Source organism: Micromonospora sp. NPDC005205 (assembly GCF_040608275.1).
Taxonomy (GTDB): Bacteria; Actinomycetota; Actinomycetes; order Mycobacteriales; family Micromonosporaceae; genus Micromonospora.
Window position 1 is genome coordinate 1 of the sequence record NZ_JBEXHV010000030.1, and the last position, 54,055, is coordinate 54,055.

At 70.3% G+C, this 54,055-nt stretch carries 43 protein-coding genes and 1 pseudogene; 18 read left to right on the forward strand and 26 right to left on the reverse strand.

Annotated elements, in window-relative coordinates; translation table 11 throughout:
- Nucleotides 1-107 precede the first annotated feature (107 nt).
- Both ABZU43_RS31650 and ABZU43_RS31655 read right to left on the reverse strand, forming a co-directional pair.
- Nucleotides 108-1,058 (reverse strand): malate dehydrogenase, encoded by a 951-nt coding sequence (locus ABZU43_RS31650; protein WP_112583765.1) that lies wholly within the window; start codon nucleotides 1,056-1,058, stop codon nucleotides 108-110.
- Between the two features lie 126 nt (nucleotides 1,059-1,184).
- Nucleotides 1,185-2,045 (reverse strand): bifunctional methylenetetrahydrofolate dehydrogenase/methenyltetrahydrofolate cyclohydrolase, encoded by an 861-nt coding sequence (locus tag ABZU43_RS31655; RefSeq protein WP_088950132.1) that lies wholly within the window; start codon nucleotides 2,043-2,045, stop codon nucleotides 1,185-1,187.
- Between the two features lie 463 nt (nucleotides 2,046-2,508).
- Between ABZU43_RS31655 and ABZU43_RS31660 the strand changes: the two genes are divergently transcribed.
- The 5 genes from ABZU43_RS31660 to ABZU43_RS31680 all read left to right on the forward strand — a co-directional run bounded on the left by ABZU43_RS31660 (nucleotide 2,509) and on the right by ABZU43_RS31680 (nucleotide 8,391).
- Nucleotides 2,509-4,110, forward strand: a complete 1,602-nt coding sequence (locus ABZU43_RS31660; RefSeq protein ID WP_355010047.1) for an ABC transporter substrate-binding protein — start codon at nucleotides 2,509-2,511, stop codon at nucleotides 4,108-4,110.
- Nucleotides 4,111-4,308: 198 nt separating this feature from the next.
- On the forward strand, nucleotides 4,309-5,247 hold the full coding sequence (locus ABZU43_RS31665) for an ABC transporter permease (protein ID WP_112583767.1): 939 nt from the start codon (nucleotides 4,309-4,311) through the stop codon (nucleotides 5,245-5,247).
- Nucleotides 5,248-5,319: 72 nt separating this feature from the next.
- The gene (locus ABZU43_RS31670; protein WP_355010048.1) at nucleotides 5,320-6,276 is read left to right on the forward strand and encodes an ABC transporter permease; all 957 of its coding nucleotides are present in this window, start codon (nucleotides 5,320-5,322) and stop codon (nucleotides 6,274-6,276) included.
- Nucleotides 6,277-6,341: 65 nt separating this feature from the next.
- Nucleotides 6,342-7,373, forward strand: a complete 1,032-nt coding sequence (locus ABZU43_RS31675; protein WP_355010049.1) for an ABC transporter ATP-binding protein — start codon at nucleotides 6,342-6,344, stop codon at nucleotides 7,371-7,373.
- Nucleotides 7,354-8,391 carry a dipeptide ABC transporter ATP-binding protein gene (locus ABZU43_RS31680; protein WP_355010050.1) on the forward strand — a complete coding sequence of 346 codons (1,038 nt, stop codon included), beginning with the start codon at nucleotides 7,354-7,356 and terminating at the stop codon, nucleotides 8,389-8,391. The genes ABZU43_RS31675 and ABZU43_RS31680 overlap by 20 nt, the downstream gene beginning before the upstream one ends.
- A gap of 106 nt (nucleotides 8,392-8,497) precedes the next feature.
- Here ABZU43_RS31680 and purH read toward each other — a convergent pair whose 3' ends face one another.
- Nucleotides 8,498-10,069 carry a bifunctional phosphoribosylaminoimidazolecarboxamide formyltransferase/IMP cyclohydrolase gene (gene purH / locus ABZU43_RS31685; protein WP_355010051.1) on the reverse strand — a complete coding sequence of 524 codons (1,572 nt, stop codon included), beginning with the start codon at nucleotides 10,067-10,069 and terminating at the stop codon, nucleotides 8,498-8,500.
- Nucleotides 10,066-10,686 (reverse strand): phosphoribosylglycinamide formyltransferase, encoded by a 621-nt coding sequence (purN, locus tag ABZU43_RS31690; protein WP_091406347.1) that lies wholly within the window; start codon nucleotides 10,684-10,686, stop codon nucleotides 10,066-10,068. The genes purH and purN overlap by 4 nt, the downstream gene beginning before the upstream one ends.
- A 290-nt stretch (nucleotides 10,687-10,976) precedes the next feature.
- Between purN and ABZU43_RS31695 the strand changes: the two genes are divergently transcribed.
- A complete protein-coding gene (locus tag ABZU43_RS31695; RefSeq protein WP_355010052.1) occupies nucleotides 10,977-11,525 on the forward strand; it encodes a DUF4190 domain-containing protein in 549 nt (182 codons plus the stop codon).
- A gap of 53 nt (nucleotides 11,526-11,578) precedes the next feature.
- Here ABZU43_RS31695 and ABZU43_RS31700 read toward each other — a convergent pair whose 3' ends face one another.
- Nucleotides 11,579-12,868, reverse strand: a complete 1,290-nt coding sequence (locus ABZU43_RS31700; protein WP_355010053.1) for a DUF6350 family protein — start codon at nucleotides 12,866-12,868, stop codon at nucleotides 11,579-11,581.
- 200 nt (nucleotides 12,869-13,068) lie between these two features.
- On the opposite strand from ABZU43_RS31700, the gene ABZU43_RS31705 reads away from it, so the two are divergent.
- Nucleotides 13,069-13,335, forward strand: coding sequence for a hypothetical protein (locus tag ABZU43_RS31705; protein ID WP_091406354.1), 267 nt, complete (start codon nucleotides 13,069-13,071; stop codon nucleotides 13,333-13,335).
- 225 nt (nucleotides 13,336-13,560) lie between these two features.
- On the opposite strand, the gene sucD is transcribed toward ABZU43_RS31705, so the two are convergent.
- From sucD to ABZU43_RS31720, 3 genes are all read right to left on the reverse strand, one after another.
- A complete protein-coding gene (gene sucD, locus ABZU43_RS31710; RefSeq protein WP_355010054.1) occupies nucleotides 13,561-14,448 on the reverse strand; it encodes a succinate--CoA ligase subunit alpha in 888 nt (295 codons plus the stop codon).
- Nucleotides 14,449-14,450: 2 nt separating this feature from the next.
- Nucleotides 14,451-15,629, reverse strand: coding sequence for an ADP-forming succinate--CoA ligase subunit beta (gene sucC / locus ABZU43_RS31715; RefSeq protein ID WP_091406357.1), 1,179 nt, complete (start codon nucleotides 15,627-15,629; stop codon nucleotides 14,451-14,453).
- 431 nt (nucleotides 15,630-16,060) lie between these two features.
- Nucleotides 16,061-16,465, reverse strand: coding sequence for a cobalamin B12-binding domain-containing protein (locus ABZU43_RS31720; RefSeq protein ID WP_088987674.1), 405 nt, complete (start codon nucleotides 16,463-16,465; stop codon nucleotides 16,061-16,063).
- A gap of 485 nt (nucleotides 16,466-16,950) precedes the next feature.
- Here ABZU43_RS31720 and ABZU43_RS31725 point away from each other — a divergent pair, with 485 nt between their 5' ends.
- Both ABZU43_RS31725 and ABZU43_RS31730 read left to right on the forward strand, forming a co-directional pair.
- A complete protein-coding gene (locus tag ABZU43_RS31725) occupies nucleotides 16,951-17,658 on the forward strand; it encodes a M23 family metallopeptidase (protein ID WP_355010055.1) in 708 nt (235 codons plus the stop codon).
- 273 nt (nucleotides 17,659-17,931) lie between these two features.
- A complete protein-coding gene (locus ABZU43_RS31730) occupies nucleotides 17,932-18,708 on the forward strand; it encodes a M23 family metallopeptidase (RefSeq protein WP_355010056.1) in 777 nt (258 codons plus the stop codon).
- Nucleotides 18,709-18,844: 136 nt separating this feature from the next.
- Here the strand turns inward: ABZU43_RS31730 and pcrA are convergent, their stop codons facing one another.
- Nucleotides 18,845-21,250 carry a DNA helicase PcrA gene (gene pcrA, locus ABZU43_RS31735; protein ID WP_355010057.1) on the reverse strand — a complete coding sequence of 802 codons (2,406 nt, stop codon included), beginning with the start codon at nucleotides 21,248-21,250 and terminating at the stop codon, nucleotides 18,845-18,847.
- Between the two features lie 324 nt (nucleotides 21,251-21,574).
- On the opposite strand from pcrA, the gene ABZU43_RS31740 reads away from it, so the two are divergent.
- The gene (locus ABZU43_RS31740) at nucleotides 21,575-21,964 is read left to right on the forward strand and encodes a chorismate mutase (RefSeq protein WP_355010058.1); all 390 of its coding nucleotides are present in this window, start codon (nucleotides 21,575-21,577) and stop codon (nucleotides 21,962-21,964) included.
- A 158-nt stretch (nucleotides 21,965-22,122) separates the two neighbouring features.
- Here the strand turns inward: ABZU43_RS31740 and ABZU43_RS31745 are convergent, their stop codons facing one another.
- From ABZU43_RS31745 to ABZU43_RS31775, 7 genes are all read right to left on the reverse strand, one after another.
- Nucleotides 22,123-23,136, reverse strand: coding sequence for a dipeptide ABC transporter ATP-binding protein (locus tag ABZU43_RS31745; RefSeq protein ID WP_328652170.1), 1,014 nt, complete (start codon nucleotides 23,134-23,136; stop codon nucleotides 22,123-22,125).
- On the reverse strand, nucleotides 23,129-24,157 hold the full coding sequence (locus ABZU43_RS31750; protein ID WP_355010076.1) for an ABC transporter ATP-binding protein: 1,029 nt from the start codon (nucleotides 24,155-24,157) through the stop codon (nucleotides 23,129-23,131). The genes ABZU43_RS31745 and ABZU43_RS31750 overlap by 8 nt, the downstream gene beginning before the upstream one ends.
- 25 nt (nucleotides 24,158-24,182) lie before the next feature.
- Nucleotides 24,183-25,151, reverse strand: a complete 969-nt coding sequence (locus ABZU43_RS31755; RefSeq protein WP_124860279.1) for an ABC transporter permease — start codon at nucleotides 25,149-25,151, stop codon at nucleotides 24,183-24,185.
- Nucleotides 25,144-26,070 carry an ABC transporter permease gene (locus tag ABZU43_RS31760; protein ID WP_112681467.1) on the reverse strand — a complete coding sequence of 309 codons (927 nt, stop codon included), beginning with the start codon at nucleotides 26,068-26,070 and terminating at the stop codon, nucleotides 25,144-25,146. The genes ABZU43_RS31755 and ABZU43_RS31760 overlap by 8 nt, the downstream gene beginning before the upstream one ends.
- A gap of 148 nt (nucleotides 26,071-26,218) precedes the next feature.
- Nucleotides 26,219-27,859 (reverse strand): ABC transporter substrate-binding protein, encoded by a 1,641-nt coding sequence (locus ABZU43_RS31765; protein ID WP_355010059.1) that lies wholly within the window; start codon nucleotides 27,857-27,859, stop codon nucleotides 26,219-26,221.
- Nucleotides 27,860-28,439: 580 nt separating this feature from the next.
- On the reverse strand, nucleotides 28,440-29,126 hold the full coding sequence (locus ABZU43_RS31770) for a response regulator transcription factor (RefSeq protein WP_030337843.1): 687 nt from the start codon (nucleotides 29,124-29,126) through the stop codon (nucleotides 28,440-28,442).
- Nucleotides 29,127-29,128: 2 nt separating this feature from the next.
- Nucleotides 29,129-30,394 carry a PspC domain-containing protein gene (locus ABZU43_RS31775; RefSeq protein ID WP_355010077.1) on the reverse strand — a complete coding sequence of 422 codons (1,266 nt, stop codon included), beginning with the start codon at nucleotides 30,392-30,394 and terminating at the stop codon, nucleotides 29,129-29,131.
- A gap of 155 nt (nucleotides 30,395-30,549) precedes the next feature.
- Between ABZU43_RS31775 and ABZU43_RS31780 the strand changes: the two genes are divergently transcribed.
- The 3 genes and pseudogenes from ABZU43_RS31780 (at nucleotide 30,550) to ABZU43_RS31790 (ending at nucleotide 34,434) form a co-directional block, all read left to right on the forward strand.
- Nucleotides 30,550-32,337, forward strand: a complete 1,788-nt coding sequence (locus tag ABZU43_RS31780; RefSeq protein WP_355010060.1) for a PspC domain-containing protein — start codon at nucleotides 30,550-30,552, stop codon at nucleotides 32,335-32,337.
- Nucleotides 32,334-32,516 (forward strand): annotated as a pseudogene (locus ABZU43_RS31785) (hypothetical protein); the annotation flags it as partial. The gene ABZU43_RS31780 and the pseudogene ABZU43_RS31785, both read left to right, overlap by 4 nt.
- Before the next feature lie 664 nt (nucleotides 32,517-33,180).
- A complete protein-coding gene (locus tag ABZU43_RS31790; RefSeq protein WP_355010061.1) occupies nucleotides 33,181-34,434 on the forward strand; it encodes a phosphatidylserine decarboxylase in 1,254 nt (417 codons plus the stop codon).
- 57 nt (nucleotides 34,435-34,491) lie between these two features.
- Here the strand turns inward: ABZU43_RS31790 and ABZU43_RS31795 are convergent, their stop codons facing one another.
- The 3 genes from ABZU43_RS31795 to ABZU43_RS31805 all read right to left on the reverse strand — a co-directional run bounded on the left by ABZU43_RS31795 (nucleotide 34,492) and on the right by ABZU43_RS31805 (nucleotide 38,381).
- A complete protein-coding gene (locus tag ABZU43_RS31795; protein ID WP_355010062.1) occupies nucleotides 34,492-35,442 on the reverse strand; it encodes a CDP-alcohol phosphatidyltransferase family protein in 951 nt (316 codons plus the stop codon).
- 345 nt (nucleotides 35,443-35,787) lie between these two features.
- Entirely contained in the window at nucleotides 35,788-36,738 is a 951-nt protein-coding gene (locus ABZU43_RS31800; RefSeq protein ID WP_355010063.1) for an NUDIX domain-containing protein, read from the reverse strand.
- A 692-nt stretch (nucleotides 36,739-37,430) separates the two neighbouring features.
- The gene (locus ABZU43_RS31805; RefSeq protein ID WP_124856350.1) at nucleotides 37,431-38,381 is read right to left on the reverse strand and encodes an NUDIX domain-containing protein; all 951 of its coding nucleotides are present in this window, start codon (nucleotides 38,379-38,381) and stop codon (nucleotides 37,431-37,433) included.
- A 143-nt stretch (nucleotides 38,382-38,524) separates the two neighbouring features.
- Between ABZU43_RS31805 and ABZU43_RS31810 the strand changes: the two genes are divergently transcribed.
- The gene (locus ABZU43_RS31810) at nucleotides 38,525-38,914 is read left to right on the forward strand and encodes a PspC domain-containing protein (RefSeq protein ID WP_355010064.1); all 390 of its coding nucleotides are present in this window, start codon (nucleotides 38,525-38,527) and stop codon (nucleotides 38,912-38,914) included.
- 7 nt (nucleotides 38,915-38,921) lie between these two features.
- Here ABZU43_RS31810 and guaA read toward each other — a convergent pair whose 3' ends face one another.
- The gene (guaA, locus tag ABZU43_RS31815) at nucleotides 38,922-40,478 is read right to left on the reverse strand and encodes a glutamine-hydrolyzing GMP synthase (protein WP_355010065.1); all 1,557 of its coding nucleotides are present in this window, start codon (nucleotides 40,476-40,478) and stop codon (nucleotides 38,922-38,924) included.
- A 152-nt stretch (nucleotides 40,479-40,630) separates the two neighbouring features.
- Nucleotides 40,631-42,328 (reverse strand): GMC family oxidoreductase, encoded by a 1,698-nt coding sequence (locus tag ABZU43_RS31820; protein WP_355010066.1) that lies wholly within the window; start codon nucleotides 42,326-42,328, stop codon nucleotides 40,631-40,633.
- A gap of 144 nt (nucleotides 42,329-42,472) precedes the next feature.
- Here ABZU43_RS31820 and ABZU43_RS31825 point away from each other — a divergent pair, with 144 nt between their 5' ends.
- Nucleotides 42,473-43,591 (forward strand): LCP family protein, encoded by a 1,119-nt coding sequence (locus ABZU43_RS31825; RefSeq protein ID WP_355010067.1) that lies wholly within the window; start codon nucleotides 42,473-42,475, stop codon nucleotides 43,589-43,591.
- Nucleotides 43,592-43,598: 7 nt separating this feature from the next.
- Here ABZU43_RS31825 and ABZU43_RS31830 read toward each other — a convergent pair whose 3' ends face one another.
- Complete coding sequence (locus ABZU43_RS31830) at nucleotides 43,599-45,056, reverse strand: M1 family metallopeptidase (RefSeq protein WP_355010068.1); 1,458 nt, start codon at nucleotides 45,054-45,056, stop codon at nucleotides 43,599-43,601.
- 110 nt (nucleotides 45,057-45,166) lie between these two features.
- Entirely contained in the window at nucleotides 45,167-46,570 is a 1,404-nt protein-coding gene (locus ABZU43_RS31835) for a M1 family metallopeptidase (RefSeq protein WP_355010069.1), read from the reverse strand.
- Nucleotides 46,571-46,790: 220 nt separating this feature from the next.
- Here ABZU43_RS31835 and ABZU43_RS31840 point away from each other — a divergent pair, with 220 nt between their 5' ends.
- Nucleotides 46,791-47,906: a sugar phosphate isomerase/epimerase gene (locus tag ABZU43_RS31840; protein WP_355010070.1), complete on the forward strand. Its 1,116-nt coding sequence runs from the start codon at nucleotides 46,791-46,793 to the stop codon at nucleotides 47,904-47,906.
- Between the two features lie 67 nt (nucleotides 47,907-47,973).
- Here ABZU43_RS31840 and ABZU43_RS31845 read toward each other — a convergent pair whose 3' ends face one another.
- Together ABZU43_RS31845 and guaB are read right to left on the reverse strand one after the other, a co-directional pair.
- The gene (locus tag ABZU43_RS31845) at nucleotides 47,974-49,092 is read right to left on the reverse strand and encodes a GuaB3 family IMP dehydrogenase-related protein (protein WP_355010071.1); all 1,119 of its coding nucleotides are present in this window, start codon (nucleotides 49,090-49,092) and stop codon (nucleotides 47,974-47,976) included.
- Between the two features lie 30 nt (nucleotides 49,093-49,122).
- On the reverse strand, nucleotides 49,123-50,685 hold the full coding sequence (gene guaB / locus ABZU43_RS31850) for an IMP dehydrogenase (protein ID WP_355010072.1): 1,563 nt from the start codon (nucleotides 50,683-50,685) through the stop codon (nucleotides 49,123-49,125).
- Nucleotides 50,686-50,871: 186 nt separating this feature from the next.
- Here guaB and ABZU43_RS31855 point away from each other — a divergent pair, with 186 nt between their 5' ends.
- A complete protein-coding gene (locus ABZU43_RS31855; protein ID WP_355010073.1) occupies nucleotides 50,872-51,291 on the forward strand; it encodes a DUF5319 domain-containing protein in 420 nt (139 codons plus the stop codon).
- Between the two features lie 264 nt (nucleotides 51,292-51,555).
- Here ABZU43_RS31855 and ABZU43_RS31860 read toward each other — a convergent pair whose 3' ends face one another.
- Nucleotides 51,556-52,371: a response regulator transcription factor gene (locus tag ABZU43_RS31860; RefSeq protein WP_355010074.1), complete on the reverse strand. Its 816-nt coding sequence runs from the start codon at nucleotides 52,369-52,371 to the stop codon at nucleotides 51,556-51,558.
- 253 nt (nucleotides 52,372-52,624) lie between these two features.
- Between ABZU43_RS31860 and ABZU43_RS31865 the strand changes: the two genes are divergently transcribed.
- On the forward strand, nucleotides 52,625-53,008 hold the full coding sequence (locus ABZU43_RS31865; RefSeq protein ID WP_355010075.1) for a WhiB family transcriptional regulator: 384 nt from the start codon (nucleotides 52,625-52,627) through the stop codon (nucleotides 53,006-53,008).
- Nucleotides 53,009-54,055: the final 1,047 nt, after the last annotated feature.

A 54,055-nucleotide genomic window follows, 5' to 3' on the forward strand; every position in this document is an offset into this window, starting at 1 on the left:
GACCTGGTACTCGACGGTCTGGACCCCCGAGTCGGCGTCGGTGGCCGTCACTGTCACAGCGCCGGCTTTGCCGGCGCGCCCTTCGCTGATGCTGTGGTTCGGGGGAACTACATGCTGGAGATGTCGCCCTGCTTGGCGCGGACGGCTTCGGCAGCCTCCAGGAGGCTGGCGCGCTCGTCGGCGTCCAGGTCGGTCTCGACGACCCGCTTGACGCCCTCGGCGCCGATCTCGGCCTCGACACCCAGGTAGACACCGGAGATGCCGTACTCGCCGTCGACCCAGGCGCAGACCGGCATGACCTCGCCGGAGTCCTCGGCGACGGCCTTCGCCATCCGCGCCGCGGCGGCGGACGGGGCGTAGTAGGCCGAACCGGTCTTGAGCAGCGCGACCACCTCGGCGCCACCGTTGCGGGTCTTGACGACCAGCTCCTCGATCTGCTCGGCCGGCATGGCGTCGCGCAGCGGCTTGCCGTTGACGGTGCTCTTCGACGGCACCGGGACCATGGTGTCGCCGTGCGAGCCCAGGGTCAGGGTGCGTACCGAGGCCACCGGCACGTTCAGCGCCTCGGCGACGAAGTTGCTGAACCGGGCGGTGTCGAGCATGCCGGCCTGGCCGAGCACCCGGTTCTTCGGGAACTGGGTGGCGAGCTGGGCCAGCGCGGTCATCTCGTCCAACGGGTTGGAGACCACGATGACGACGGCGTTCGGGGCGTACTTGGCGACGTTCTCGGCGACCTGGCGGACGATCTTGGCGTTGGTCTCCAGCAGGTCCATCCGGCTCATGCCGGGCTTGCGCGGCAGACCAGCGGTGATCACGACGACGTCGGAGCCCTCGATGCTCTCGTAGCCCTCACCGTTGGGGCCGGTGGTCACGCCGACCACCTTGGTCTCGAAGCCCTCGATGGCCCGGGACTGGTTGAGGTCGAGCGCGAGGCCTGCGGGCTTGCCCTCCACGATGTCGGTGATCACTACGGTGTCGAAGACGTCGTACTCGGCCAGGCGCTGTGCGGTGGTGGAGCCGTAGAAGCCAGCCCCGACGACAGTGACCTTCTTACCCATGGTCGTCCCACTCCCTGATACCAGTCGGTTTTCCGGACCGTATCAGTCATCCTGGCACCGAACAGGGCAGGGGCGGCGGCCGTCGCCGGGATGGGTCGAACGTCACCGGCGTCGCCGACGTCCGGTTCAGCCGCGCTCGGCGCGCTCGACGACGTTGGTGAGCAGCATGGCCCGGGTCATCGGGCCCACGCCGCCGGGCATGGGGACCAGCGCGCCGGCCGTCTCGGCCACCTCCGGGTCCACGTCGCCGGTGTAGCGGCCCTTGCCGTCCGCTCCGATGACGCGGGTGATGCCGACGTCCACCACCACAGCGCCGGGGTTGATCATGTCGGCGGTGAGCAGACCCGGTACGCCGGCCGCGACGATGACGATGTCGGCGGCGCGGGTGTGCGAGGCGAGGTCGAGGGTGCCGGTGTGGCACAGGGTGACAGTGGCGTTCTCGCTGCGCCTGGTGAGCAGCAGGCCGAGCGGCCGGCCAACCGTGTTGCCGCGACCGACCACCGCGACGGTGGCCCCGCGCAGCGCCACGTCGTGCCGGCGGAGCAGCTCGACGATGCCGCGCGGCGTGCACGGCAGCGGACCGTCGTAGCCGAGCACGAGCCGACCCAGGTTGACCGGGTGCAGGCCGTCGGCGTCCTTGTCCGGGTCGATCAACTCCAGCACCCGCTGGGTGTCGAGGTGGGCCGGCAGCGGCAGCTGGACGATGTAGCCGTGGCACGCCGGGTCGGCGTTCAGCTCGGCCAGTACGTCATCGACCTGCTGTTGGGTGGCGTCGGCCGGCAGTTCGCGGCGGATCGAGGCGATGCCCACCTCGGCGCAGTCGCGGTGCTTGCCGTTGACGTACGCCTGGCTGCCCGGATCCGCCCCGACCAGGACCGTGCCGAGCCCGGGGGTGATGCCACGTTCCGCCAGTGCCTTCACCCGGATGCGCAGCTCGTCCTTGATCTCCGCTGCGGTTGCCTTGCCGTCCAGAAGCGTCGCCGTCACGACCAGATCGTCTCACGGCCACCGCCCGCGGATCAGACGACCTCGCTCCGGGCCGTCCGCCGCCCCACCGCGGTGGGGCGGCCACCGGACGAGCCGCTGGAGTAACCGTGTGTGAGGTGTTGCTAGTCACTTTTAGTGACGATCTGTGGATTCGATCACTGTCGAACCAGACAGGCCGGGCCTGATCCACGAAGAAGGGACGGCGAACCCAGGCGGAGCCGACCCGACCAGGCGGGGCCGAACGCAACGTCAAGCGCCGGGATTTCAGCAGGCCACCGGCGCTGAGTCCGGTTTGGGGTAGCAGATTCACTCGCCTCCGACAACTGAATCAACCCCGGACCGTTACCCACCCGCAACCGCGTCGTTGTCGAAGGCCCGTAACCGACCTACCGTTACCGCTTGTTGCGCAGCGTAAACCCAGCGTCGGGCCTGACTGCGCAGCGTGAGGAGATGAGGAGGCTCAATGCGAGTTCGTAGACTCGCCGCCTGGACCGCCCTCCCGCTCGCGGTGACGCTGGGCCTCGCGGCCTGCGGCAGCGGCGGAGACGGTGGATCCGGTGGCAGCGACAGTTCGGTGGTCAGCATCCAGATCGCCGAGCCGAAGCACCTGGTTCCCACAAACACCACCGAGACGTCCGGGTCGCAGGTGATCGCCGGCCTGTTCAGCCCGCTCGTCGACTACGACGCCCAGAACAAGCCGTACGAGGTCGCCGCCCAGTCGATCACCTCGTCCGACAACAAGGTCTGGACGATCAAGATCAAGGACGGCTTCACCTTCCACAACGGTGAGAAGGTCACGTCCCAGAACTACATCAACGCCTGGAACTACGGCGCGTACGCCCCGAACGGTCAGGACACCAACCCCTTCTTCGAGAAGATCGCTGGTTACGCCGACCTGCAGGGCAAGGCGCCGAAGGCCAAGGAGATGTCCGGCCTGAAGAAGGTCGACGACCTCACCTACACCGTGACGCTGTCCGAGCCGTACATCGACTTCAAGACGACGCTGGGCTACAACGCGTTCTTCCCGATGCCGGACGCCGCGTTCTCGGCTCCGGGCGTGCTCAAGGACTCCTACGAGCAGGCGCCGATCGGGCAGGGCCCCTTCAAGATGAAGGGCACCTGGCAGCACGACAGCAAGATCGACGTCGAGCGCTACGACGCGTACCCGGGCGAGAAGCCCAAGGTCAAGAACATCGAGTTCCGGATCTACCAGCAGCTCACCGCGGCCTACGCGGACGTCCTGGCGGACAACCTGGACGTGCTGCCCACGATCCCGACCGAGAGCCTGAGCACCGCGCCGAGCGACCTGGGCGACCGGTACAAGACCAGCCCGATGTCGTCGTTCCAGTTCCTCGCGTTCCCGACGTTCGACAAGGACTACAGCAACCCGGACGTGCGCAAGGCCATCTCGATGGCGATCGACCGTGACGAGATCACCAAGTCGGTCTTCAAGGGCTCGCAGACGTCGGCGCGCTCCTTCGTCGCGCCGGTCCTGCCGGGCTACCGGGAGGACACCGCGGGCAAGGCCGCCGAGTTCAACCCGACCGAGGCCAAGAAGCTCTACCAGGCCGCCGGCGGTCCGTCGAAGATCGTCATCTCGTACAACGGCGACGGCGGGCACAAGGACTGGGTCGACGCCACCGTCAACCAGCTCAAGACCAACCTGGGCGTGGACGCGGTCGGCTCGGTCGAGCCGAAGTTCGCCGACCTGCTGACCAAGGTCGAGAAGAAGACGCCGGTGGGTGCGTTCCGGATGGGTTGGGTCATGGACTACCCGACCATGGAGGACTACCTCGGCCCGCTGTACAGCACGAACGGCTCGTCGAACTACTACGGCTACAGCAACCCGGAGTTCGACAAGCTGGTCAAGGAGGGTTCCGCCGCCAAGACGCAGGACGAGGCGATCGCCAAGTACCAGCAGGCGGAGGACATCCTGGCCAAGGACATGCCGGTGATCCCGCTCCGCTTCGGCGAGAACGTGTTCGGCCACTCGTCCAAGGTCAAGAACGTGGAGATGGACCTGTTCCAGCGGGTCAACCTCGTCAAGATCGAAGCAGCCAGCTGAGCTGACCATGGTGCGGGCCACCCGGGCGACGATGCCCGGGTGGCCCCGACCGCGCCACCGGAGCCGGGCCGCAGCAGCGGACCCGGCGCCGGTGGCGCCGGCTCCCCCGGGGCCGGACGGAACGTCTCGGATATTTCGGGTACGACCAGAGATGCCGTCCTGCGACCCTTTCGCACATTTCCGGAGAGACTGCTAAGCATGTTCCGCTACATCCTGCGGCGCCTACTGCAGATGGTCCTGGCGTTCTTCGGGACCACCCTGATCGTCTACGCGCTGACATTCGCCGGGCAGGGCGACCCGATCCAGGCGCTCGCCGGCGAACGACCGGTGACGCCAGCGCAGCGGGCCTACCTCACCGAGAAGTACAACCTGGATCAGACGGGCGTCGGTGGCTTCTTCTACCGCTACTTCGACTACGTGAAGGACCTGCTCCAGGGCAACCTGGGCGAGTCGCTCACCGGTCGGAGCATCGGTGACATCCTCCAGCAGGCCTGGCCGGTCACCGTGCGGCTCGCGCTCATCGCGCTCGCCGTGGCGATCATCTTCGGTGTCACCGCCGGGGTCCTCGCCGGCATCCGCCGGGCCAGCATCTTCGACAACTCGACGCTGGTGTTGACCCTGCTGGTGCTGGGCATCCCGACGATCGTGCTGGCACCGCTGGCGCAGTACTTCCTGGGCGTCAAGTGGCAGCTCTTCCCACCCACCGCCGGCTCCGACCCGACGTTCTACGCGCTCCTGCTGCCAGGCATCGTGCTCGGCTCGCTGTCGCTGGCCACCGCCCTACGACTCACCCGGGCCTCGGTGGCGGAGAACCTGCGCGCGGACTACGTCCGGACCGCCCGGTCCAAGGGCCTGGTCAAGCGGCGCATCGTCATCGTCCACGTGCTGCGTAACTCGCTGATCCCGGTGGTCACCTTCCTCGGTGTGGAACTGGGCAACCTGATGAGCGGCGCGATCATCACCGAGGGCGTCTTCAACATCCCCGGCGTGGGCTTCAACCTCTTCCGCGGCATCCGCACCGAGGACGGCCCCCTGGTGGTGGGCATCGTCAGCGTGCTCGTCGTGGTCTACCTGGTCTCGAACCTGGTGGTGGACGTCCTGTACGCCGTACTCGACCCGAGGATCCGCTATGAGTGAGCGCAGCGAACGAATCATCAGCGCAGCGTGCCTGGGCCCTCATGCCGGCGCCGAGCGCAGCGAGGTGCAGGCATGAGTGACTTTGAGACTGTGGCGGCCACCGAGAACCAGGCCGCGCGACGTGGCCCCTCGGGAGAGCCGGGCACGCCCAACCAGATCGGCGCCGCGAACAAGCCCCGCAGCCTGGCCGGGGACGCCTGGCGCGACCTACGCCGCAACCCGATCTTCTGGATCTCGCTGGCGCTGGTCGTCATCTTCACCCTGATGGCGCTCCTGCCCGGGGTCTTCACTGCCAACAACCCGAACGACTGCCTGCTCTCCCGGCAGCACGCCGGGCCGTCCGGCGGGGCCATCTTCGGGTACGACTTCCAGGGCTGCGACACGTACTCCCGGGCGGTGTACGGCACCCGGGCGTCGCTGCTGGTCGGCGCGCTCGCCGCGCTCGGCACCGGCATCATCGCGCTGGTGGTCGGCATGCTGGCCGGTTACTTCGGCCGCTGGGTCGACGCTGTGCTCTCCCGGGTGATCGACGTGGTGCTCGGCATCCCGCTGCTGCTGGCCGCGATCGTGCTGCTCAAGCGGGTGTCCAGTGACAACCAGTGGGCTCGGATCGGCGCTGTCGTCTTCGTGTTGGCCCTCCTCGGCTGGACCACCGCCGCCCGCGTGGTCCGGTCCTCGGTGATCACCGCGAAGGAGCAGGACTACGTCGCGGCGGCCCGGATGCTCGGCGCCGGCAACAGCCGGATCATGTGGCGGCACATTCTGCCGAACTCGCTGGCCCCGGCGATCGTCGTGCTGACCATCGCGCTCGGCTCGTTCATCGCGGCCGAGGCGACGCTCTCCTTCCTCGGCATCGGCCTGAAAGCGCCCACCATCTCGTGGGGGCAGGACATCGACACCGGCCGGATCCACATGCGGGAGGCGGCCACCCCGTTGATCGTCCCGTCGGCCTTCCTGGCGCTGACCGTGCTGGCGTTCATCATGCTCGGCGACGCGATCCGTGACGCCTTCGACCCGAAGCTGCGGTGACTCATGCAAGCGCGAGGAGTGAGCGAAGCGAGCCCCGCAGTCGCGAGCGAAAGGCAGGCACAGCCATGACCGTTCAACCGACGCCCGCCTCCGCCACACCCGAGGGCGGTCACCTGCTGGAGTTGCGGGACCTGCACGTCGAGTTCCGCACCAACGAAGGTGTCGCCCGGGTGATCAACGGGGTGTCGTACCACCTGGACGCCGGCGAGACCCTTGCCGTGCTCGGCGAATCCGGCTCGGGAAAGTCGGTGACCGCCCAGGCGATCATGGGCATCCTGGACACCCCGCCCGCGTTCGTCCGCTCCGGCCAGATCCTCTACCAGGGTGAGGACCTGCTCACCCGCTCCGAGGAGCAGCGCCGGCAGGTACGCGGCAAGGAGATCGCGATGATCTTCCAGGACGCGCTCTCCGCCCTCAACCCGGTCTTCCCGGTCGGCTGGCAGATCGGTGAGACGCTGCGCCAGCGCGCCGGCATGTCCCGAGCCGACGCTCGACGGCGTGCCGTCGAGCTGATGGATCTGGTCAAGATCCCAGGCGCCGCCAAGCGGATCGGCGACTACCCGCACCAGTTCTCCGGCGGCATGCGGCAGCGCGTCATGATCGCCATGGCGTTGGCGCTGGACCCGAAGGTGCTGATCGCCGACGAGCCCACCACGGCCCTCGACGTGACAGTGCAGGCCCAGATCATGGACCTGCTGGCCGACCTGCGCCGGGAACTCAACATGGCGATGATCCTGATCACCCACGACCTGGGTGTGGTCGCCGGTGTCGCGGACCGGATCGCGGTCATGTACGCCGGCCGGATCGTCGAACACGCCGACGTCCGCTCGCTCTACAAGGCGCCCGCCCACCCGTACACGAAGGGTTTGTTGGAGTCGATCCCGCGCCTGGACGTTCGCGGCCAGGAACTGTCGACGATCAAGGGGTTGCCGCCGAACCTGATGCGCATCCCGTCCGGCTGCCCGTTCCACCCCCGGTGCCCGTACGTCCAGCAGGTCTGCGTGGACGAGGTGCCGCACGACCTGGTCCTCGGCGACGGCCGGACCAGCGCTTGCCACTTCGCGCAGGAGGTCCGTGATGACAGCGTCGCCCGCTAACCCCACGAAGGTCCGCGGCGAGACCATTCTCGCCGTCGACAACCTGGTGAAGCACTTCCCGATCACCCAGGGCGTGCTGTTCCAGCGGCAGATCGGGGCGGTGAAGGCCGTCGACGGGGTGAGCTTCGAGCTGCGTCGGGGCGAGACGCTCGGCGTCGTCGGCGAGTCCGGCTGCGGCAAGTCCACCCTCGCCCGGCTGCTGATGCGGTTGGAGACGCCCACCTCCGGGCGCGCCACCCTGGAGGGCAAGGACCTGTTCAAGGCTTCCGGGGGTGAGCTGCGCCGGCTGCGCCGCAACATGCAGATGGTGATGCAGGATCCGTACACCTCGCTGAACCCGCGGATGACCGTCGGCGACATCATCGGCGAGCCATTCGAGATCCACCCGGATGCCGCGCCGAAGGGCAGCAAGGCCAAGCGGGTCCAGGAGCTCTTGGACCTGGTCGGGCTCAACCCGGAGCACATCAACAGGTACCCGCACCAGTTCTCCGGCGGTCAGCGTCAGCGCATCGGCATCGCTCGCGCCCTCGCGCTGAAGCCCGAGGTGATCGTCTGCGACGAGCCGGTGTCGGCGCTCGACGTCTCCATCCAGGCCCAGGTGATCAACCTGCTCAAGCAGCTGCAGGGCGAGCTGGGGCTCTCGTACATCTTCATCGCGCACGACCTGTCGGTGGTGCGGCACATCGCCGACCGCGTCGCGGTGATGTACCTCGGTCGGATCGTCGAGATCGGCACCGAGGACGAGATCTACGAGCGGGCCACCCACCCGTACACCCAGGCTCTGCTCTCCGCGGTGCCGGTGCCGGACCCGGAGGCCCGCGACCAGCGCAACATGATCCGGCTGGTCGGCGACGTGCCCAGCCCGGCCGACCCGCCCAGCGGGTGCCACTTCCGGACGCGCTGCTGGAAGGCCCAGGACATCTGCGCCGTGGAGGACCCGGCGACGGTGCCGAGGGCAGCGGACCCCCACCCGTCCGCCTGCCACTTCGCCGAACTCCGCCCCACCCCCACAGCCTGACCCAAGCCCGACCCCAGCCGTTGATCATGAAGTTATTGCCCTGCACATCGGCGTGTCAGGGCAATAACTTCATGATCGACGAGGTCGAAGCCGGCTGATCGAAGCGTCAGTGGAAGAAGTGGCGGGTTCCGGTCAGGTACATCGTTACGTTTGCCTTCTTGGCCGCTTCGATGACTTCCTCGTCGCGGATGGAGCCGCCGGGCTGCACGATGGCGCGGACGCCGGCGTCGATGAGGATCTGCGGGCCGTCGGCGAACGGGAAGAACGCGTCCGAGGCGGCGACCGAGCCGCGGGCCCGGTCGGCGCCGGCGCGGGTGACAGCGAGCTGCGCCGAGTCGACCCGGTTGACCTGACCCATGCCGACACCGACGCTGGCGCCGTCCTTGGCGAGCAGGATCGCGTTGCTCTTCACCGCGCGGACCGCCCGCCAGGCGAACGCGAGGTCCCGCAGCAGCTCCTCGTCGGCGGCCTCGCCGGTCGCCAACCGCCAACTGGCCGGGTCGTCGCCGGGGGCGTCCACCCGGTCGGCGACCTGGGCCAGCACGCCGCCGGTCACCGGCCGCAACTCCACCAGCGCCGGCGTCCAGGCCGGTGCCCGCAGCAGCCGGATGTTCTTCTTGCCCTGCAACACCTCGACCGCGCCCTCGTCGAAGCCGGGGGCGACCACCACCTCGGTGAAGATCTCGGCGACCTGCCGGGCCATCTCGACCGAGACCGGCCGGTTGACCGCGATGACACCGCCGAATGCCGACACCGGGTCGCAGGCGTGCGCCCTGCGGTGCGCCTCGGCGACGTCCGCGCCGATCGCGATGCCGCACGGGTTCGCGTGCTTGATGATCGCCACCGCCGGCTGGTCGGCGAAGTCGTTCGCGGCCCGCCAGGCGGCGTCGGCGTCGACGTAGTTGTTGTACGACATCTCCTTGCCGTGCAGCTGTTCGGCCTGAGCCAGCCCGGCCGGGGCGTCCGGGTCGCTGTAGAGCGCGGCGGGCTGGTGCGGGTTCTCGCCGTAGCGCAGCGCTGTCGACTTGCGCAGCGCCAGCCCCGCGAACTGCGGCCACGAGTCGTCGGCGGGTGCCAGCACCTGCGCGAACCATTGGGCCACCGCCACGTCGTACTCGGCGATGTCGGCGAACGCCCGGGCGGCCAGCGCGCGGCGCTGGGCCACTGTGAAGCCACCCTCGGCGAGCGCGCCGAGCAGCGCCGGGTAAGCGGCCGGGTCGGTGACCACGGCGACCGAGGCGTGGTTCTTGGCGGCGGCGCGCACCATGGCCGGGCCGCCGATGTCGATCTGCTCCACGCACTCCTCGACGTCGGCGCCGGAGGCGACGGTCTCCTGGAACGGGTACAGGTTGGAGACCAGCAGGTCGAACGCCGCCACGCCCAGCTCGTCGAGCTGCGCCACGTGGGTGTCCTTCCGCAGGTCCGCGAGGAGACCCGCGTGCACCTTCGGGTGCAGGGTCTTCACCCGGCCGTCGAGCACCTCGGGGAACCCGGTCACCGTCTCCACCGGCGTCACCGGCACCCCGGCGGCGGCGATGGTGCCCGCCGTGCTGCCGGTGGACACGATCTCCACACCGGCCGCGTGCAGGGCCTGAGCCAGCTCGGCCAGCCCGGTCTTGTCGTAGACGCTGACCAGCGCCCGCCTGATCGGGCGGCGCCCGTCCTGAGTGGGACTCACGGAACCGTGACCTTCCTTCCGGTGATGGTCCAGCCTTCGCGGACCAGCCGACCGACCTGCTCGACGAGCTGGCGTCGCTCGGCTTCCTTGATGCGCTCGGTGAGCGTGTCGACGTCGTCGTCGTCCAGCACCGGCACCGCGACCTGCGCGACGATCGGCCCGGTGTCCATGCCGGCGTCGACGAAGAAGAGGGTGGCTCCGGTGAGCTTCACGCCGTAGGCGAGAGCGTCACGCGGGCCGTGGATGCCGGGAAACGCCGGCAGCAGCGTGTTGTGGGTGTTCAGGTAGCGGTCGCCGAAGGCGGCGAGGAAGTGCGGGCCGACCAGCTTGAGGAAACCGGCGGAGATGACCAGGTCGGGTTGGTGCTTCGCGACGTGCGCGGTGAGCGCGCGGTCCCAGTCCTCCCGGGTGTCGTGGTCGCGGACCCGCTCGACGAAGGTGGGCACCCCCGCCGCGTCGGCCCGGTCCAGGCCCGCGATGCCGTCGCGGTCCGCGCCGACCGCGACGACCTGTGCGCCGTACGCGGGGTCGGCGGCGGCATCCAGCAGCGACTGAAGGTTGCTCCCGGAGCCGGAGATGAGGACGACGATGCGGGCGACAGGCGCGGGCTCGGTCACCGGGCCACCCTATCGGGCAGGTCAGGGACGCCCTTCGACTGGGCGGCACGCCGATCTTCGACAGTGCCGACGTGCGTCGACCCGGTACGCTGCCGGTCGCTCGGGCCGAACGCCGCACCGGCCCACACACCGCCCCTGATCCGGGCACGCGAAGCGGTCGACTAGGAGCTTTTTGCCTGCTTTGGGAGACATGTCGTCCTGTTGCTGTACTGGGCTTTGGGAGGACTGACCGCGATCATGGATGGAAATAAGAGCACCAACTGACGGAACCAGTCCAAGGAGCTTCTCGAATGCAGCCCGGTAACCCCGGTCAGGACCCGTACGGCCAGCAGCCCAACCAGGACCCGACCGCTCCCCAGCCGCCGGCCGCCCCGTACGGCCAGCAGCCCACCTCCGGCCAGCCGTACGGCCAGCAGCCGAACGACCCGTACGCCGCGCCGCAGGCCCCGTACGGCCAGCAGCCCACCTCGGGCCAGCCGTACGGTCAGCAGCCGAACGACCCGTACGCGCAGCAGCAGCCCCCGTACGGCGCCGGCCCGACCTACCCGAACGCCGGGTACCCGCAGGCGCAGGGGCAGAACAACACCCTCGGCCTGGTGTCGATGATCCTCGGTATCGCGTCGATCCCGCTGGTCTGCTGCCTGTACCTGGGCATCCCGGTCGGCATCGCGGGCATCGTGACCGGCTACCTCGCCAAGCAGAAGGTGGCCCAGGGTCAGGCCAACAACGCCGGCCAGGCCAAGGCCGGTCTGATCTGCGGCGCGGTCGGCGTCGGGCTGGGCATCCTGCTGCTCATCCTGAGCGTGGTGGCGCAGGTCAACCTGCCCACCCAGCCCTGACGGGTTCGGATTCGACGGGGCGCTCCGGTTTCACCGGGGCGCCCCGCGCTCGTCTACTGCGCGGGCCCGCGGGTCAGCGCCCGGGTGGCGGCGGCGCCGACCAGCGCGCCGACCGCTATGACACCGGCCGCCACCGCCCCGACCTGCCAACCCACCGGGCCGACCTGGGACAGCCGGCCGGCACCGAGCGGCCCACCGGAGACCGCCGCGGCCGCACCGAGCACCACACCGGCCACCGGCCCGGCCAGCACCGCCGGCGTCAGCAACACGGCCCAGCGCTGCGCAGCCCGCTCCGGCCCGGCTAGTCGAGCCACCCGCCGGGCGAGCAGCCAACCGGCGACCATCCCGGCGAGCACCGGCACCGCGAGCAGCAGGGCGCCGAAGCCGTCCACCGGGCCGCGCGGCAGGCCAGCGAGCAGCGGCACGGCCGGCAGCGCGCCGACCGACACCTCGCTGGTGCGGACCGCGGTGTCAGTTCCGACCGCGAACCCCGGCCCGAGCAGGTAACTGGTCGACCAGACCGCCGCGTTGGGCGCGTACGCGGCGCTGACCAGGGTGATGCCGGCCTGCCCGGCGACTCCGGTCCGGTACGCCCCGATCATGTCGGCCGCGTCGCCGCCACCGGTGGCCACCGCCAGGCCGGCCGCTCCCGCGCCCGCGCCGAGAAGCAGCAGCCCGGCCACCAGGCCGGTGCGAACGCCGTCGCGCACCGGGCTCGGGAGCCGCGAGACGAGCAGCCGGGTCACGGCGGTGATCCGGACCGCGCCGACCAGCGCGGCGAGTGTGCCGACCGCCGCGAACGTGGCGCCCGCCCGGATCAGCGACACACTCGGCCCGCCGGTGCCGACCAGCACCGCCGCGAGCGCGCCGAGCAGCGCGTACGCAATGCCGACAGCTACCGCGGCGAGCAGTGCCCGGCGCGGTGAGCGGGTGTCGCGGGCACCGATCGCGCGGCTCACGTGTACGCCTGCGCGGCTTAGCCGCCAGAGTGCGAGCACTGTCAGCGCCAGCGGGGCGAGCCCGAGCGGCCCGGTCTCGGTGTGCAACGGCACGCCGTGCCCGAGCAGCCAGCCGGCCAGCGCGGTGCGCAGGGTGCCGGTCACTGTGGTGCCATCCGCGCCGAGCTGCACCAGGCCGAGCACGATGGCGACCGGCAGGTACGAGGTGACGGCGGCCCAGCAGGCGGCCACCCCGGCGGCGACGGGCAGCGGCGCCCGCCCGCGCGGCGACCCACCAGCGCGAGGCGCGGGCACCCGCCGGGCCGGTGCGGCACGGTCGACCGGCCGGTCGTCGGCGCTCACACCGCCGGGACGGCTGGGACGGTCAGGGGTGACGGGGGACATCCGCTCTACTCTGGCACGTCGCGCGGGCGGTGGCAGTCCGTTAACCCCTCCTAAGGTCGGCGAGTTCACCGAACCGACGTCCTGCCCACCCGGGCCGGTCTAGCCTCGGCCCTGAGGGGGCGCGAGTCGCCGCCACCCGGGACGGGCCCGCCGGTCGCGGTCCGGGCCGGCACGTCGCCCATTACCGCTCGGAGGAAGCTGTGACGACGCCATACCCGCCTCCCCCACCACCACCGGCCCAGGGACGCGACCGAACCACCCTCTGGGGCGTGCTGGGCATCGTGCTGGGGCTGATCTGCTGCGGCATCTTCGGCATCGTCTTCGGCTACCTGTCCATCCGCGACGCCCGGCGGTACGGGCAGTCGCCGCTGCTCGGTTACCTCGCCATCGCGTTCGGCGTGATCAACATCATCGGCGGGGCGATCCTGCGCTCGACCGGCAACTACCCGTTCTGGAACAACGACTGACGCGTACGGCGGAGGGGGTCGACCGTGACCGGTCGACCCCCTCCGTGCTGCCTGACCGGCTCAGGGCGTGTTTCGGAAGTGCTGGCCGGCCTGCGCCGGGCCCAGCCGCCGCCCGGCGGCGTTGTCGCGGTGTCCGGATACAACACCGGTATCCGGACACCGCTCCGCCTTGCCGGACGACGCCTGGACTCCAGCTCGGCTCGACCGACACTCCCGAAACACGCCCTAGTTGCCGGACATGATCTCCCGCATCAGCTTCGCGGTCTCGGTCGGCGTCTTGCCGACCTTGACACCGACGGCCTCCAGCGCGGCCTGCTTCGCCTCGGCGGTGCCGGCGGAGCCGGAGATGATCGCCCCGGCGTGACCCATGGTCTTGCCGGGCGGAGCGGTGAAGCCGGCGATGTAGCCGACCACCGGCTTGGTGACGTTCGCCTTGATGAACTCGGCGGCCCGCTCCTCGGCGTCGCCACCGATCTCACCGATCATGACGATGGCGTCGGTCTCCGGGTCGGCCTCGAACGCCGCGAGGGCGTCGATGTGGGTGGTCCCGATGATCGGGTCACCCCCGATGCCGACGCAGGTGGAGAACCCGATGTCGCGCAGCTCGTACATCATCTGGTAGGTCAGCGTGCCGCTCTTGCTGACCAGGCCGATCCGGCCGGAGCCGGTGATGTCGGCCGGGATGATGCCGGCGTTGGACGCGCCCGGCGAGGCGATGCCCGGGCAGTTCGGCCCGATGATCCGGGTCCGCTCGCCCTGCGAGACGTTGTACGCCCAGAACGACGCGGTGTCGTGCACCGGGACGCCCTCGGTGATCACCACGGCCAGGTCGATCGCGGCGTCGATTGCCTCGACCACGGCGGCCTTGGTGAACTGCGGCGGCACGAAGATGACAGTGACGTCGGCCCCGGTCTGCGCCATCGCGTCCGCGACGGACGCGAAGACCGGCAGCTCAGTGCCGTCGAAGTCGACAGTCTGGCCCGCCTTGCGCGGGTTGACGCCACCGACGACGTTGGTACCGGCGGCCAGCATCCGCCGGGTGTGCTTGGAACCCTCGGAACCGGTCATCCCCTGGACGATGACCTTCGAGTCCTTGGTCAGCCAGATAGCCATGATCAGACCCCCGCAGCTGCCAGCTCGGCGGCCCGCTCGGCCGCACCGTCCATGGTGTCCACCCGCTGCACGAGCGGGTTGTTCGCGCTGTCCAGGATCGCCCGGCCAGCCTCGGCGTTGTTGCCGTCGAGACGGACGACGAGCGGCTTGGTGACCTGCTCGCCGCGCTGCTCCAGCAGGGCCAGCGCCTGGATGATGCCGTTCGCGACCTCGTCGCAGGCGGTGATGCCGCCGAAGACGTTGACGAAGACGCTCTTCACGGCCGGGTCGGAGAGCACGATCTCCAGCCCGTTCGCCATCACCGCGGCGCTCGCGCCGCCGCCGATGTCGAGGAAGTTGGCCGGCTTGACGTTGCCGTGCCGCTCACCGGCGTACGCGACCACGTCGAGGGTCGACATGACCAGTCCCGCGCCGTTGCCGATGATGCCAACCTCGCCGTCGAGCTTGACGTAGTTGAGGTCCTTGGCCTTGGCGGCCTGCTCCAGCGGGTCCACAGCGGCCTGGTCGACGAGCGCCTCGTGGTCCGGGTGCCGGAACGCCGCGTTCTCGTCCAGGCTGATCTTGGCGTCGAGCAGCAGCATCCGGCCGTCGCCGTTCTTGGCGAGCGGGTTGACCTCGACCAGGGTGGCGTCCTCGGCGACGAACGCCTGCCACAGGCCGACGGCGATCTCGACCACCTGGTCGGCGACCTCGGCCGGGAAGCCGGCGGCGGTCACGATCTCGCGGGCCTTGGCCTCGTCCACGCCCTTCACGGCGTCGATCGGGGCCTTCACGACCTTGTCGGGGGTCTCGGCGGCGACCTGCTCGATGTCCATGCCGCCGGCGACGCTGGCGATGCAGAGGAAGGTGCGGTTCGCCCGGTCGAGCAGGTACGAGAAGTAGTACTCCTCGGCCACGTCCGCGGTCACCGTGATCATGACCTTGTGGACGGTGTGACCCTTGATGTCCATGCCGAGGATGTCGGTGGCCCGGGCCACCGCCTCATCCGGGCCCTCGGCCAGCTTGACGCCGCCGGCCTTACCTCGGCCGCCGACCTTTACCTGCGCCTTGACGACCACACGGCCGCCAAGGCGTTCGGCGATCGCGCGGGCCTCTTCCGGGGTAGTGGCGACGCCGCCGGCCAGCACGGGCAAGCCGTGCCGCTCGAACAGGTCCCGCCCCTGGTACTCGTACAGGTCCACGATTGCGCGTCCCGTCCCGTCTCCGCGGCGCGCCGTCGCGCCGCCACCAGCGTTCAGAAAACAGCTTGACGCCTGTCATCAGTTGAAACAGGCCATTGGCCGCAGCCTAGCGAGGTCGGCACCACCGGCAACCGAGCGGGTGCACGGTGTGCGGTAATGCACAACCGAACATCAGGTGTGGCCGGTTTCCGGCCACAACTCCGGTGGCATCCACCGTCCGGGCGATGTTGTCCGGCTTGCGTAACCCTGCCGTGGGGGCGTCGTTGAGTCAGATGTCGGAGCGCTGAACAGCGCAAAGACGGGATACGGCCGATGCCCTGTCGGTCGAGGGGTGGCGGCGGGGCATCGTGCATAGAGGGGCCGGACGTGTGAGGGGTGCGTCCGGCCCCTCCCCCGTGCCCAAAATCGGTGGGGCAGCAGTTCGGCGTTCCTCAGGAAACCGGCTGGGCCACGTTCTCTCGGACCCACTCGACAATCGCCTGGGTGGTAGCGCCCGGTGTGAAGATCTTTGCGACGCCCAGCTTCTCCAACTCGGGGATGTCGCCGTTCGGAATGATGCCGCCACCGAACACGACGATGTCGCGTGCGTCCCGCTCACCGAGCAGTTCCAGCACCCGCCGGAAGAGCGTCATGTGCGCGCCGGAGAGCACGGACAGGCCGACCGCGTCGGCGTCCTCCTGGATGGCGGTCTCCACGATCTGCTCGGGAGTCTGGTGCAGGCCGGTGTAGACGACCTCCATCCCGGCGTCCCGCAGGGCGCGCGCGACGACCTTCGCGCCCCGATCGTGGCCGTCCAGGCCGGGCTTCGCGACGACGACCCGAATCCGAGAGCTCATCAGCGCACACCTTTCACCGGCTTGACCGCCTTCACCTTAACGAACGGTAACCCGGCGGGCCCGGCCCGGGAAATCCGGGCTCCGTCACCGGCCGTTACCCGACACATCCACCGCGCAACCCGGAGGCGCCCGACCCGGAGGCGTCCCGGCTTCGCGACAGCCACGCCGCTGGCAGGGCCGGACACCATTCCCGGCGCCGGCCGGAGTCAAGCCGGACGACTCCGCCGGAACGGTCACGCTCGGCGACGAACGGGCAGCGACAGGGGCACCGTTCAGCGGCGCGATGCGTGACAATCATGGACGCAAACGGACAGATCGACACGCCAATTTTTCGGTCTAGCTTGTGACTCGCCTGGCGGTTGGCTAACGTGTCCACGGTTGTCATCAGGTCCATGGACGGGTGACGACGCGGTCAGCGGACGTCTCACTGGAGTCTCAGGGGACGCCCACCGGCCGCTTCGGAACCCCGACAACGGAGGGTGTGCGTGCGCCAGCGCCTGTCGTCTGAGCCCGATCGATATCGCGGTCGCCGCCGCGTGCCCACCCCACCCCGCAGCCGGTACGCCGCTGTCGTCACCACCGCGTTCGTCGGTGCCGGCATCGTGGCCCTCGGCGCGAGTGCCCTGCCGGACGCCAAGGACGTCAGCCCGACGGTCCTCGACGAGCTCAAGCAGGCGTCGGTCACCAGCCAGGACGCCGCGGCCCGTGCGGACAACGCCGACCGCGCCTCCCGGGACAGCCGCAGCAAGGACAGCGCCGAGCAAGAGGTCTGGCTGCTGCCGCTGCAGGGCTACGACTTCAACTCCCCGTACGGCGTCCGCTGGGGCAAGATGCACACCGGCGTGGACCTGGTCGCCGCCGAGGGCACGCCCTACGTGGCGATCCACGACGGCCTGGTCACCAAGGCCGGCTGGTTCGGTGGGTACGGCAACGCCGTGATCGTCCAGCACGCCGACGGCAGCGAGGCCATCTACGGCCACTCCTCCGCGGTCAGCGTCAAGGAAGGCCAGCAGGTCAAGGCGGGCGACCAGCTCGGCCTCGTGGGCCAGACCGGCCACGCGTACGGCACGCACCTGCACCTGGAGATCCATGTCAAGGGGCAGCCGGAAGACCCGGTCCCGTTCCTCCAGGAGCGCGGAGTGGACATCAAGCTGCAAGTTGAGGCAATCTACAGCGACGTAGCCGCATCCTGACGGCGCGTAACGACCGTTGACCGCCCGGATCTGTCGATCCGGGCGGTTTTTCATGACGCGGTCCTGGCGGATGTATCCCGGGTCACAGTGCCGGATGTGACCGACGGCACCCACCCGCATGATCACTTTTCCGGATGTAGCGCCGCAGAGCGGGGCATATCCGGGCAGCCGACCATCCGCTCTCCGTCCGAGGGTTCGGTCCCCCCGCCTGCCCCACCTCGGCCCGACACCAGTATTTCGAGGTCAAGTGCCCCTCGACTGTGAAGGTCCGCCGTGCAGGAAGACAGCCCCGTCCAGAACGAGAACACCCCCGACACCAGCCAGACCGCGCCGTCCCAGCGCACCGGCCGACGCAACCGCCTCATAGTGCTCGCGGCCGCCGCCCTGGTAGCCCTCGGCCTCGGCGGTGTCGCCGTCGCCACCAGCGGCACCGACCACCCGGCACCCGCCGCCGTCTCCCTCGACGCCCAGGCCCGGGCCGAGGCCGCGAGCCGGGCCGACCGCTCGGTCCGTGAATCGAGCACCCCGGTCGACCCCTCGCTCAGCCCGACGCCCAGCCCGTCGGCGGTCAGCGCCAGCCCGACCCCCACGAAGACGGCCGCCGCGAAGGCCAAGCCGAAGCCGAAGCCGAAGAAGACCACCAGGCCCACGCCCGCCTGGGTCGACCCGATGCCGGGCGCAGCCGTCACGTCCTGCTACGGGCAGCGCTGGGGCACCCTGCACGCCGGTATCGACCTGGCGCTGCCCTCCGGTACGCCGATCCGCGCAGCGGCCGCCGGCACCGTGACCCAGGCCGGCGACGCCTCCGACGGGTACGGCAACTCCGTCTTCATCGACCACGGCAACGGCTACCTGACCCACTACGCCCACCAGAGCCGCATCGCGGTCACAGTCGGTCAGAAGGTCAAGGCCGGCCAGGTCATCGGCTACGAGGGCGCCACCGGCGATGCCACAGGCCCGCACCTGCACTTCGAGGTGCACCAGGGCATGTGGAACCAGATCGACCCGGCCCCGTTCATGCGGGCCCACGGCGTCGACCTGGGCTGCTGAGGCGACGTCCTCTCAGCCGCGCCGATCTTGCACTTTCTGCCCCGACGAAAAGGGTAGGACCGCCCATACCGGCGACCAAAAGTGCAAGATCGGCGCGGTGGGGGTTCGGGGGCGCGGTGGGGTGGGGTGGGGTGGGTCAGAGCTTGTCGACCGGGGCGTGCCGGAGCACCAGCCACATGGTCTGGTCGCCGAAGTCGATCTGCGCGCGGGCACCCGGGCCGTGCCCCTCGACGGCGAGCACCCGCCCCAACCCGTACCGCTGATGGTTGACCCGGTCACCCGCGGACACCTTCGGCCCCTGCGGCAGCTCGCTGGCAGTGGTCAGCCGGCTCGCGTCCACCCCGAGCCGCTGGGCCAGCTGCGCCGCCTTCGGCGTACCCCCCGTGAAGTTGCCACGCGCGCCGGGCGCGCGGTCCGCGCGGCCACCGACGCCGCCACCCCCGCCAGCCCACGAGGTGTACGACCCCTCGGTGCGCTCCCAGTGCACCAACTCGGTGGGCAGCTCCTCCAGAAAGCGCGACGGCGGGTTGTAGGACGGCTGCCCCCAGGCCGAGCGGGTCACCGCCCGGGACAGGTAGAGCCGCTGTCGGGCGCGGGTGATGCCGACGTACGCCAGTCGGCGCTCCTCCTCCAACTCACGGGTGTCGCCCAGCGAACGCAGGTGCGGGAAGACGCCGTCCTCCAGCCCGGACAGGAAGACCACCGGGAATTCCAACCCCTTGGCGGTGTGCAGCGTCATCAGGGTGACCACGCCCTGGTGGTCGGGGTCGTCGGAGGGGATCTGGTCGGCGTCGGCGACCAGCGCCACCTGCTCCAGGAAGCCGGCCAGGGTGGCCCGCTCCCCCTCCTCGCCCAGCGCCTCGATCCGCTCGGTGTACTCGCGGGCGACGCTGACCAGCTCCTGGAGGTTGTCCACCCGGCCGGCGTCCTGCGGGTCCAGGCTCTCCTCCAGCTCGGTGAGGTAGCCGGAACGGGTCAGCAGCGCCTCCAGCACCTCCTCCGGGGTGCCGGTCTCGGCCAGCTCGCGGGCGCCGTCGAGCAGCGCCACGAAGTCCGCGATGCCGTTGGCCGCCCGGCTGGAGATGCCCGGCGCCTCCCGGGCCCGGCGCAGCGCCGCGCCGAAGGAGATCCGGTCGCGGCTGGAGAGCGCCTCGACACACGCCTCCGCGCGGTCGCCGATGCCCCGGCGCGGGGTGTTGAGCACTCGCCGCAGGCTCACCGTGTCGTCGTCGTTGACCACCGAACGCAGGTACGCCAGGGCGTCGCGGACCTCCTTGCGCTCGTAGAAGCGCACCCCGCCGACCACCTTGTAGGGCAGGCCGACCCGGATGAACACCTCCTCGAAGACGCGGGACTGGGCGTTGGTGCGGTAGAAGACGGCGACGTCGCCGGGGCGGGTCTCGTCGGCGTCGACGAGCCGGTCGATCTCCCTGGCCACCCAGTCGGCCTCGGCATGCTCGGTGTCGGCGACGTAGCCGACGATCTGCTCGCCGGCGCCGGCCTCGCTCCACAGTCGCTTGGGTTTGCGGGAGGTGTTGCGGTCGATCACCGCGTTGGCCGCGTTGAGGATGGTCTGGGTGGAGCGGTAGTTCTGCTCCAGCAGGATCGTCCGCGCGTCGGTGAAGTCCCGTTCGAACTCCAGGATGTTGCGGATCGTCGCACCCCGGAACGCGTAGATCGACTGGTCGGCGTCGCCGACCACGCACAGCTCGGCGGGCTCCAGCCCGTCGGTGCCGGAGACCAGCTCCTTGATCAGGACGTACTGGGCGTGGTTGGTGTCCTGGTACTCGTCCACCAGCACATGCCGGAACCGCCGGCGGTAGCTCTCCGCGACGTGCGGGTGGGACTGGAGCAGGTGCACCGTGGTCATGATCAGGTCGTCGAAGTCCAGTGCGTGTGCCTCACGGAGCCGACGCTGGTAGAGCGTGTACGCCTCGGCCAGCGCCCGCTCGTTGGGGCCGGTGGCCCGCGCCGCGAACTGCTCCGGGTCGACCAGCTCGTTCTTGAGGTTGGAGACCTGGGCGGCCAGACCACGCGCCGGGTAGCGCTTCGGGTCGAGATCCAGCTCGCGGGTGACCAGCTGCATCAACCGGCGGGAGTCGTCCGCGTCGTAGATCGAGAACGTCGACTTGAGGCCGGCGTGCTCGTGCTCGGCGCGCAGGATCCGCACGCAGGCCGAGTGGAACGTCGACACCCACATCAGGCGGGCCCGGGGGCCCACCAGCGCGGCGACGCGCTCCTTCATCTCACCGGCGGCCTTGTTGGTGAAGGTGATCGCGATGATCTCGCCGGGGTGCACGTCCCGGGCGGCGAGCAGATAGGCGATCCGGTGCGCGAGCACCCGGGTCTTGCCGGACCCGGCGCCGGCCACGATCAGCAGCGGCGAGCCGGCATGGCTGACGGCGTCGCGCTGCGGCCCGTTCAGCCCGGCGAGCAGCTGCTGCGGATCGAGACGCGCGGTGGCCGCCCCGGGTCGGTGCGGGCGGGCCGGCGCGGACTCCGGCGCAGGCGGGGACGCGGGGATGTCGAAGAGAGGATGCATCGCCCGACAAGTCTATGCCGCGGGCCGGACACTGCGCCGCTGGCGCTCAGCAGCTCGTGCCCGACGGCGCGCACCACCACCCGACACCGCCACCGGCGGGACATGCGCCCTTCCCTACGCGGAATGCTTGCGCACCCGGGAACGACGTGGGCATACTCGACGGCGTGATCGCTGCGCGCTTCTACTTTTACTATGGCACCGGGAGTCCGGCTGCCGTAGGTCGCGCCTGATCGTTCAGACCTGCTAAAGCCCCGGCTCCTGGAGTCCGGGGCTTTTTCCGTCCCAGGTTCCGGGCACCGGGCACCACAGTGCGAGAGGTACCCGATGATGGCAGACGTGATGGAGCAGAGCGGCAGCCCGATCCGAGCGGGGCAGCCCGCCGCCCAGGGGGCTGAGCCGGCGGTGGCCGCACCACCGACGGGTGCGGACGCCGAGCCGGCCGAGCAGCAGACCGGCACCCAGGAGCCGTCCGCCTCGGCGCGGATCGTGCAGATCAGGGAACGGATCGACGAGATCGACAACGCGTTGATCACGCTCTGGCAGGAGCGGGCCGCGTTGTCCCAGGAGGTCGGGGCGACCAGGATGGCGTCCGGCGGCACCCGCCTGGTGCTCTCCCGGGAACGGGAGATCCTGGAGCGGTTCCGGGTCGCGCTCGGTGCCGACGGCACCCAGCTGGCCCTGCTGCTGCTCCGCGCGGGCCGCGGCCCGCTGTGAGCCTCCTCAGCCCGGGCCGAACCGGGCCAGGGCTACCTGGGCGACAGCCGGTTGGCTGACGCCGCTCTCCGACGCCGCGTGACCGGTTCGGTCATCACCTGAAAAGACGAAAACCGCCTGCCGTCGTCGTGGGGACGGCGGCAGGCGGTTTCGGTGACTCACACCTCGTGGGTGGCGACGATCTCGCGCTTCTCCGCGAAGTGGCAGGCGCTCGGGTGGTCCGAGTCCCGACGGATCTCCAGCAGCGGGACCTGCTCGGCGCAGACGTCCTGCGCCTTCCAGCAGCGGGTCCGGAACCGGCAGCCCGACGGCGGGCTGATCGGCGACGGCACATCACCGGTGAGCCGGATGATCGTCTTGTTGTTCCGCTGGGTCGGGTCCGGCACCGGCACCGCGGAGAGCAGAGCCTGGGTGTACGGGTGGGTCGGTCGCTCGTAGATCTCGTCCTCGGTGCCGATCTCGACGATCTTGCCGAGGTACATCACCGCGACCCGGTCCGACAGGTGGCGGACCACCGACAGGTCGTGCGCGATGAAGACGTACGAGAGGCCGAACTCGCCCTGCAACTGCTCCAGCAGGTTCATGACCTGGGCCTGGATGGAGACGTCCAGCGCCGACACCGGCTCGTCACAGACGATGATCTCGGGCCGCAGCGCGAGCGCGCGAGCGATGCCGATGCGCTGACGCTGACCGCCGGAGAACTGGTGCGGGTACCGGTTGATGTGCTCCGGGTTGAGCCCGACCAGGTCGAGCAGCTCGCGGACCTTGGCCCGGCGGCTACCCTTCGGCGCCACCTCCGGGTGGATCTCGAACGGCTCACCGAGCAGGTCACCGACGGTCATTCGCGGGTTCAGCGAGGTGTACGGGTCCTGCATGACCAGCTGGATCTGCCGGCGCAGACGCCGCAACGCCCCACCGGACAGCTTGGAGATGTCCTGGCCCTTGTAGACCACCTTGCCCGCGGTCGGCTTCTCCAGGTTCATCAGCACCCGGGCGAGCGTCGACTTGCCGCAGCCCGACTCGCCGACCACACCGAGGGTCTCTCCGGCGCGCAGACCGAACGAGACCCCGTCGACCGCCTTGACCTGACCGACGGTCTTCTTGAACACCACACCCTGCGTGACGGGGTAGTGCTTGACCAGGTCATTGACCTCGAGGATGTTCTCAGACACGGTTCACCAGCTCCTCGGCGAAGTGGCAGGCGCTGGCCCGGGCGGGGCCGACCTGCAGCAGCGGCGGGACCTTCTCCCGACACACCGGCTGAGCCATCGGGCACCGCGGGTTGAACGGGCAGCCCGGCGGGATGTTCATCAGGTTCGGCGGGAGGCCCTTGATCGTCCGGAGCTGCTGCCCCTTCTCGTCGAGGCGCGGGATCGAGTCGATCAGACCCAGCGTGTACGGGTGCGCCGGCTTGGCGTACAGCTCGTACACGTCGGCTTCCTCGACGATCCGGCCCGCGTACATGACCGCGATCCGGTCCGCGACGTCGGCGACCACGCCGAGGTCGTGGGTGATCAGGATCATGCCCATCTGCCGCTCGCGCTGGAGCTCGGCCAGCAGGTCCATGATCTGGGCCTGCACTGTCACGTCGAGGGCGGTGGTCGGCTCGTCCGCGATCAGCACCTCGGGGTCGAGCGCCAGCGACATCGCGATCATCGCGCGCTGCCGCATACCACCGGAGAACTGGTGCGGGTAGTTGTTGAACCGGCCCTTGGCGTTCGGGATCTTGACCTGGTCGAGCATGTCGATCGCGCGCTTCTTGGCCTCCGCGCGGCCCATGCCTCGCCGGACCCGGAACTGCTCGGCGATCTGGAACCCGACGGTGAAGACGGGGTTCAGCGCGGAGAGCGCGTCCTGGAAGATCATCGCGATGCCCTCGCCGCGGATGCGGCGGCGCTCCTCGTCGGACATGCGGAGCATGTCCTTGCCGTGGAAGCGGACCTGCCCACCGGTGACGAAGCCGGGCGGCGTGTCAAGAATGCCCATGACGGTCTGCGCGGTGACGCTCTTACCGGAGCCGGACTCGCCGAGCACGGCGAGGGTCTCCCCCGCGTCGACGTGGTACGTGACCCCGTTGATGACCTTTGCGACGCCGTCCCGGGTACGGAATTCCACCCGCAGGTCGTCGACCTCGAGCAGCCGGCCGGAGGGACGCCCGGACCCGCCGGATCCCGGCGCTGACTGCTCGGACACGAGAATGTCGGACACTGGATCTCCCCTAGCGGAGTTTCGGATCGAGGGCCTCGCGGACCGACTCACCGAGCATCACGAAGCTCAGCACTGCGGTGACGAGGAACGCGGCGGGGAAGAACACCAGCCCTGGCGCGACCCGGACAAAATTCTGCCCATCACTGATCATGATGCCCCAGGACACCACCGGCGACTTCAGACCGACGCCCAGGAACGACAGGGTGGCCTCGGCGCCGATGAACGAGCCGACCATGATCGTGCCGTAGACCAGCAGCGGGGCCAGGCAGTTCGGCAGCAGGTGCTTGAGGATGATCCGGCCGGTGCCGGCACCCAGCGCGCGGGCCGCCACGATGTAGTCGGCCTCCTTGGTGGCGAGCACCGAGGAACGCATCAGCCGCATCACGACCGGCCAGCTCAGCACGATCAGTGACGCGGTCACCAGGCCCATGATCTGGGCCTTGCTGTTGCCGGCGCCCGATCCGTTGAAGGTGGTCAGGATGACGATCGCGCCGAGCACGAACGGCAGACCGAAGAAGACGTCGGCGATCCGGCTGAGCAGCGCGTCCACCCAGCCACCGCGGTAACCGGAAATGATGCCCATGGTTCCGCCGATGAGCAGGGTGCCCAGCACGGAGAGCACGGCGACCACGATGGAGGCCCGTGCGCCGTAGATGACCCGGGCGTAGACGTCGCGGCCCTGTACGTCGTAGCCGAACCAGCCATTGGCGGACGGCTTGTCGAGGCTGCGGGACAGCGAGCCGTTGACCGCGTCGCCCGGGGCGAACAGCGCCGGGAAGGCCGCCATCAGCAGGAAGATCACGATCAGCGTGGCCGAGATCCAGAACAGCGGCTTGCGCCGCAGGTCCCGCCAGGCGTCGCCGAGCAGGCCGCGCGGCTTCTCGTTGCTCTGCGGCTGGCCCGCGGTGGCGGGTGCGGCGGAGTCGGTGGGGTGTGCGCCAGGGGTACTGACGATCGATGCGGTACTCGGGTCACTCATAACGGATCCTCGGGTCCAGGGCGGCGTAGAGCAGGTCAACCAGCAGGTTCATCACGAGATAGACCAGCACCAGGACGACCACGATTCCTACCACCGTGGCGCTTTCCTTGGTGATGATCGCCCGGAAGACCTGGCGGCCGATCCCGTTGATGCCGAAGATTCCCTCGGTGACGATCGCGCCACCCATCAGGGCACCGAGGTCGGTGCCGAGCAGGGTCACCACCGGGATGAGCGAGTTGCGCAGCAGGTGCACTCCGACCACCCGGCGCATGGGCAGGCCCTTGGCGATGGCGGTACGCACGTAGTCCGCGCGACGGTTCTCGGCGATGCTCGTTCTTGCCACCCGGGCGATGTACGCCACTGATGCGCTGCCCAGCACGAAGCCCGGCACGATCAGCTCGGACCACCGCATCTCGGAGGAGACGGTCGGCTTGATGATGCCCCACTGCACACCCAGCAGCCACTGCAGCACGAAGCCGACCACGAAGACCGGCAGCGCGATCAGGAACAGGGTGGAGACCAGGACCAGGTTGTCCAGGAAGCCGTTACGCCGCAGACCGCTCAGCACGCCGGCGCCGAGGCCGATGATCGCCTCGATGGCGAGCGCCACCACGGCCAGCTTCAGGGTGTTCGGGTACGAAGTCAGGATGATGTCGCTGATCTCGCGCTGCGAGAACGTCTGACCGAAGTCGCCCTGGAGCAGGTTCTTCATGTAGTTCGCGTACTGCACGAAGACGTTCTGGTCGAGGTGGTACTTCTCGGTCATGAAGGCGATGTACTGGTCCGGGCAGCGACGCTCGCCGCACTTACCGGCGAACGGATCGCCCGGAACGGCCCAGACGAGCCAGTAGATCAGGAACGTCGTACCGATGAAGACCGGCACGAGTTGGAGCAGCCGTCTCAACAGATAACGGCCCATGGGGTGGTCCTCCAGACAGGGGGCGCGTCGGACGGCCGACACGGTGGTGACAACGTGCGAGTGGAGTGTTGTAACACCCAATCGCGGAACGGCCCCGGGTCGGGCTCACCGGATGTGGCGAGCCCGACCCGGGGTCAGACCGTTCGGATCAGAGCTCGACCGAGGTGATGTCGATCTCGCCGACGTTGTTCAGCTCGAGCTTCTTGATCTTCTCCGAGTGGCCGGACTGCTGACCGTAGAAGTAGACCGGGATGCTCGGAACGTCCTGGTCGACCTTCTCGACCGCCTTGGCGAACGCCTCGTGCGAGGCCTCCAGGCTCGGAGCGCCGCTGGCCTGCTTGGCAAGGGCGTCGACCTCGGGGTTGGTGTAGAGGCCGTCGTTCGAGGAGCCGTTGGTGATGAACAGCGGGTTCACCCAGTTCTCGACGTCCGGGTAGTCCTGCTGCCACGCGGCACGGTACGGGCCGCTCATCTTGTGGGCGTTGATGTTCTGACGGAACACCGCGAAGGTCGGCACACCCTCGGCCCGAGCGTTGATGTTGAGGTTGGTCTTGACCTGCTGCGCGACGGCGTCCATCCAGTCCTTGTGGGCGGAGTCCGCGTTGTAGTAGAAGACCATCTCACCGGTGAAGCCACCGGCCTCGGCGAGCAGCGTCTTGGCCGTCTCCGGGTCGAACTTGCAGGCGGTGCAGTTACCCGGCTTGGCGCCCGGGGTCAGCGGGTTCGCCCAGCTGTCGGCCGGCTTGCGGGTACCGAAGAAGATCTTGTCCGAGATCTCCTGCCGGTTGACGGCCAGCGACACCGCACGACGCAGCTTCGGGTTCGCGAAGCGCTTGTCGTAGATCGGGAACGCGATGAACGCGGTCGACGGCGTGACGGTGGAGCGGCCCCGGTCACCGAGGTCGGTCTTCCACTTGTCACCGGCGAGCGCCGAGGTGGGGACAACCTCCATGAAGTCGAGGTTGTTGGCCAGCAGATCGGCGTAGGCGGCGTTGTCGTCCTGGTACAGCTTGACGTCGACGTCCTTGACCTTCATCTTGTCGCGAAGGTTGTAGTCGTCGAAGCGCGTCAGCTTGATGAGGGAGTTGTCCTCCCAGGACACGAACTTCACCGGGCCGTTGCCGATCGGCTTCGTCTTGCCGAACTCTTCCGGCTTCATGGTGAAGAAGACGTCCGGCAGCGGCATGAACGCGCTGTAGCCGAGCTTGGTCGGGAAGACCGCGGTCGGCGCCGCCAGGGTGACCTCGAAGGTCTGGTCGTCGATGACCTTCAGGCCGGACAGCTTCTCAGCCGTCGGCGCCGGGGCCTTCTTCGGGCCGTCCGCGCCATCCGGGTCCGTGGTGTAGGTCTGGTCGAAGCCCGCGATGTCCGCGAAGAAGGTGCCGTTCTGCGCACCGTTCGGCGAGTAGGCGGCCCAGTTCCAGGCGTCGACGAAGTTCTTCGCCTTGACCTCGGTACCGTCGTGGAACTTGGTACCGGCCTTGATCTTGATCGTGAAGACCTTGGAGTCCGTGGTGTTGATGGACTCCGCCAGCGCGTTCCGCGGGGCCCCACCGTCGTTCGGGTACTCGACCAGGCCGGTCCACATCCAGTCGATGATCTTGCCGCCACCGGTCTCCGTGGTGTTCGACGGGACCAGCGGGTTCTCCGGCTGGACGCCGTGAACAACGATCGAGCCATCCGCGCTGGCGGCAGTGTCGTCACTGCCGCCGCTCGAGCAACCGCTCGCGACAAGCGCGGCAGCCGCGCTGAGCGCGATGGCGCTCGTCGCCCGCTTCGAGACTCTCATTCCGAGGGGCCTCCTCTTTCTAACCAGGTTCCGTCGTGGGTTTCACGCACGTTTGGGGGTGACACCGCCCGACCACCCCGGGGCGCGGGTCGCCGGGACCACAGGGAAGTTGGGGACACCCCTGATGTTCCGATCCGCCGGGCTCCCCCACCAAAGAGGCGTGACACGACGCAATCGACACAGCCACGGGCCGCCGAGATCGGCGAAATCGTGGTCGTGGGGCGTACGGAGTGCCACACACCGATGGTGAGGTGCTGCCACTGTGACACCCACTGGCCTCTTCCGTGAAGGTGCCGTTATCAAGCCGTTAGTTGCCCGCCACGTTGCCGATACTTGAAAAATGATCATAAAACGGTCGACGCAGGCGGCACTGAGCAGGAAATACGTTGCGCCCGCCCGGGAACCCGGCCTCAGCCGGTGCGCGCGCCGCGAAGCCACCCAGCCCGATGGGACGTGCGTCACCACTCATGTTTCGACCCATCCGGATGAGGGCCCCTACGGCTACCCGGACACGATCACAGGCTGGGCGTACGAGGGCGCACCGGCGGTTTCTCTGATCCTCGCCGGTGTCGACGCGCCGTCACACGAGCCGGCGGTCCGCCGCCCAGCGGGAAAGCTCGTAGCGATTGGACATCTGAAGCTTGCGCAACACGTTCGACACGTGCGTCTCCACGGTCTTGATGGAGATGAACAGCTCCTTGGCGATCTCCTTGTACGCGTACCCCCGGGCCAGCAGCCGCAGCACCTCCCGCTCACGGTTGGTGAGCTGGTCCAACTCCGGGTCGGCCACCGGCGCGTCCGGGCGGGCCGCGAAGGCGTCCAGCACGAACCCGGCCAGCCGTGGGCTGAACACCGCGTCCCCGTCGGCCACGCGCCGGATCGCGGCAGCCAGCTCGTCCGGGGAGATGGTCTTGGTGACGTACCCGCGGGCACCGGCACGGATCAGCCCGATCACGTCCTCCGCCGCGTCGGAGACGCTCAACGCGAGGAACTTGACCTGCGGGTGCGTACGCCGCATCGCCTCCAGCACCGCGCGACCGCCGCCGTCGGGCATGTGCACGTCGAGCAGCACCACGTCCGGGCCGACGGCGGCGATCCGGGTGACCGCCTCGGCCACCGTGCTCGCCTCGCCCACCACCTCGACGTGGGCGCCCAACTCCGCGCGCACCCCGGCACGGAACATGGCGTGGTCGTCCACCAGGAACACCCGCAGCCGCTCGGGGCGGGCATCCGCCGGGTCGAGGTGCTCGGTCGACTGCTCGGCCATGGTCATCTGTTCCTCTCCGCTGCGGACGAGTCCCGGGAGATCGGCAGGATCAACCGGACCTCGGTCCCCTCCCCCGGGCCGGACCGGATCTCGGCCCGTCCGCCGTGCCGCTTCATTCGCCCGATGATCGAGCCGCTGACGCCGTGCCGGTGGTCCTCCACCGTATCGGGGTCGAAGCCCTTGCCACGGTCCCGGACGAAGACGCTTACCTGATCCGGCTCCACCTCCGCGTAGAGCGACACCGTCTGCACACCGGCGTGCCGGGCGGCGTTCACCAATGCCTCCCGCGCAGCCGCGACCAGCGCCCCGACCTTCTCGTCGGTCTCCCGGTCCCCCACCACCACCGTCTCCACGCTGATCGCGAAGGTGTCCTCCACCTCGGCCGCGGCCTGCTCCAGGGCGGCGGCGAAGCGCTCGCTCGGCGAAGCGCTCGGCTTGTAGAGCCAGTTGCGCAGCGAACGCTCCTGCCCTCGGGCCAGCCGCTGCACCGTTTTGACGTCAGCTGCGTTGCGCTGGATCAGGGCCAACGTGTGCAGCACCTGGTCGTGCACCATCGCGGCCAACTCGGCCCGCTCCTGCTCGCGGATGCGCCCCTCGCGCTCCGAGCGGAGCTGGCTGTACGTCCGCCAGAGCACCGGCGCGGCGACCACGCCGACGCCCGCCAACCCGACCAACGCGAAGATGACGCCATTGATCACCGCGTCGAAGTTCTGTGCCGGGGAGTAGACGGCCGCGACGCCGATGATGCCGACCGCGACCAGCACTCCCCCACCGATGAACCGCAGCACGAAGGCCCGCCGGTCGCTCTCCTCGACGACCGCGCCGAGCCAGGGCACCGGCATCGCGTCGCCCCACTGTCGCCGCCGCTCGGGCGCGGACTGGTGCCAGATGACCCCGGCGCCGACCGCGATGATGGCCACCAACCAACCGGCGGTGCCCGCCGCGCCGACCGAGTCGAAGACCATCACCTGGATCAAAAGGACACCGAGCCCGATCCCCACGAACGGCAGGAGTTGGGCGACGTCCCGCCGGGGCGGCACCGCTGTGTCACCGGGGCGCAGCGGCACCACCGCCCAGAAGGCCGCGTAGAGCAGCAGGCCGAGCCCGCTCAGCCCGAGCAGGACCATGAACGCGACGCGCACCCGCAGCACCGAGATGCCGAGATGGTCGGCGATACCGGCGGCGACGCCGGCGGCCATCCGGTGCTCCGGGGCGCGGTACAGGCGCGGGGGCGAGGTCACGGTGCTGATCGGAGGCTCCCTGGTCACGGTGGCGTACAGGTCGAGGTCGGTGACTCGATCGTCACACGCTGCGGCGTCCGCGACCACGGGGACGCCCCCGACATTCCGGCCGCCGGATCTCAGGGTGGGGTCAGGGTCGGGTCCTGAGGTCGTTCGGGTGGACCGGGCAGCAGGATCGAAGCATGACCGAGGAAGCTGCCCCGCCACCCCGACCGGGGTCGGCACAGCCGGGCGGTTCAGCACCGCCCCCGCCCACCACCACGCCCGCCGAGTGGACCGAGCCCATCACGTTCGGTCCGCACGCTGGCACCGACGCGACCGCCGGCACCGTGCCCGGCGAGCCGGCCGACGGCTACGCGCCGCCCACGGCGGGCCACGGCCCAGGCCCGGGGTTCGCGGCAGGCACCGGCTACGGCCCGGGCGGCACGCCGCCAGGGCCGGGTGGTCCCGGTCCGTCCGCACCGCCACCGCCACTGGGCGGCACCGGCTTCACCTCGCGGTACGGGCTGGTCCGCCCGCGCGAGGGGCGGTACCTGGCCGGTGTCTGCGCGGCGATCGGACGCGCCACCAACACCGACCCGGTGCTCTGGCGGGTGCTGCTCGCGGTGCTCGGGTTCTTCGGGGGCATCGGCATCCTGGTGTACGTCGCCGCCTGGCTGATCATCCCGAACGAGGGCGACACCGCGTCCCCCGTCGAGTCCATGCTCGGTCGTGGTCGCTCCAGCATGTCCCCGGTGACGGTGATCGTCCTGGGCATCCTGGTCGCGGCCAGCTTCGCGTACATCGTCACCGACGCCTTCCGCGCGGTGCTGCTCGGCGCGGCCATCCTGGTCGCCGGCGCGCTCCTGCTCAACCGGGACGGCCGCAACCCACGGCCCGGCACCCCCGGTGGTCCGCCGCCCGCCTCCGGCAACCCGGCCGGTCCGGTCGTCCCACCGGTGACCTGGCCCGCACCGTCGTATGGCCCGGCGCCGTCGACCAGCCCAGCTGCGACGCCGCCGATGTTCAGCACCGGTCCGGGGTACGCCACCGCGACGACGGGGGCGGCGCCCACAGTCACCATCCCGGCGTACGACGCGCCGCCGACCAGCGCGACACAGCCGGTGTCCGGGGTCGGCCCGACATCCGGGCAACCGGCCGGCACGACGGCTGCCCAGCCCGGCTGGCCGAGTACCGCCATGCCCAGCGCCGGCTGGCCGTCGGCGCCGGTGAGCAGCACGCCCGCTGCCCCGGCCGGCTATCCGACCGCCCCGCCGCCCTCCGGTTACCGCCCTCCGTTCGCGCCGCACGGCCCGTACGCTTCGCCGACCCCGCCCGCACCTCGTCCGCCCAAGCCACCGAAGCCGCCGAAGCGCCCAAAGGAGCGATCGCCGCTCGGTGCGGTGACCTTCTCGCTGATCTTCCTGGTACTCGGTCTGGTCGCCCTGCTCGACCTGCTCGACGTCTTCGCCGTCAGAGCCTCGGCGTACTTCGCAGCCGCGCTGGCCACGATCGCGCTGGGCCTGCTGGTCGGCACGTGGTTCGGGCGGGCGCGCTGGCTCATCGCACTCGGTCTGGTGACCGCGGCGGCGCTGGGCACGGCGACCGTCGCCGAGTCCTACGACCGGATCCGGGGGGTCGACGGCGCGGTGACCTGGGCGCCCACCGACCACCGCGACCTGGCGGACCGGTACGAGAACAGCTTCGGTGACGCCGTGCTCGACCTACGCGGGATCAACTTCGCGAAACGGGACAGCCAGGTGACAGTGGCCGTCAACTTCGGCCAGGCGACTGTGGTCGTGCCGCCGAACGTTGACGTCACCACAGTGGCCGACGTCAACGCGGGCGACGCCAACATCTTCGGCAACCGCTCCGGCGGGCTGGACGGCCGCCTGCGGGAATCCACCGACGTCGGCGCGGACGGGCCCGGCGGCGGGACCCTGCGCCTCTACATCCATGTCAATGCCGGCAACCTGGAGGTGACCCGGTGAAGGCTCACCGCACGGATCTGGTGTCGTTCGCCTTCGGGCTCGTGTTCCTGGCGCTGTCAGCCTGGTGGCTGCTCGCCCAACTGCTCGGGCTCGCACTGCCGCCGGTTGGCTGGTTCCTGGCCGGCGCACTCATCCTGATCGGGGTCTTCGGCCTGGTCGGCGCGCTGCGCTCGAGTCGACCGAACCAGCCGGAAGCCATTGCCGAGACCGGCGCCACCGAGGCGGTCGCGCCCGTCTCCGGCACGTCCGTCTCCGGCGGACCCGTCTCCGGCGCACCCGTCTCCGGTGCCGCCACGTCGACGTCCGGCGCGGCCCTGCCGGTCTGGGAAGCCGAGCGGTCCACCTGGGACTCTCCCTCCTCGGACCCGACGCTCATCTCGGACCCGACGCCCTCCTCGGACCCGACGTTGGAGACGCCGACGACCGAGGTGCGGGCGCAGGACGTGCCGAGCGCCGACGTGATCCACCCGGCCTGGCTGGCACATCCGCCGTCGGAGCCGTCAACCGAGCCCGTCCCCGGCCGACCCGACAACGGAGACGACGAGCCGACCACCGGGAACCTCGCCCGCCCTGCCTCGTCCGAGGGGGACGAGCCGACCCGCTCCGACCAACCGGTCGGGGCCACCGGCGACCAGCCGGGTGACGAGCACGAGGGTCCGCGCAGGCAAGCCTGACCTCGGACGGCCGTCCGCGTCGGTCCACCGCATCCCCACGGCGGTGCGGCCGGCGCGGACGGACGCATATGCTGGCTGGTGGAGATCTCGCCTCCGCCGGCCGGCCCGTCCCGCCCATGGCGGTCCCGCCGCGATTCCCGTCTCTACCCCCGTCAGGAGCCCGCCCGACATGACCCAGTCCCCCGCCGTGCGTACCACCGGCCGGTCCGGTCCGGTCCGCATCGGCGAGCGAGCCGCCCGTACCCTCGTCGCCGAGCTGGCCCGGATCAACGACCCCAAGGCCGCCCTGCTGGTCGGGGTGACCCCGGACTCCGCGGTGCTGGCCGCGGCGGTCGATGCGCTGCTCCCCGGTGACCGGCTCACCGTGGTGCCCGCCGAGCCGTTCGGCGCTGCCGCACTCAGCGAGCACGTCACAGCCCAGGGTCGCTGGGTGGCCGACCGGGTGAGCGTCGTCGACTCGCTGACCGAGGCCGAGGCCGCCGAGGTCGTCATCGCCGCTGAAGCGTTCACCGGCACCGCCGAGGCCACCCGCAGCGGGGTCGAGGGGTTGGTCAAGTACCTGACCGACGGGGCGGTGCTGAGCGTGGCGACCGTCGCCACCCCCGGCCGGACCGAGGGCGCCGCCGCCGAACTGGCCCGACAGGACGCCCTCTACGGCGTCGGTGCCGATCTGGTGCTGCGCAACTCGCCACCGGTGCGGGTCTACCGACTGCGGTTCACCCCGGCGACCCCGGCCGCTGCCGACAGCCTGGCCCCCGCGTACCGGCCGTCGAGCGTGCCGGTGACCCGGGGCATGCACATCGACTCCAACGGCGTGGCGGCGGCGGGCATCGCGCTGGGCCTCGCGGCGCTGGCCCGGGTGGCGCGCCCGTCGTCCAAGCTGTGGCTGCTGCCGGCCCTGGCCGCCGGGCCGGTCGCCGCGTTCTTTCGGGACCCCGAACGGGACGTGCCGGAGGACCCGAGCGCCGTGGTCGCCAGCGCGGACGGGAAGGTCCTGTCGGTGCAGCGGCTGCACGACGAGCGCTTCGGCGACGGCGAGTGGCTACGGATCGCGGTCTTCCTGTCGGTGCTGGACGTGCACGTCAACCGCGCTCCGGTCGCCGGCAAGGTGGTGGACTACTTCGTCGCCGACGGCGGCTTCGTCAACGCGATGAAGCCGGACGCCGAGCACAACGTGGCCGCGTACACCGTGCTGGACACCGCTCGCGGCACCGTGGTGGTCGCGCAGCGGACCGGGCTGATCGCCCGCCGGATCGTGCAGCGCGCGCCGATCGGCGCGCTGCTGGCCAAGGGCGAGCGCTTCGGGCTGATCCGGTTCGGCTCCCGGACCGACGTCTACCTGCCCGCCGAGGCCGCCGACCCGCTGGTCGGGCCGGGCGACAAGGTGGTCGGCGGGTCCACGGTCATCGCCCGCTGGCGCTGACACGCAGACGAAGAACGGGGCGCCGCTGACCGCGGCGCCCCGTTCTGTCTGTTCAAATCAGGCGGTACGACGCTGCCGCAGCCAGAGAACCGGCCCGCTGACCAGGTAGCCCACCACGATCAGGGCGAACGTGAGCCGGATGTCGACCAGCGCGCCGATCACCGGGGCCAGCCAGAGCCACGGCGGCAGCTTCACCAGGCGGGCGAGCTTGGCGTACGGGAAGCTCGACACCATCGCGAAGGCCAGCAGCGCCACACCGGCGACGAGCACGGCACCGGGCACCGGCAGGCCGATCGCCACTGTCACGGCGAGGACCGCGGCCGCCATGGTGGTGGGCACCCCGCAGAAGAACCGGCCGTCCTTCGGCGAGACGTTGAAGCGGGCCAGTCGAATCGCGGCGCAGGCCGCGACCAGGGCGCACGCCACCGCCGCCGCCGCCGTGGAGACGGAACCGGCGAGCGAGGCGTAGACCACCACCGGCGCGGCGAGACCGAACGAGCACATGTCGGCCAGTGAGTCCATCTGCGCGCCGAACGGGCTGGCCACCCCGAGCCGTCGGGCCAGCGCGCCGTCCAGACCGTCGAAGCCGACGCATGCGATCAGGCAGAGCGCCGCCATGCGCACCTCGCCCTGCATGGCCAGGAAGATGGCCAGCATGCCGAGCATCAGGCTGGCCAACGTGCAGGCGTTTACCAGGCCGAACTTCATCCGGCGCGCGATGGTGCGCTCGCCGGGAAGCAGCGGGATCGTGTGGGCCTCGTCGGTCTGCGTCATCGGCGGCATCGCCGGACTGACCGGCATGACCGCCTCGACGTTGGCTCGGTCCAGGCCCAGTGTCGGGTCCACGCCCAGTGTCGGTCGGCTGAGCCGGTCCAGGCCGTAGCGACGGCGCTGCCGATCGGCGTACCGGTGCTCGGTCGGGGCCAGGTCGGTCGGGTGCAGGTCGCCATCACGGCGACCGACCCGGACCAACAGCACCTGGCGGGCGAACGTGCTGCTGCGGCGCAACCGGCCCGCCCAGCGACGCCCTGCGGGGCGCGGACTGTCAGTAGTACGACGCCGGCGCCATGGGGCTCTCGGCACGTTTCCTCCATCACCGGATCTGCTGACCGCCAAGTGGCGGGTGTCCGGCTGTCTCGTGCCGGACCTTGCATGGCCCGGCAGCCGTTTTGCGGAGTACACCATCGCATAGGGGAACTGGGCTTGGCGATAGCTGCCGGCGGTACTTGTATCTGGCTTAAACCGCTCGAACCGCTCGCTTGTTCCCATCCCGGGCTTCTTCGCCCTTTTCCTCCATCATTCCCGCCTTTGACTGTACCGGAGGGTCACCAACTCGGCTCGTCGGGCGGTGTGCTATCGACCACTCTGTCCGATTGCCACGGCAGCGATGTCGCTCAACGGCAGGTCAGTCGCCTCCTCCCGGGTGAACCACCCCGCCCCCGACGTCGACCCCCCGGCGGACTCGGTGACCACCGCGTCGTCAGGTACGTCCACCAGCACCCGATAGATCACCCGTACGCCATGCCAGTCCAGAGGTCGACCCTCCGGGCCCAGTGCGGCGGGATTGTGCAGATTGTTGACGCCGAGAAGCTCCACGACCCGGCCCACCTGCCCGCCCTCCTCGACCAACTCCCGCAGCAACCCGGTGGTCGGCTGCTCGCCGTGATCGGTGCCCCCGCCAGGCAGATGCCACAGACCGGCCCCCGGGTAGCCCTCCGCGATCTGGGTGAGCAGAATCCGCCCAGCGGGGTCGGTGACCAGCCCGTACGCCCCGAAGCGCAGCCGACGGTCGGGGTGCTGCGGCGGCAACAGGTCCCGCGACCGGTGCGCCGCCGGCGGCAGTGGGGTGACCGGCAGGCCGAGCGCCTCGGCGGTGAACGGGGTCAGCGGCAACTGCGCCACCTCCGCCAGCGGAAGCCAGGAAGCCTGATCGACCAGACCAGCCCCGACGCCGCGCGACCCGCCCTCGGGCCGCGCACTCTCACGCTCCGCGCCGTCAGGCAGCGCGTCGTGGGGCGTGCTGAGGTCGAACAGCAGCCGGTCGGTGTGCAGCGAAGCCTTGTCCTCCGAAAAGGTGGCCATATCGGCAACCACCGCGAGTAGTCGCGTCACCGCAACCGTCAACCCGACCTGCTCGTCGACCTGGCGGATCACGGCGCGCTCCGGGTCCTCGGCATGCCTGACGGCGCCGCCGGGCAACCGCCAGACCCCGGGAAACTCGCCCTCCACCCCGTCCCGAACCACCAGGACCCGGCCCGCGTCTCGCAGAAGTCCATAAGCCCCGACTCGCCGCGCGAATTGCACCTTCGCTCGCCCCCGCTTCCGCACCCACAACTGTTGATCATCAAGTTACCGTCGTCCAACTCGCGTTCAGACAATAACTTCATGATCAATGCGAGGCAGGGCACGGGAAACCCGCAGAGCTCGGCGAACCGGCACGTACAGACCGAGGTAGCCGGCCCTTGGCGACGACCGATCAGCCCCGTAGACCCCTAAGCCCGTTAGGCGACCCGGTCCGCGTCACTCCATCAGCCCGCATTGTGGAGTCCATTCGCGTTGCCGGAGTCGAGACTGACGGTGATCCACTCGGGTTCACGGAAGGCGCGGTATTCCAGTGCCCGGGATGCCGCGTTTTCAAGGAACCCGAGTGGATCACAGGCTGGGGGCATGGACCTACCGAAGCCGGACGACCCCCAGGCAGCGCCGAGGACCCGAGGACGCCCCGCCCGGAGCGTCCGGGCGTAAGCCCTCAGCGGGGTGTGCCCGCGCTCAAGATCGCGCAATATCCAGGATGTAGTGGCATCGGCGCGTGGGTGAAGCCACTACATCCTGGTTCGAGCACGATCTTGCGCGGGGCGCGGGGCGCGGGGCACGAGGCACGGGACGCGGGCGGACGCCCAAGGCACGACCCCCAAGGCACGACCCCAAGGCGCGAAGCCCAAGGCCCGACCCCCAAGGCCCGGTGCGCCGCTGGCTCCTCGCGGATCGGTCGGGGATCAGGTGAGTTGGGCGGCCTGGACTGCTTCGGCGGTCACCTCGGTGAGGCGGTCGGTGGGGAGGGCGCCCAACTCCTCGCGGCCGAACCAGCGGGCCTCGCAGGTGGAGCCGCCCACGTCGGCCACGGTCAGCGGGTTGGGCTGGTCGACGACGACCCGGTAGAAGGCGCGTACGCCGTGCCAGTCGATCGGGTAACCCTCGGGGCCGAGTGAGGCGGCGTCGCGGTGACTCGCGACGCCGAGCAGCTCGACGAGGCGGCCGGCCTGGCCGGTTTCCTCGATCAGCTCCCGGATGAGTGCCGCGCCGGGCTGTTCGCCGTAGTCGGTGCCGCCTCCGGGTAGGTGCCAGCAGCCGGCGCCGGGGTAGCCGTCGGAGATGCGGGTGAGCAGCACTCGGCCGGCGGGGTCGGTGCAGACCGCGTACGCGGCGAAGCGCTGGGCCCGGTGCAGCCCGTCGGGGCCGGGCACGGCGTAGAAGGAGGGGAACTCGGGTGCCTCGTCGGGCACCACGTCGGCCGAGGAGGCGGGCAGCCCGAGGGCGCGTGCGGTGAACGAGCGCAGCGGCAGCTCGCGCGCCTCGTCGAGGGTGTACCACCGGGCCAGGTCGGTGGGGCGCTCGCCGACCCGGTCGGCGAGGGTGCCACCGCGCACGGCAACGCGGTAGATCAGCCGGTCGGTGTGGATGGTGATGCCGCGGTCGGGAAGTGCCCGCATGTCGGCGAGCACGTCGGCCAGGCCGGAGACGGCGACGGAGAGACCGGTTTCGGCGGCGGTCTCGCGGACGACCGTGTGGTTCGGGTCTTCGCCGTGGTCGACCGCCCCTCCGGGCAGCGACCACGTGCCGGGGGTGCCGGAGCGCTCCGATGCGCGGACCAGCAGGACTCGGCCGCTTGAATCAGCACAAACTGCGTATGCCGCGATCCTGCGGAGCGGCTTGAGCAAAGTGGTCACGGGAGCAAATTCTCCCCGGGCCGGGTTACCGGAACGGAAAAGAGTCGGATTCCTGACTATCTGGCCCCGGTCAGGGATTGGTCAGGGTAAGGATCCGGGCGGTCACCGAGGGCGGGCCGGGCGCCAGCGCGGACTGTGGGGGTATGACATCGACCACCGCTCCCCACGCCCCGTACAAGCAGCTCCGGCGACCCACCACCGACCGCATGGTCGCCGGGGTCGCCAGCGGCGTCGGCCGCTACTTCGCCGTCGATCCCACACTGGTCCGGGTGATCTTCGCGGTCACCGGTCTGCTCACCGGCGGGCTCGCGCTGTTCGCGTACCCGATCATGTGGTTCCTGATGCCGGAGGAGCCCAGCGGCGCGCCGGCCTGGCCGCACGCCGCGGGCGTCGCGCCGCAGAACGGCCCGCCGCCCACCGCCGGGCCCGCGCCCGGCGGACCACCGCAGGGGTACGCCTCGACGCCGCCCTACCCGCCGACGACCCCGCTCTACCCGCCGACGACCCCGTCCAGCCCGCCGACGGCGGCCTGAGCGGCGCTCACTCCCACTCGATGGTGCCCGGCGGCTTGCTGGTGACGTCCAGGACCACCCGGTTGACCTCCGCGACCTCGTTGGTGATCCGGGTGGAGATCCGGGCCACGATGTCGTAGGGCAGCCGGGACCAGTCGGCGGTCATCGCGTCCTCGCTGGAGACCGGGCGCAGCACGACGGGGTGCCCGTAGCTGCGCCCGTCTCCCTGCACACCGACGCTGCGCACGTCGGCGAGCAGCACCACGGGGAACTGCCAGACACCCCGGTCGAGGCCGGCGGCGGTCAGCTCCTCGCGGGCGATCAGGTCGGCCTGGCGGAGCAGGTCGAGCCGCTCCTGGTCGACCGCGCCGATGATCCGGATGGCCAGACCGGGGCCGGGGAACGGGTGCCGCCAGACCATTGCCTCGGGCAGGCCCAACTGGAGGCCGAGCGTGCGGACCTCGTCCTTGAACAGGGTGCGCAGCGGCTCGACCAGCGCGAACTTGAGGTCTTCCGGGAGACCGCCGACGTTGTGGTGGCTCTTGATGTTGGCGGTGCCGGTGCCGCCGCCGGACTCCACCACGTCGGGGTAGAGGGTGCCCTGGACGAGGAACTCGACGTCGCCGTGGGCGGCGATCTCGCGGGCCGCGGCCTCGAAGACCCGGATGAACTCCCGACCGATGATCTTGCGCTTCTGCTCCGGGTCGGTCACCCCGGCGAGCGCGCCGAGGAACCGGTCGGTGGCGTCGACCACCTTCAGCTTGATGCCGGTGGCACTGACGTAGTCCTTCTCGACCTGCTCGGCCTCGCCGGCGCGCAGCAGGCCGTGATCGACGAAGACGCAGGTGAGCTGGTCACCGACGGCCTTGTGTACGAGCGCCGCGGCGACCGCCGAGTCGACTCCGCCGGAGAGGCCGCAGATGACCTCCTTGTCGCCGATCTGGGCGCGGATCCGGGCGACCTGCTCGTCGATGATGTTCTCGGGAGTCCAGGTCGGCTCGATGCCGGCGATGTCGTAGAGGAAGCGGGTCAGCATCTCCTGACCATGCGCGGTGTGGCCGACCTCCGGGTGGAACTGCACGCCGGCCCGTCGACCGGCCAGGTCCTCGAAGGCGGCGACCGGCGCGCCCGCCGACTCGGCGGTCACTGTGAAGCCCTCGGGCGCCTCGGTGACGCAGTCGCCGTGGCTCATCCAGACCGGCAGGTCCGCCGGCAGGTCACGCAGCAGCACACCGGGGTCGAGGAGGCGGGGGCGCAGCGGGGTGCCACCGTACTCACGGTTGCCGGTCCTGGTGACGGTGCCGCCGAGCGCCTGGGCCATCGCCTGGAAGCCGTAGCAGATGCCGAAGACCGGCACGTCGGCGCTGAACACGCCCGCGTCGATCTGCGGCGCGTCCGGGGCGTAGACGCTGGACGGGCCACCGGACAGGATGATCGCGGCCGGGTTCTTCGCCAGCATCTCGGCGATCGGCATCGAGTGCGGCACGATCTCGGAGTAGACCTTCGCCTCACGGACCCGGCGGGCGATGAGCTGGGCGTACTGGGCTCCGAAGTCCACCACGAGGACTGGGCGAGGCAGGCTCATGTGCACGAAGCCTACCGACAGTCACGGCCGCTGCCGGCACCGGCTCGCCGGCAATCCACTCTCCCGACGATCTTGCACTTTCTGCCCCGACAAAGGCCACGAATGCCGCGTAACGGCGACCGAAAGTGCAAGATCGCGGAGGTGGCGGCGGGTCACTGTCGCAGCGCGCCCGGGGCGTGCGGCGGGACCGCCGGGTTTTGCGGGGGTACGGGTGCGAGGCGGTGGTACGGGGAGCCGAGCGGCGGGCGGAAATCCTCGTCGCCCTTGTTGGGCCAGAAGGACATCGCCCGTTCCGCCTGTGCGGTGATCGTCAGGGACGGGTTCACGCCCAGGTTGGCCGAGACGGCCGCCCCGTCGACCACGTGCAGCCCGACGTGCCCGTACACCCGGTGCCAGGGGTCGATCACCCCGTCGGCCGGGGTGGCGCCGATGACCGCCCCGCCCAGGATGTGCGCGGTCATCGGGATGTCGAACGGTTCGGTGAGTGAGCCGCCGGGGGTGCCGCCGATCTCGTCGGCGAGCATTCGGGCGGCGGTGTTGCCAGCGGGAATCCAGGTGGGGCTGGGCGCGCCGTGGCCCGGGCCGGTGACCAACCTGCTGCCGAGCGGGCCACGCCGCCACCGGGTGGTCAGCGAGTTGTCCACGGACTGCATGACCAGAGCGATCACCGTCCGTTCCGACCAGCCGCGTACCGACAGCATCCGCGCCGCCAACCGGGGCTGCCGCACGATGCTGCCCAGCCAGCGGCGCACCCGGTGTGGGCCGCCGTCGACCAGCAGCGACTGGAGCAGCCCCATCGCGTTCGAGCCCCGTCCGTAGCGGACCGGCTCGACGTGTGTCTGCGGGTCCGGGTGGAACGAACTGGTGATGGCCACCCCCTCGGTGTAGTCCAACCGCTCGGAGCGGGCCCGTCGACGGGGCACCGAGGCGCCGAGGATCGCCTCCGAATTGGTCCGGGTCAGCTCGCCGAGGCGGGGCGAGAGCCCGGGTAGCGCACCGTCGGCCCGCATCCCGTGCAGCAGTCGCTGGGTGCCGAGCGCCCCGGCGGCGAAGACCACCTGGTCGGCGTGGATGACCTGCCGACCCTTGCGCAGCCAGGCTCCGGTGCGTTCGGTGTGCACCTCGTACCCGCCGCCGTCGGCGGGCCGGACGGCGGTCACCGTGGTCAACTGACGGACCGTGACCCCGAGCCTTTCGGCGAGCCAGAGGTAGTTCTTGACGAGGGTGTTCTTCGCCCCGTGCCGGCAGCCGGTCATGCACGAACCGCAGTGCAGGCAGCCGGTGCGTTCCGGGCCGGCACCGCCGAAGTACGGGTCGGCGATCCGCTGGCCGGGCCGGCCGATGTGCACACCCACCGGGGTGGCGTGGAAGGTGTGCGCCACCCCCATCCGCTCGGCCACCGCGCGCATGGCGCGGTCCGCGCCGGTGTGCACCGGGTACGTGGTGACGCCGAGCATCCGTTTCGCCTGGTCGTAGTGGTGGGCCAACTCGTCGCGCCAGTCGGTGATGTCCCGCCACTGCGGGTCGTCGTAAAAGGCCGGCAGCGGTTCGTAGAGGGTGTTCGCGTAGACCAGCGAACCGCCGCCCACCCCGGCGCCGGAGAGCACCAGCACTCCGCCGCCGGATCGTCGACCGGCCGGGCGGAGCAGGGTGAGCCGTTGGATGCCGTAGCAGCCCAGCTTCGGTGCCCAGAGGAACCGGCGGAGCCGCCAGGACGTCTGCGGGAACTCGTCGTCGGCGAAGCGGCGGCCGGCTTCCAGCACCGCGACCGAGTAGCCCTTCTCGGCCAGTCGGAGCGCGGTGACGCTGCCACCGAAGCCGGACCCGATGACGAGCACGTCGTACCGCATGCAGGCATCATTACTCGCGAGTAGCGCTCGCGCCAGCGCCCGTTTTTGCGCGATCATGCTCCGGCCGACCGCCCCGGCGTCTCCCGGCCGCAACCCGGAGCACCCGTCGGAGCGTTGTTCACCAGACGGGTGGAAGGAAAACAGATGGTTCTCGGGTCGATGGCGCCGCGCCGACGGTGGCTGCTGCTGGGGTTGGCGGCCCTCGCCGTCGTCGCGCTGATCGCGGCCGGCACCGTGGTGATCACCCGGCTGACCGGCGACAACAAGCCGGGGGGCGCTCCGGTGGCCGGCTCACCGACCCCGTCGCCGGTCGGCACGCCGACCCCGAGCCCCAGCGGTCCGCCGCCGGGCGCGGACATCACGGGCCCGCTCAACCTGCTGCTGGTCGGTGTGGACACCCGGGTCAGCGTGCCCGGATGGGAGCCGCACTCCGACGCCGTTCTGGTGCTGCACGTACCCAAGGGGTTGGATCGGGCGTACCTCTTCTCGCTCCCCCGCGACCTGCTGGTGGACATCCCGGCGTTCCCGAAGGCCGGCTACAAGGGCGGCAAGACCAAACTCACGCACGCCATGAGCTTCGGCAGCCGGGTGCCGGGCAAACCCAAACAGCCCAGCACGGCCCAGGGGTACGAGCTGCTGCGCAGCACTGTCAGCGGCTACACCGGGCTGCGCATCGACGCTGGCGCGGTGCTCACCTTCAACGGGTTCGACCGGCTGGTCAACGCCCTGGGCGGGGTGGACATCTACATCGACCAGCGGGTCGAGTCACTGCACCGCCGACCGGACGGCAAGTACCGGGAGAGCGCGCCGGGCGGCTACAAGGGGCCGCAGCAGGTCTACGAGAAGGGCGAGATGCACCTCAACGGCTGGCAGGCGCTGGACTACGCGCGGCAGCGCTACATCACCGGCGGTGACTACGCCCGGCAGCGCCACCAGCAGCAGCTGATCCGGGCGATGACCCGCAAGATCCTGGACGAGGGCCTGGCCAAGCAACCCGAGCGCGTCGACCAGGTGGTCTCCGCGCTGGGCGACACGCTCGTCTACGTGGGCGGACGCCGGATCGTCGACATCGCGTACGCCCTCAGTGGCCTGCCGGAGAACCGTTTCACGCTGGTCGGGCTACCCGGTTCCGGCGTCGGCAAGGGCAGCGCCTACCGGGGTGAACAGCTCACCACCGAGGGCCGGACGTTCCTCACCGAACTCCGCGCCGGCCGCGCCGACGCCTACCTGGCCGCCCACCCCAAGCTTGTCGTGAAGAACTGACCGCGGCTCAGAGCCGCTTGGGCTGGGCGGGCTTCTTCGTGCCGTAGAGCCAGGCGTCGAAGAGCGCGTCGAGCTGCTTGCCGGAGATCCGCTCGGCCAGGGCCACGAACTCGGCAGTGGTGGCGGTGCCGTCGCGCTTCTCCGCCGCCCAGGTCTTGATGATCTCGAAGAACGCCTTGTCGCCGACGGCCACCCGCAGGGCGTGCAGTGTCATGCCGCCGCGCTGGTACACCGACTCGCTGAACAGCTTCTCCGCGCCCGGCTTGCCCGGCGGTGTCTGCCACACCCGCGCGGACATCTCGACGTACCGCCTGTTGAACGCCTCCTTGGCGGTGTACGCGTCGGTGTGCTCGGCCCAGAGCCACTCCGCGTACGTCGCGAAGCCCTCGTTGAGCCAGATGTCCTCCCACCTGGCCAACGCGACGCTGTCGCCGAACCACTGGTGGGCCAGCTCGTGGGCGACGACCTCGGTGTTCTCGCCCCGCCGGAAGAAGCTCGCCGCGTACACCGGTCGGCTCTGCGTCTCCAGGGCGTAGGAGATCCGGCTGTCGGAGATCACCACACCGCCGTACGCGTCGAACGGGTACGGCCCGAACACACTCTCCAGGTAGTCGGCCACCGCGACGGTCTGCGCCATCGACGAGTCCGCGTTCCCCTTGGGCTCGGTGGTGGTGACCGCGTTGTAGACCGGGCGGCCCTTGTGCTCACCGGTGGTGATCCGGAACTTGCCGATCACCAGCGTGCTCAGATAGCTGGCCATCGGCGACTTCTCCGACCACTTCCAGGTGGTCCAACCGCCCGTGCTGGTCTTCCCGCCGGGAACGCCGTTGCTGATCGCGGTGAGACCGTCCGGAACGGTGACCTCGAAGTCGTAGGCCGCCTTGTCCGACGGGTGGTCGTTGACCGGGAACCAGGTGCTGGCCGACTCGGGCTGGCCCAGCGCGATGGCACCGTCGGCGGTGTGCAGGAAGCCACCGTCACCGAGCGCCTCGTTCTTCAGCGGCTTCGGCTTGCCCGCGTAGGTGACCTCGGCGACGAACCCGTTGCCGTTGATCAGCCCGGAAGCCGGCTTGATCACCAGCTCGTTCCGCTTGCGGCTGTGGGTCGCCGGTGCGCCGTCCACAGTGACCGCGCTGACGGTCAGGCCGGCCAGGTCGAGGTTGAACGACGACAGGTCGGTGGTCGCGGTGGCCCGCACCGTTGTCGTACCCGTCAACTGGTCCTTGGTCGGGTCGTAGCGCACCTTCACCGTGTACCGCCCGACGTCGTAGCCGCCGTTGCCGTAGGTCGGGAAGTAGGCGTCACCGACCCCGTCGGCGCCCGCGGCGAACGTCCGCGCCGGAGTGGGGGACGCGCTCGGTGACGGGACCGCCTCCGGGCCCGCCGAGTCGCATCCGGACAGTGTGAGCGCACCGGTCACCAGCAGGCCGGCAGCCACTCGCAGTCTGTGCCGCGTCCCGCGCATCCCACACCCTCTCCGCACGGTGGCCGGTCAGGGCCTCCGCAGTTCCACGCGAACCGGCGCCTACCCGCCGTTCGCAGGCGGCAGCATATCGACCGGGCGGCGGGGCCGGATCACGGCAGTGTGGGAGCCGACCCACCCACCAACCAGGCGTCGAAGAGCGGACGCAGTTGCCGCCCGGCGACCCGCTCGGCCAGCGCGACGAGGTCCGCCGTGGTCGCGTTGCCCGCCGCCCGCTCGGTGGTCCAGGTACGCAGGATGCGGAAGAAGAGGTCGTCACCGACGGTCCGGCGCAAGGCGTGCACGGCGAGCGCCCCGCGCTTGTAGACGGCAGTGCCGAACATCTGCTCCCGGCCCGGCTCGACCGACGGCTGCGTCCAGTCGGTCGCCGCGTACTGGATCTCGAAGTTGCGCTGGGCGGTCCGGCCGCCGTCGTGCTCCTCCCACAACCACTCGGCGTAGCTGGCGAAACCTTCGTTGAGCCAGATGTCGCTCCACCTGGTCAGCGACACGCTGTCGCCGAACCACTGGTGCGCCAGTTCGTGCGCGACGACGCTCGGGTTCGGCCGGTCGTCCGCGAAGAAGCCAGGCCCGTAGACCGGCCGGGACTGGGTCTCCAGCGCGTACCCGATCCGGTCGTCGGCGATCACGATCCCCCCGTACGAGTCGAACGGGTACGGGCCGAAGCGGCTGGCCAGGAAGTCGACGATCGCGCCGGTGCGGGCCAGCGAGGTGGCCGCGCCGCCGGTTTTCGGCAGGCTCGCGGCCACCGCCGTGACCATCGGTCGACCCGCGTGCGTGCCGGTCACCACCCGGTAGTCGCCGATCACGAGCGTGCTCAGATAGCTGGCCATCGGGGCGCGCTCCGACCAGCGCCAGGTGGTCCAACCGTCGGCGCTGCTCTTCGGCCCGGGTACGCCGTTGCTCAGCGCGGCCAGGCCGTCCGGGACGGTCACCGCCAGGTCGTAGGTGGCCTTGTCCGACGGGTGGTCGTTGACCGGGAACCAGGTGGCGGCCGAGTCGGGCTGGCCGAGCGCCACAGCGCCGTCGGCGGTGTGCAGGAAACCACCGCTGCCAAGCGCCCCGTCGTCGACGGCCGTGGGGACGCCCGCGTACTCGACAGTCACTGTGAACTGCCGGCCGCGCGGCAGTCCGTCGCGGGGGGTCACCACCAACTCGCCGTCGCCGCGCCGGTGCTCGGCCGCCGCGTCACCCACGCTGACCGCGCGGACCTCCAGGCCGACCAGATCCAGGTTGAACCGGGACAGGTCCTGGGTGGCGGTGGCGGTGATGACGGCTCGACCGGTCAGCCGGTCGGTCGACGGGTCGTAGCGCACGTCGAGACCGTAGTGCCCGACGTCGTAACCGCCGTTGCCGTGCCCCGGCACGTACGGGTCGCTGACGTCGGCGGCACCGGGCCGGAAGCCGTCGCGGTCGTCGCCGGTACAACCGGTGACTGCCAGCCCGATCGCGCAGGTCAGCGCGGCGACGCGCAATCTGCGTCCGGTCCGGACCATGCCCACCCCTCCTGCGGCCCCCGGCCTCCTGCGGCGTTGCGGCCCTCCGCGGCGATGCGGTCAGGACGAGCGTAGTCAGCATCGAGGGCCGCGCGGCCGGTATCGACGATCATCAGTGACTTTCGTCGAATCAAACAAAAGCTGCCGTCGATCGAACCTATCTTTCGACTTAGACCGACGTTAGTGTCTGTCTCCGACCACCGTCGCGAAAGGTGGAACCATGCCAGACCACACCGCCCCCGACGCCACCCCCACCGGCCGGCTCAGCCGCCGATCCCTGCTCGCCGCCTCCGCCGGCGCCGCCGCCGCGATCGGCGCGGCCGGCCTACCCGTCCTCGCCACCGGCACCCCCGCGCTCGCCAACCCCGGCAACGCGAGCAAGCTACGGGTGGAGCCGCTGATCCCGGCCAGGAACCGCGGCATCATCCTCTACAGCGTCCGCGACCGGATCACCGCCGCGCCCGACGACAGCGGGGTGCCGTACGGCTTCGAGCGCGTCCTCGCCCGACTCGCCGAGATCGGTTACAAGGAGATCGAGTTCGCCGGCTACACCCAGAGCACCGAGATCCTGGGCCGGCAGATCACCCCCGCCGAGATCCGCAAGATCCTCGACGACAACGGCCTGGTGGCCAACGGCACCCACGCCTCGATCCAGCCAGCCACCTTCCAGCAACAGCTGGACATCGCCGAGGAACTCGGCATGAAGAACATCGGCACCGGCAGCGACCCGACCAGCAGCGCGTACAAGGCAGAGTGGGACGCCGCCGCGGACATCTGGAACGAGTTGGGCCGGCAGGCCAAGGCCCGGGGCATGCGGCTCTACACGCACAACCACGACGCCGCGTACAACTTCCTGATCGACCGGGGCCCACGCGACGAGCAGGGCCGGCAGACCCGGTCCTCCGGCATCCGCCGACTGGAGTACTTCTTCGAGATCACCGACCCGAGGTACGTCTTCTTCGAGCTGGACATCTACTGGGCCTACGTGGCCCGTTACAAGCACCAGAAGTACGTCAACCCGGCCGGCCAGGAGGTGACCGACCTGTTCGACCCGATCCTCACCGTGGCCGACCGGACCACCCGGTTCCCGCTCTTCCACGCCAAGGACGGCGACCGGGACACCAGCGTTCCCAACGGGTACCAGATGACCCCGCTGGGCGACGGCGACCTCAACTTCCAGCAGTTCTTCCAGACCATCGGCGAGCGCAACTTCCACCACGCCAACTGGGAGATGGACACCGCCCCCGGCGGCGCGGACAACAAGGGCCAGTCGCTCGACTTCGCGGCGACCAGCTACCGCAACATGTCCGACCTGACCATCTACGTGGAGAAGTGACAGCCGACTGAACACGACGAAGGCCGGCCCGTGCGCGGGCCGGCCTTCGTTCGTGGTCTTGGACGGGTCAGCGGTCGAGGACCATGCCGACCTTCTGGAACTCCTTCAGGTCGCGGTAACCGCACTTGGCCATCGCCCGACGCAGCCCACCGAACAGGTTGAGCTGGCCGTCGGCCTCGTCCGCCGGCCCGAAGAGCAACTGCTCCATCGACCCGAGCGGCTCACCGGAAACCTCGAAGGCACCCCGGGGCAGCGACGGGTGACTCGCCGCCGAGTGCCACCAGGCGCCACCGGCCGGGGCCTCGTCGCAGAGCGACAGCGGCTCACCGAGCATCACCGCGTCCGCGCCGCAGCCGAGCGCCTTGGCGATGTCGCCCGACGTCTGGATGTCACCGTCGGCGATCAGGTGCACGTACCGGCCACCGGTCTCGTCCAGGTAGTCACGGCGGGCCGCCGCTGCGTCGGCGATCGCGGTGGCCATCGGCACCCGGATGCCCAGCACCGACTCGGTGGTCGACCACTCGTCGCCACCGATGCCCACGATCACGCCGGCCGCGCCGGTACGCATCAGGTGCAGCGCCGTCTTGTAGTCCGTGCAGCCACCGACGATCACCGGCAGATCGAGGTCGGCGATGAACTCCTTGAGGTTCAGCGGCTCATCGGTGGTCGACACGTGCTCGGCCGAGACGATGGTGCCCTGGATGACCAGGATGTCCACCCCGGCGTCCAGGATCACCGGCGCCAGCGCGAGGGTGTGCTGCGGGGAGACCCGCACCGCCACGGTGCCGCCACCGGCGCGCAGCTCACGGACCCGCTCGGCGATCAGGTCCGGGCGGATCGGCTCGGCGTACACCTCCTGGAGCCGCTTGGTGGCGCGGGCCTCCTCGTCGAGGCCGGCCAGCTCGTCCAGCACCTTGGTCGGGTTCTCGTAGCGGGTCCAGAGCCCCTCGACGTTGAGCACGCCGAGGCCGCCGAGCTGACCGAGCCGCACCGCGGAGGCCGGGCTCATGGTGGCGTCGGAGGGGTGGCCGACGCACGGAATGCCGAACGGGTACGCGTCGAGCTGCCACGACGTCGAGACGTCGTCGACGTCCCGGGTACGGCGGCTCGGCACGATGGCGATGTCGTCCAGGTGGTAGCCGCGCTGCGCGGTCTTGCCCAGCCCGATCTCGACCACGTCACGCATGGGGGACTCCAGGTGGTTGGGGGTGTTGGATCAGCGGGTGTGGTAGTTGGGCGCCTCGACGGTCATCTGGATGTCGTGCGGGTGGCTCTCCTTCAGACCAGCCGCGGTGATCCGGATGAGCTGGCCCCGGCGGTGCAGATCGGGGATGTTCTCCGCACCGGCGTACCCCATCGCCAGCCGCAGCCCGCCGACCAGCTGGTGGGCGACCCGGGACAGCGGCCCCCGGTAGGGCACCTGGCCCTCCACGCCCTCGGGAACCAGCTTGTCGTCGCTGAGCACGTCCTGCTGGAAGTAACGGTCCTTGCTGTACGACTTGGCCTGACCCCGGGACTGCATCGCGCCGAGCGACCCCATCCCGCGGTACGTCTTGAACTGCTTGCCGTTGACGAAGATCAGCTCGCCGGGGCTCTCCTCGCAACCGGCCAGCAGGCTGCCGAGCATCACCGTGTCCGCGCCGGCCACCAGGGCCTTGGCGATGTCGCCGGAATACTGGATGCCGCCGTCGCCGATCACCGGCACACCGGCCGGGCGGGCGGCCCGGGCCGCCTCCATGATCGCGGTCACCTGCGGCACGCCGACCCCGGCGACGATGCGGGTGGTGCAGATCGCGCCCGGCCCCACGCCCACCTTGACGCCGTCGGCGCCAGCGTCGACAAGCGCCTTCGCACCCGCGTACGTGGCCACGTTGCCGCCCATGATGTCGACCGTCACGTCGGCCTTGAGCCGGCGGACCATGTCCAGCACGGCCCGCTGGTGACCGTGCGCGGTGTCCACGATCAGCACGTCGACGCCCGCGTCGACAAGGGCACGGGCCCGCTTGTACGCGTCCTCGCCCACACCGATGGCGGCGGCGACCCGCAGCCGGCCGGCGTCGTCCTTGCTGGCGTCCGGGTACTGCTCGCTCTTGGTGAAGTCCTTGACGGTGATCAGGCCACGCAGCCGGCCCGAGTCGTCGACGATCGGCAGCTTCTCGACCTTGTGCTGACGCAGCAGCGCCAGCGCCTCGTCCTTGCTCACCCCGACCCGCGCGGTGACCAGCGGGGTGTGGGTCATGATCTCCCGAACCGGAGTGTTCGGCTCGGAGACGAAACGCATGTCCCGGTTGGTGACGATGCCGACCAGCTGGCCGTCGCCGTCCACCACCGGAACACCGGAGATGCGGTAACGCCCGCACAGCTCGTCAACCTCGCGCAGCGTGTCGTCCGGGCTCGCGGTCACCGGGTTGGTGATCATGCCGGACTCCGAGCGCTTCACCAGGTCGACCTGGTGTGCCTGGTCCTCCGGCGAGAGGTTGCGGTGCAACACGCCGATGCCGCCCTGGCGGGCCATGGCGATCGCCATCCGGGCCTCGGTCACCGTGTCCATCGCGCTGGACAGCAGCGGAATGGACAACTCGATGTTGCGGGTGAGCTTCGTCCGGGTATTCACACGGCTGGGCACCACGTCCGACTCGCCCGGCTGAAGCAGCACGTCATCGAAGGTGAGGCCGAGCGGAACCACCCGGGCGGAGCCGGCCGGCAGCTCGGGCAGGTGGCCGCCCAGGTCGGCGTGCTCGCCGCCGGCCGGAAGATCGGTGCTGGGCGAATTTTCCACGATTGCTCTCCTGAGCTGCTCGGATGGGCTTCAGCGAGGTGGCGCGGGCGGGCACCGGAGCGCGCCACGAAGCCGGCACGTCGCCTCATCGTACCCAGTGAGCTGGGCGACCCGTCCGTGGCAGGCCGGGCCGGCGCGGAGACCGGGGGGCGGACGTTCGCGCCGCGTTGGGTCTACGGTGAGGGGGTGCACGACGAGCCCATCGACCCGTTCAACGGCGACCCGGCCGATCCGACTGCGGGTCTGGATGACCCGGGCGATGACGCGACGCCGGATCCGCTGACCGACGTCGAGCGGCAGGATGTGCTGGAAGACCTCGCTGACCTGGAGATCTACCAGGCCCTGCTGGCCCCGATCGGGGTTCGCGGGCTCGTGATCGAATGCGAGGACTGTCGCGAACCGCACTACTTCGACTGGGACCTGCTCCGCGGCAACCTGCGGCACCTGCTCAACTCGGGTCGGCCCCGGGTGCACGAACCCGCCTACGACCCCGACCCGGACCACTACGTGACCTGGGACTACGCCCGGGGGTACGCGGACGGGGTGCACGACACCCTGTCCGAGGGCACCGAGGACGAGCCGGACACCCCGACCGCCACCAAGTAACGCCGCCGGGCGGCTGCGCGGCGTACCCCTGCTGTCGTGTGGCCCGCCGTCCGCTGACCCGTCGGATGCTCCGCTACCGCGTGGCGCGCCCTGCTACCGCGCGGCGTGCCCTGCTACCGCGCGGCGTGCCCCGACTGCGCGGCGTGCCCCGACTGCGCGGCGTGCTCGCTTCCGCGCGGCGTGCTCGCTTCCGCGCGGCGTGCTCGCTTCCGCGCGGCGTGCTCGCTTCCGCGCGGCGTGCCGTGCGGCGGCGTTGCTCGGGTGTCAGGCCACCAGCCCGGCGCGGAAGCCCGCCGCCACCGCGTGGGCCCGGTCCCGGGCGCCAAGCTTGCGGAACAGCCGGCGGGCGTGTGTCTTGACGGTGTCCTCCGAGACGAACAGTTCCCGGCCGATCTCCGCGTTGCTCTTGCCCTCGGCCATGCCCAGCAGCACCTGAAGCTCACGCTCGGTGAGGCCGATCGACGCCCGACTGGGTCGGGCGTTCGGGGCGGGACGGCCCGGGTCGGTCTGCGCCGGCGACTCGCCGGTCCCCGCCTCCGCCTCGTCGTCGCCCCGCTGCACCGGCACCGACGCCACCCCGGCTGGCCCGTCGGCTGCTGTGGCCGTCCAGCCGGGCTCGCCGGAACCGCGCGGCGACGGCCCGGAACGGCCGGAACCACCCACCGCCGCCGCGTCACGGGCCGGATCGGTGATCCGCTGCCGGGAGGCTCGGCCAGGCGCGGTGAGCAGCAGGAGCGCCTTCGCCACCGCGCTGGTCAGATCATGATCGACATTCTGGATGAGCCCCCGGGCGCCGGCGCTGATGGTGGCCGCCGCGGCCTCGGACTCCTCGGTGCCGAGCAGCAGCACCGCAGCCTGCGGCGCACGCGCCAACACCCGGCGGACGAAGCCGGCGCTGTCCGGCCGGGTGAGGGCCGTGTCGGCCAGCACCACGTCGGCCGGTCGCTCGGCCAGCCGCAGCATCACCTCGGGATCAGAGACGGCGGTACGAACGATCGCGGACAACCCCAGCCGCGCGGCAGCAGAAGTAAGGTGCTGGGCCGCGAGTGGTGTCCGAACGCACACAAGAACGGTACGCACTGTGGTCTCCTCTCCGCCAACGAGCAGACCATGACGCGGTCGGCTGGGGAGGGGGTTCCGGGCAATCCTTCGAACTTTTCCGACAGATGGGGCAAAAGCCGCAATTTCTCGGACGTTTTCGATCACACACGTGTGAGTTGACGACAGCCCGGGTACCGGGAGATCCAGGCCGGGAACGGTGCGCCTGCGCGGCCCGCCGCCCGGATGCCGGCCATAAGGATTCTCGCGGAGCCGCGCGGGAGGAGGGGTGCTGATGTCGAACGTACGTAGACTGCCCGGACCCATCGTCGATCTCTGGGACTGGCAGCGACTCGGTGCCTGCCGAGGGCGCGACAGCGCCCAGTTCTTCCACCCCGACGGTGAGCGTGGTTCTTCCCGGCTGCGTCGCGAGTCCACTGCCAAGTCGGTCTGCCGCGCGTGCCCGGTACGCGCCGAGTGCGCCGCTCACGCCCTGTCGGTACGAGAGCCTTACGGCGTGTGGGGCGGCTTCAGCGAGTCGGAGCGCCTGCGACTGCTCGCCGTCGGCTGGGAGGACCTGGCAGACCGCCGGCACGCCCGGGTCGACGTCGCACGACTGGAGGCCCGCCTGGGTCGCCCGCACAAGTCGACCGTCCCGGCCCAACGCAACGTCGCCTGACCCGAGGCGTCCCCAACTCCGCGAAACCGCGCCCTCCGCCCGGGGGGCGCGGTTTCGTGCCGTCCATGCGGGGGCGCGGTTTCGTGCCGTCCATGCGGGGGCGCGGTTTCGTGCCGTCTATGCGGGGGCGCGGTTTCGTGCCGTCTATGCGGGGGCGCGGTTTCGTGCCGTCCATGCGGGGGCGCGGTTTCGTGCCGTCCATGCGGTTCCGAGCGACCAGGGCCCGCCGCCGCCGGCAGGGCCGTGATCAACACGGGTTCCTTGATGTCGGGGCATCCCGCCGGCCCGGACACCCCGATTTCAATGACCCCGAGTGGATCAAGCTGAGTGTCGGGTCGCGAGGCGTAAACAGAGACGACCCTTTGGGAGATTTGTCCCGTCTGGGGCATTCAGGCGGTGCGCCGGGATTAGGCTGCTGCGAGGTACGCGGCTTTTGTCCGGTGACCGGGCGCACCCGTGGGCCGGAATCATGGCCGGGCCGGGGTCGTTACATACCCTGACGATCGCAGCACCACCGACCCGCCGCCCGACCCCTTGAAGGGCTTGGTCGCGCAGGTCGGAAAGCCAACCTCCACCCGGTCGTTACAGTCCCCACGACCAACCGCAGGCACCGCCTCGATGAGGGTGCCGATGGACGGGCCAACCCCGGAATCACCCCGGCCCCCCGGTCGTTACAACCCCCACGAACGACCGACCGGCACCGCCTCGATGAGGGTGCCGATGGACGGGCCACCCCGGAATGACCCCGGCCCCCCGGTCGTTACACAGGGTCCCGGCGCCACGAGCCCCCGCTCGCCAGGCCGCCGACTCCGACGCCCGATCAGGCGTCACCCCCAAGCTTTTCCCCTTTGTGAAGTGCAGCGCCGGACGAGGTGCTCACACCCTGCCGCCGCCCCCTTTTGGCGGTCGGGGTGTCCTACCCCCGAAGGAGCTACCCCTATGAACACGATCTTGCGTAAGAGCATGCTGTCTGTTGCTGGTCTCGCGTTCGCCGGTGGTGTCTTCGCCGGCCCGATCGCCGCCCACGCCGCCAGCCCGGCCGTGGAC

Bases quoted from the DNA above. Each gene is read 5' to 3' on its own strand.
- ABZU43_RS31650 (WP_112583765.1), bottom strand. From the start codon at position 1,058: ATGGGTAAGAAGGTCACTGTCGTCGGGGCTGGCTTCTACGGCTCCACC.
- ABZU43_RS31660 (WP_355010047.1), top strand. From the start codon at position 2,509: ATGCGAGTTCGTAGACTCGCCGCCTGGACCGCCCTCCCGCTCGCGGTG.
- ABZU43_RS31665 (WP_112583767.1), top strand. From the start codon at position 4,309: ATGTTCCGCTACATCCTGCGGCGCCTACTGCAGATGGTCCTGGCGTTC.
- ABZU43_RS31670 (WP_355010048.1), top strand. From the start codon at position 5,320: ATGAGTGACTTTGAGACTGTGGCGGCCACCGAGAACCAGGCCGCGCGA.
- ABZU43_RS31675 (WP_355010049.1), top strand. From the start codon at position 6,342: ATGACCGTTCAACCGACGCCCGCCTCCGCCACACCCGAGGGCGGTCAC.
- ABZU43_RS31680 (WP_355010050.1), top strand. From the start codon at position 7,354: ATGACAGCGTCGCCCGCTAACCCCACGAAGGTCCGCGGCGAGACCATT.
- ABZU43_RS31695 (WP_355010052.1), top strand. From the start codon at position 10,977: ATGCAGCCCGGTAACCCCGGTCAGGACCCGTACGGCCAGCAGCCCAAC.
- ABZU43_RS31700 (WP_355010053.1), bottom strand. From the start codon at position 12,868: ATGTCCCCCGTCACCCCTGACCGTCCCAGCCGTCCCGGCGGTGTGAGC.
- sucD (WP_355010054.1), bottom strand. From the start codon at position 14,448: ATGGCTATCTGGCTGACCAAGGACTCGAAGGTCATCGTCCAGGGGATG.
- ABZU43_RS31720 (WP_088987674.1), bottom strand. From the start codon at position 16,465: ATGAGCTCTCGGATTCGGGTCGTCGTCGCGAAGCCCGGCCTGGACGGC.
- pcrA (WP_355010057.1), bottom strand. From the start codon at position 21,250: ATGCATCCTCTCTTCGACATCCCCGCGTCCCCGCCTGCGCCGGAGTCC.
- ABZU43_RS31740 (WP_355010058.1), top strand. From the start codon at position 21,575: ATGATGGCAGACGTGATGGAGCAGAGCGGCAGCCCGATCCGAGCGGGG.
- ABZU43_RS31755 (WP_124860279.1), bottom strand. From the start codon at position 25,151: ATGAGTGACCCGAGTACCGCATCGATCGTCAGTACCCCTGGCGCACAC.
- ABZU43_RS31760 (WP_112681467.1), bottom strand. From the start codon at position 26,070: ATGGGCCGTTATCTGTTGAGACGGCTGCTCCAACTCGTGCCGGTCTTC.
- ABZU43_RS31765 (WP_355010059.1), bottom strand. From the start codon at position 27,859: ATGAGAGTCTCGAAGCGGGCGACGAGCGCCATCGCGCTCAGCGCGGCT.
- ABZU43_RS31770 (WP_030337843.1), bottom strand. From the start codon at position 29,126: ATGGCCGAGCAGTCGACCGAGCACCTCGACCCGGCGGATGCCCGCCCC.
- ABZU43_RS31780 (WP_355010060.1), top strand. From the start codon at position 30,550: ATGACCGAGGAAGCTGCCCCGCCACCCCGACCGGGGTCGGCACAGCCG.
- ABZU43_RS31790 (WP_355010061.1), top strand. From the start codon at position 33,181: ATGACCCAGTCCCCCGCCGTGCGTACCACCGGCCGGTCCGGTCCGGTC.
- ABZU43_RS31810 (WP_355010064.1), top strand. From the start codon at position 38,525: ATGACATCGACCACCGCTCCCCACGCCCCGTACAAGCAGCTCCGGCGA.
- guaA (WP_355010065.1), bottom strand. From the start codon at position 40,478: ATGAGCCTGCCTCGCCCAGTCCTCGTGGTGGACTTCGGAGCCCAGTAC.
- ABZU43_RS31820 (WP_355010066.1), bottom strand. From the start codon at position 42,328: ATGCGGTACGACGTGCTCGTCATCGGGTCCGGCTTCGGTGGCAGCGTC.
- ABZU43_RS31825 (WP_355010067.1), top strand. From the start codon at position 42,473: ATGGTTCTCGGGTCGATGGCGCCGCGCCGACGGTGGCTGCTGCTGGGG.
- ABZU43_RS31830 (WP_355010068.1), bottom strand. From the start codon at position 45,056: ATGCGCGGGACGCGGCACAGACTGCGAGTGGCTGCCGGCCTGCTGGTG.
- ABZU43_RS31835 (WP_355010069.1), bottom strand. From the start codon at position 46,570: ATGGTCCGGACCGGACGCAGATTGCGCGTCGCCGCGCTGACCTGCGCG.
- ABZU43_RS31840 (WP_355010070.1), top strand. From the start codon at position 46,791: ATGCCAGACCACACCGCCCCCGACGCCACCCCCACCGGCCGGCTCAGC.
- ABZU43_RS31845 (WP_355010071.1), bottom strand. From the start codon at position 49,092: ATGCGTGACGTGGTCGAGATCGGGCTGGGCAAGACCGCGCAGCGCGGC.
- ABZU43_RS31865 (WP_355010075.1), top strand. From the start codon at position 52,625: ATGTCGAACGTACGTAGACTGCCCGGACCCATCGTCGATCTCTGGGAC.